Origin of the sequence: Tsukamurella pseudospumae, from assembly GCF_001575195.1 — a bacterium.
GTDB classification, from domain to species: domain Bacteria; phylum Actinomycetota; class Actinomycetes; order Mycobacteriales; family Mycobacteriaceae; genus Tsukamurella; species Tsukamurella pseudospumae.
Window position 1 is genome coordinate 1 of record NZ_LSRF01000055.1, and the last position, 56,944, is coordinate 56,944.

Genomic DNA, 56,944 nt, shown 5'->3' on the forward strand with positions numbered 1-56,944 from the left:
GACCATGCGGTTCTTCGCTGGCCCGACGCTGCTCGTCATCGACGAACTCGGCTACCTCCCCTTGCCCGCCGAAGCCGCATCAGCGTTGTTTCAGGTTGTCGCGCAACGGTATCTGAAAACATCGATCGTCATCACCACCAACCGATCGGTCTCCGAATGGGGCGAAGTCCTCGGCGACACCACCGTCGCCGCGGCCATGCTCGACAGGCTCCTACACCGCTCCGTCGTCCTCAAACTCGACGGCGACAGCTACCGACTACGAGACCACCACGCCCGCAACGAAACCCACCGCACAGCAACCGCACCCAGCCGCCGACCGCTATAATCCGACCGCACCCAGGTGAGGAATCTCAATGAGCATCACTGGGGACTTTCGATGAGCCTGATCAACGGGCGACCGCTCATGCCGCCGACAGCGACAGGCTGGTACTGGAAGGCGGTCGGGCGGCTGCGCGGACCCGACCCCGACGAGGACATAAACGAAGCAGAGGCAGCGTTGTACGAGAGCAAGCGGTTCCCCCGCGTCACAGCACACCAGCTCCGTCACACTGCGGCGTCGCTCATGATCGCGGACGGCGCACACATCAAGACGATCCAGAAGCAGCTCGGGCACAAGTCGGCGACGGTGACACTCGACCATTACGGGCACCTGTACCCCGACGACCTGGACGATATCGCTGCGCGCATGGGCGTGCGCTTCCGGCGCGGCTGCGGAAAGCCGTGCGGGGAAAACGCGGGGACAACCCGCTAACGGGGACAGATCTGGGAACGAAAACGGTCCCTGACCTGCGGTGCAAGTCAGGGACCATCTGTGGAGCCGCCGGGAATTGAACCCGGGTCCTCCGCTATTTCTACGGGGCTTCTCCGTGCGCAGTCCGCTGTGTCTCTACTCGGATCTCCCCGTCTCACGGACGAGCGAGGATGACGATCCCAGTCGCTGTTGGATGTCCCCCGCGATGCCGCGACCGCACCGCGAGGTGAATCCCTCTAGCTGATGCCAGTACCCGGGCCGAGGGCGAACCCGGACTGACAGACTCGCCTGGCTGCTTAGGCAGCGAGAGCGAAGTCGCGCTGATTGGAATCGGCGCTTAATTGGTTGCTGCGACGCTTACGGTGGTCTCCAGCCTGCACCGGCACGCTTCCCCCGCGTCAACAAACGAAGTCGAAACCGATCGGCCCCTCATCGCCGCTTCCGCGGTGCCCACCCCTTGCGGAGTGGAAGTTCCATACTACCGCACCGTCACCGGCGGGTGTCCAACGATTATTCACACGGTGCGTAGGCGCACGCCGGCGGCGGAGGCGTTCATGTTGACCAGCACGGTGAGCAGCACCGCGCCGACACGATGCGCCAGCGACACGACCTTGGCCCGGTTCTCGACACTCATGGATCCGCTCCTTCACTTGAGTCTCACGAGTCACATCAGTAACTCGTATCTCCAGTGAACGCCCGCAACCCGACGAATCGGGCGCGACACGCCGCGCACCGTCGAAAAGAAGCTAGCCGCGCATGCCCTTGACGCGCCGGCCCAGCTCCCGGACCAGCTCGCGCTCGGCGGTGCGCCGGGCGATGTCCTGCCGTTTGTCGTAGTCCTGCTTGCCCTTGGCCAGCGCCAGCTCGACCTTCACGCGGCCGTCGTTGAAGTACATCGACAGGGGCACCAGGGTCTGATTGCCCTCGCGGATCTTCCCGGTCAGCGAATCGATCTCGCGCCGGTGCATGAGCAGCTTGCGGGTGCGGCGCGGCGTGTGATTGGTCCACGACCCGCTGCCGTACTCGGGGATGTGCAGGCCGCGCAGCCAGACCTCGCCGTCGTCGATGGTCGCGTACGCGTCCACCAGGGAGGCCTTGCCCTCGCGGAGCGCCTTCACCTCGGTACCCACCAGCACCACGCCCGCCTCGAAGGTGTCGAGGATGGCGTAGTTGTGGCGCGCCTTGCGATTGCTCGCGATCACCGAGCGCCCCTTCTCCTTCGCCATCGCCTCTTCCCTTCTCCGCGCGGCTGCCGGCACCGTGCCGGTGCGGCTGGACAACCACTCCATCGTACGGGGGTACGACGGTACGCGGAAAGCGAGTTATCGTCGGCGAGCGCGGGCGGGCGCTACTCCCGCACGTAGAACCGCAGGGTGAGGTAGGCGGTGACGGCGGCGAAACCGGCGCCCACGAGGATCAGCCAGGGCGAGACCAGTAGCACATCGGTGCCGGTGATCCTGGCCAGGATGTTCACGCCGTACATCTCCCGCAGGGCCCGGTCGAAGAACAGGGTCTTGCCGGCGAACAGGCCGCCGATCGCGAGCACCGCGCCGATCAGCGCGGCGAGCACCGCCTCGAGCAGGAAGGGCAGCTGCGTGTACCAGCGGGTGGCGCCGACCAATCGCATGATCGACACCTCCGTCCGTCTGGTGTACGCGGCCACCTGGACCATGTTCGCGATCAGGAGGATCGCGGCCACGGCCTGGATCAGCGCCACGAAGAAGGCGGCGTTGCGCGCACCGTTCAGCACGGAGAACACGCGCTCCACGAGCTCGCGCTGGTCCTGCACGCCGGACACGCCGGGCTGGCCCTTGACCGCGTCGATCACCGCGGAGAACTTCTTGTCGTCACCGACCCGCACCTTGAAGGAGGCGGGCAGCACGCCCGGGCGGACCAGCTCGGCGAGCTCGGGCTGACCGGCGAAGGTCTTGGTCTTCGCGGTCTCGAGCGCCTTGTCCTGCGAGATGTAGTCGAGCGAGTCCACGCCCGGCTGCGCCTTGATCTTCGACTCGATCGCCTGGCACACGGTCTTCTGGCAGTCCGGATCGTCGGCGGCGACCTTGTCGTCGACGAACACCTGGATCTCGACACGCTGCAGGAAGATGTCCTGACTCTTGTCGGCCATCCGCACCACGAGCAGGCCGCCGCCGAACAGGCCGAGCGAGATCGCGGTGGTGAGGATCATGGCGATCGTCATGCTCACGTTCCGGCGCAGGCCGGTGACGACCTCGCTGGTGATGAAACTGGCACGCACGTGGATTCAGTCCTTCGGTTTCGTTCGTCGATGGGCGGGCGCGGCGGGCGCCGTCAGCGGCCCAGCCCGTACACGCCGGTCGCGTCGTCGCGCACCATCTCGCCCATCCGGAACTCGATGACCCGGCGGCGCATCGAGTCGACGATGTGGCGGTCGTGCGTGGCCATCACCACGGTCGTGCCGGCCCGGTTGATCCGGTCGAGCACGTCCACGATCTCCGCCGACGTGTCGGGGTCGAGGTTGCCGGTCGGCTCGTCGGCGAGCAGCAGCAGCGGTCGGTTCGCGATCGCACGGGCGATGGCCACGCGCTGCTTCTCGCCACCGGACAGCTCGCTCGGCATGCGGTTCGCCTTGCCGCCGAGGCCCACGTAGTCCAGTACCTGCGGCACCGTCCGGTCGATGACGTTGCGCGGCTTCCCGATCACCTCGAGCGCGAAGGCCACGTTCTCGGCGACGGTCTTCTGCTGCAGGAGCCGGAAGTCCTGGAAGACGCAGCCGAGCGACTGCCGCAACTGCGGCACGCGCCGCGCCGACAGCTTGTTCACGTGGTAGTCGCCCACGTACACATCGCCGCTCGTCGGCTTGTCCTCCTTGAGGAGCAGACGGAAGAACGTCGACTTGCCCGAACCGGACGGCCCGATCAGGAAGGCGAACTCGCCCTTGCCGATCTCGACCGACAGGTCATCGAGCGCCGGCCTGGCGGACGCCTTGTACTTCATCGTGACGTTCTGGAGCGTGATCACGGTCGCCCAGTGTACTGACGCGCGGGCTCAGCTCGCGGGAACCGTGGTCGTCGGTGCGCCGCCGCTGGTCGGGACCTCGGTGTTCTGCGCGCCCGGCACCGGGAGCGGAATCGTCGCGCCGCCGGGCAGGACGATCCCGCCCGGCGTCGTCCCGTCCACCGTCGTACCGCCCGACGGTGCCGTCCTGGGCTCGACGGAGCCGCCCGGCACCGTCGTCGACGGTGCGCCGGATCCGGACGGCTCGGCCGCCCCACTGGCGCCGCTCGACGCGGCCGCGGACGACCGCGCCGGGCTCGAGCGGACGGTCGGCTCGTCGTAGGTGGGCTCGGCGGTGGTGCGGGGCGCCGTCGCCGGAGCCTGCGTGCCGAACCGCTGGACCTCCACCGGCACGAACTGATCGCGCAGCGACAGGTACCACCACGACAGCCCGAGGAACACCAGGATCAGGATCGCGGTGCTGGTACGGGCGCGGGTGTGCGGGATGGTCTTGGGCAGACGCTCCCACGGCGTGGGCCGCTGGGGCGCGGGGGCGCCCGAAGTCCCCTGCACGGCGTCCGCAGGAGCGGGGGTCCGGTTCGACGGATCGGTCATGACGGCCTCCCCTCGGCCTCGTCGTCGACGGTGTCGGTCACGGGCGCGACGTCGATGCCGGCGGTGGCCAGACTGCGGACGATGCGCTCGCGCAGGTTGCGGCCGACCTCGAACTGCTTCCCGGGCAGCGTCCGCGCGACCATCCGCACGTTCACCTGGTCGAGGTCGATCGACACGACGCCCATCAGGGAGGGCGTGTCGAGCAGCAGCGTGGACATCACCGGGTCGTGGTAGGCCCGCTCCCCCACGCGTTGCAGCAATGCGTTGACCTTGCCCATGTCCACGCTCTTCGGCAGCGGGATGTCGACCACCGCGCGCGCCCAGTCCTTGGACAGATTGGTGGCCTTGACGATCTGCCCGTTCGGAACGGTGATGACCTCGCCGTCGGTGTTGCGCAGCTTGGTCACGCGCAGGGTCACGTCGGAGACGGTGCCCTCGGCGGTGGAGCCACCGGTGAGCGAGAGGTTCACCACGTCACCGAAGCCGTACTGCCGCTCGGTGATGAGGAAGAAGCCCGCCAGCAGGTCCTGGACCACGCGCTGTGCGCCGAAGCCCAGGGCCGCGCCGATGACGGTGGCCGGCGCGACGAGCGCGTTGATCGGCACGCCGAGCGCCTTGACGATCTGGTAGCCGGTGAACAGGTAGATCGCCGCGATCGCGACCCAGCTGATCACCTGGATCAGCGCGTGCTGGTGCTTGGCCGACTCCGACCGGACGAGCGCGTCACCCTTCTTGAACTGCGCGTCGATGTGCATCGTGACGCGGGCCGACGACCAGTTCACGAACCGGTTCGCCAGCACGGCCCCGACGATCCACAGGGCGATCGGAAGGATGCGCTCGAACATCAGCAGGCGCCACCCCGTGAAGGTGGGGAGCGCCGAGTTCGCGATGAGGCTACTGATCGTCATCGCCGCGCATCCGCCAGCGGATCCCGGCCTCGATGAAGCCGTCCAGGTCACCGTCGAGCACCGCCGACGGGTTGTTCACCTCGTAGTTCGTGCGCAGGTCCTTGACCATCTGGTACGGGTGCAGCACGTAGGAGCGCATCTGATTGCCCCAGGACGCGCCCTCGGTCGTGCTGAGCGCGTCCATCGCGGCGCGCTCCTCCTGCCGCTTGCGCTCCAGCAGCTTCGCGGAGAGCACCTTCATGGCCGCGACCTTGTTCTGCAGCTGGCTCTTCTCGTTCTGACAGGTCACGACGATGCCGGTGGGGATGTGCGTGAGCCGCACCGCGGAGTCGGTCGTGTTGACGGACTGGCCACCGGGACCGGAGGAGCGGTAGACGTCCACCCGGACGTCGTTCTCGTTGACGTCGATGTGGTCGGTGGTCTCGACCACCGGCAGGACCTCGACCTCGGCGAAGGAGGTCTGCCGCCGCCCCTGGTTGTCGAACGGACTGATCCGGACGAGCCGGTGCGTGCCCATCTCCACCGACAACGTGCCGTACGCGTAGTCGGTCTTGACGGTGAACGTGGCGGACTTCAGGCCCGCCTCCTCTGCGTAGCTGGTGTCGTAGACCTCCACGCCGTAGCCGTGCTTCTCGGCCCAGCGGATGTACATGCGCATGAGCATCTCCGCCCAGTCCGCGGCGTCGACGCCGCCCGCCCCGGCCCGGATGTTGATCAGCGCGTCGCGCGAGTCGTACTCGCCCGAGAGCATGGTCTTGACCTCCATGGCCTCGATCTCGGTGCGCAGCTTGGCGCGGTCACCGTCGGCGTCCTCGAGCGCGGCGGCGAGGTCCTCGCCCTCCTCGGCCTCGGCGAGCTCGTACAGGACCGGCAGGTCGTCGAGCCGCTGCCGCAGATCGGTGACGCGGCGCAGCTCGGCCTGCGCGTGGGACAGCTGGCTGGTGACCTGCTGCGCGTTCGCCTGGTCGTTCCACAGCTCGGGGTCGGACGCCTTGTGTTCGAGCTCGTCGACGCGCCGGCGCAGTTCGTCGAGGTCGATCACCTTCTCCACCGTCTGCAGGGTGGTGTCGAGGCTCTCGATGTCTGCGGCTACGTCAGGATGCACAGTCACCCAGGATACTGGCCGGGCGCGCCGTAGGAGTCCGGTGGCGGGGTAAGGCTGCCCAGCTGCCACGAGCTGTCGATCTTCCCCACCTTGTAGTAGACCGGCAGCCTGTCCCCCACCTCCGGCCAGCGCTCCGCGAAGTCGACGACGAGCCGCCGGTACACGGGCGTGGGGGCCGTGGTCGGGCCGACGATCGAACCGGAGACAGTCACGAAGGCCTGCCCCTTCTGATCCGCCTCGAGCGGCCGCGGGCTGACCCCGCTGAGCGTGAGCGTCCCGTCCTCCATGCCCGGACCGGCCGGCGCGGTGCCCAGCGTGCCGCGCTTGGAACGCTGCCACATGACGACGAAGGCACCCAGCATCGCGGCGAGCATCAGAATCCAGATCCAGACCATATGCCCAGATTACCGACGGCCGGCGTCGGGCGCCCGTGGTACGACTCCGCTACCGTTCTCGCATGTCGAGCGCACCGTCGAACTCTCCGAATCCCGATCTGGCCCTGGCCCTCGCCCTCGCGGACGCCGCCGACGAGCTGACCATGGCCCGGTTCGGCGCCCTGGACCTGAAGGTCGACGCCAAGCCCGACCTCACGCCCGTCTCCGACGCCGACCTCGCCACCGAGACGCTCATCCGGGAGCGGCTCGCGGCCGAGCGGCCGGACGATGCCGTTCTCGGCGAGGAGTTCGGCGGCGAGCCCGTGTTCGCGGGCCGGCAGTGGGTGGTCGACCCGATCGACGGCACCAAGAACTACGTGCGCTCGGTCCCGGTGTGGTCCACCCTCATCGCGCTCCTCGAGGACGGCGTGCCCGTGGTCGGCGTCGTCTCCGCGCCCGCACTGCGGCGCCGGTGGTTCGCCTCGGCGGGCGCCGGAGCGTTCGTCTCCTTCGACGGTGCCGCGCCCCGCCGGATCTCCGTCTCGGGCGTCCGCGAGATCGCGGACGCGAGCATCTCCTTCTCCGACCTGTCCTACTTCGCCGACCGTGCGAGCCGCGACCGCTTCCTCGCGCTCGCCGACGACGCGTGGCGGCTGCGCGGCTACGGCGACTTCTGGAGCTACTGCATGGTGGCCGAGGGCTCGGTGGACATCGCGGTGGAACCCGAAGTGTCCCTGTGGGATCTGGCCGCCGTCGAGATCGTGGTCCGGGAGGCCGGGGGCCTGTTCACGGGCACCGACGGTACGCCCGGACCCCATGCCGGATCGGCCGTCGCGGCGAACCCGGTCCTGCATCCGCAGGTACTCGGCCGTCTCACGGACTGACACAACGACACGGCTTTCGTCCCATCTCTTGGCACCGATCTTACCGCGGAGTAAGGTCTCATCTGACTGATGAGTAAGTTGGCGGCGGGGGCACCGGAAACATCTTCCGACCTGCGTCGCCACGAAGACGAGATGGTGGAGATGAGCACGTCAACCGATCCCCGGGACACCAGCGCCATCGGGAAGAACCCGATCCGGCGTAACCCCACCGGCCAGCTGATCCGCGCGCTGATGGCCGTGGTCCAGACGCCCTTCGTGCAGAACCGCGGCCTCCAGGGCCTGGTGAACCGCGTCGCCTATGAGGGCACGAGGACCGGGTTCAAGGCGCTGGGCGCCGCGAACCGCACCTTCAAGGTGGTCGCGGGCACCGGCAAGCCGAAGCGCCTCGGCTCGAGCAGCCGGTCCAACTACGACCTGACGCCGGACGACGAGCAGCAGATGATCGCCGACACGGTGAGGGACTTCGCCGCCGAGATCATCCGGCCCGCGGCGTTCGACGCCGACGCCGCCACCGAGGCCCCCGAGTCGCTGCTCGAGCGCGCCACCGAGCTCGGCATCACGATGATCAACGTGCCGGAGGAGCTCGACGGTGCCGGCTCCGAGCGCGGTGTGGTGACCAACGCCCTGGTGGCGGAGGCCCTCGCGCACGGCGACATGGGCCTGGCCCTGCCGATCCTCGCCCCGAGCGGCGTGGCCGTTGCGCTGGCGCAGTTCGGCTCGGACGGCCAGCAGCAGACCTACCTCAGGGAGTACGCGGGCGAGTCGGTGCCGCAGTCCTCCGTGGTCATCGCCGAGCCGGGTGCGCTGTTCAACCCGTTCGCACTGGGCACCAAGGCCACCCGCACCTCGGGCGGCTACGTCCTGAGCGGCGTGAAGTCGATGGTCCCGCAGGCGGGTTCGGCCGAACTGTTCGTCGTCGGCGCGGAGCTCGACGGTAAGCCCGCGCTGTTCATCGTGGAGTCCGGCACCGACGGCGTCATCGTCGAGGGCGATCCGAGCATGGGCCTGCGCGCCGCGTCGCTGGGCCGGCTCAACCTCAACAACGTCAAGGTCCCCTCGACCGCGCTGCTCGGCGAGGTCGATCTCGACACCGCCGCGCAGAACTACACCGACGTGGTGCGCCTGGCCCGCCTCGGCTGGTCAGCACTGGCACTGGGCACCTCGCGTGCCGTGCTCGACTACGTCACCCCGTACGTCAAGGAGCGGGAAGCCTTCGGCGAGCCGATCGCGCACCGTCAGGCCGTGGCCTTCGCGGTCGCCGACATGGCGACCGAGATCGAGGGTCTCGAGCTGCTCGTGTGGCGCGGCGCCGCCCGCGCCGAGCAGGGCCTGTCCTTCGCCCGCGAGGCCGCGCTGGCGCGGAAGTTCGCCACCGACAAGGGCATGCGGATCGGGCTCGACGGCGTGCAGCTGCTCGGCGGGCACGGTTTCACCAAGGAGCACCCGGTGGAGCGCTGGTACCGCGATCTGCGCGCCGTGGGCATCGCCGAGGGCGTCGTCGTCCTCTAGACGACCTGAACTTCTGACACGAAAGAACCATCATGGCAATCAATCTGGAACTTCCCAAGAAGCTCAAGGCGTCGGCCGAGATGTCGCACCAGGGCGCGGCCGAGATCTTCCGCCCCATCTCGCGCAAGTACGACCTCGCCGAGCACGAGTACCCCAAGGAACTCGACACCATCGCGGCGCTCTACGACGGGCTCGCCGACGCGGGCCAGGCCCCGTCGGCCGCCTCGGGCGACCGGAAGAAGGGCGACGGCGAGGAGAAGCCCAAGCCCGCCGTGGACGTCACCGCGGGCAGCCGCAACGGCGGCACCATGGAGTCGATCATCAATGCGATCGAGATGTGCTGGGGCGATACGGGTCTGATGCTCGCGTTCCCGTACCAGGGCCTCGGCAACGCCGCCATCGCGGCGGTGGCGACCGACGAGCAGCTCGAGCGGTTCGGCAAGGTGTGGGCGTCGATGGCGATCACCGAGCCCTCCTTCGGTTCGGACTCGGCGGCGGTCACCGCCACCGCCGTGCGCGACGGCGACGAGTGGGTCCTCAACGGCACCAAGATCTTCGTGACGTCCGGTTCGCGCGCCGACCACATCGTGGTGTGGGCGACCGTGGACAAGAGCGCCGGCCGCGCCGCGATCAAGTCCTTCGTCGTGCCGCGCGAGCACCCGGGCGTCACCGTCGCCCGCCTCGAGCACAAGCTCGGCATCCGCGCGTCCGATACCGCGGAGATCCGCTTCGAGGACTGCCGCATCCCGTTCGAGAACATCCTGGGCAGCCCGGAAGTGAACGTGGAGAAGGGCTTCGCCGGGGTCATGCAGACCTTCGACAACACCCGCCCGCTGGTGGCCGCCATGGCCATCGGCTGCGCGCGCGCCTCGCTCGAGGAGCTGCGCACCGTCCTGGAGGACGCGGGGATCGTCATCGACTACGACGCACCCGTGAACACGCTGCCGCACGCGGCCGCCGAGTTCATCCGGCTCGAGTCCGATTGGGAGGCCGCGTACCAGCTCACGCTGAAGTCCGGCTGGATGGCGGACAACAAGCTGCCGAACTCGATGAACGCGTCGATGGCGAAGGCCAAGGCCGGCCGCGTCGGCTCGGACGTGACGCTCAAGGCGGTCGAATTGGCGGGCGCGCTGGGCTACTCGGAGCGGACGCTGCTCGAGAAGTGGGCCCGCGACTCGAAGATCCTCGACATCTTCGAGGGGACGCAGCAGATCCAGCAGCTGATCATCGCGCGTCGTCACCTGGACCTGACGAGCTCGCAGCTCAAGTAGACCAGGGGGAGGTTCGACGGGGCGTCGGCGCGGCACAGCCGCGGCGGCGCCCCGCTCGCGTCCGAGGGGGCGCACCGAATCGCGACGAAAGTCGTAGTCGTGCCGGACGGGAGCGCGACCTTCGGCGACTCCCCCACGCGATCCCCGATCGGTAGCGTGATCGCCATGGATTCGAGAGCGGTCGGCCCGCGCTGGCAGCGGTGGTGGACCGCTCCGCGGCTGCGCGACTGCCTCTGCGTGCTGCTGTCCACGCTGCTCGCCGTGACCACCGCCGTGGTCGAATGGCGCGCCGGCGGGACCACCCTGGGCTACGTCGTCCTCATCGTGGGACTGCTGGGATCACCTCTGCTGTGGTGGCGCCGGCGATGGCCCCTCGAGGTCACCGTCCTCGGCGGGATCCTCACCCTCGTCGTCGGCTTCCCGGGTGTCGCGCTCCTCGGCCTCTTCACGCTGGCGGTGCGGCGGCGCGACCGCGTCCTGGTGATCGCGACCGTCTTCACCGCGGCCTGCCTCGGCGTCCCGCATCCGTGGACGAGTACACCCTGGCGGCTCGCCGACACCCTCACGAGCGTCGCCTTCGCCGCAGCCTTCGCACTGTGGGGCTCCTACGTCGGCGCGCGGCGCGACCTCATCGAGTCGCTGCGCGAGCGCGCGATACGCGCCGAGGCGGAGCGCGAACTCCGCACCGCGCAGGCACGCTCGGCCGAGCGCTCCCGCATCGCCCGCGAGATGCACGACGTGCTCGCGCATCGGGTCTCGTTGATCGCGCTGCAGGCCGGGGCGCTCGAGGTGAACACGGGCGCCGCGCCCGACGCCGTCGAACGCGCCGCCGCGGAGATCCGCACCACCGCGCACGAGACCCTCGAGGACCTGCGCGGCGTACTCGGCGTGCTCCGTGGTGCCGATGCCGAGCCGCTCGCACCACAGCCCGGCCTCGCCGACCTCGACCGCCTCGCGGAGCAGTCGTGCGTGGGCGGCACCGTCGTCGACCTGCGGGTCGGCGCCGACGCCATGGCGCCGCATGCGGTTCCGGAGACGCTGGGCCGCACTGCCTACCGCATCGTGCAGGAGAGCCTGACGAACGTGCGCAAGCACGCGGGTGCCGCGTCCGTGCACGTCGCGGTACTGCTCGACGGCGAGATCCTGTCGGTCGAGGTCGTCAACGATCCCCCGCGGTCGCCCGTGGCGTCGCTGCCCGGGTCCGGCGCCGGACTCATCGGCCTCGCCGAACGGGTCGAGCTGGCGGGCGGCTGGATGACCGCCGCCCGCACAGGTCCGGGCGGCTGGCGCGTGTACGCCGAGCTCCCCGTCGAGCGGGGCTGATCCCTCACGGGCCGTGGCAGGATGGTCACGACCCCGGGAGGCCCTGTGATCCGCATCGTCATCATCGACGACGACCCACTGGTGCGGTCCGGGCTGCGCATGATCATCGAATCCGCCGACGACCTCGAGATCGTCGGCGAGGGCGGCGACGGCGACCGGGCGGTCGGGCTCGTGCGCGACCTGCGTCCGGATGTCGTGCTCATGGACATCCGCATGCCCGTGGTCGACGGCCTCGCCGCGACCGCCTTGGTACGGGCGGAGCCCGATCCACCGCAGGTCGTCGTGCTCACGACCTTCGACCTCGACGACTACGTGCTGCGCGCGCTCCAGGCGGGCGCGGCGGGATTCATGCTCAAGGACACTCCGCCGCGTCAGCTCCTCGACGGTGTCCGAGTGGTCGCCTCGGGCGAGGCCATGCTGTCACCGAGTGTGACCCGCAAGCTCATCGAGCGGTTCGCCCACGACCCACGGGAGGAGCACCGTCGGACCGCCCTCCGCAGGACCTCCGTCCTCACCGACCGGGAGCGTGAGGTCTTCCTCGGTGTCGCCGCCGGGAACTCCAACGCGCAGATAGGCCGCGACCTGTTCATGAGCGAGGCGACGGTCAAGACGCACGTGTCGCGGCTGCTGGACAAGCTCGACGCGGCCAACCGCGTGCAGCTCGCGATCCTCGCGCACGACGCGGGGCTGGCGCACTCGTAGCCGAGGCGCGACTACGACTTTCGTAGGGGGTGCCTCGCGACCCCGTACGACCATCGTCTACCGATCGGACATCGGTCGTCCCCAACACCTTTCGCAGACTATCGCGCGAGCGGGGCGATAGCCAGACTGGACGCATGGCATCGCTTCTCTACAAGGTCGGACGGTTCTGCTACCGGAAATGGTGGCTCGTCCTCGTGCTCTGGATCGTCGCGTTCCTCGCGATCGGGGCGGCGGGGTCGTCGCTGTCCAAGCCCTTCAAGGACGACTTCAACATTCCGGGCAGTCGCGCTGTCGAGGCGCAGAACGTGCTGCAGGAGAAGTTCCCGGAGACCGCGGGCACGCAGGCCCCCAGCGCCACCGTCGTGCTGCAGTCGACCAACGGGGAGCGGCTGGATCGGGGCGGCAACGCCGCCGCTGTCGAGGCGGTCGTCGCGAAGCTGCGCGCCGTACCGCAGCTGACCGCCGCCGAGAAGGCGGCGATCGGCAACCCGACCGCCGGCCCGGCCGCGGCCGAGAGCCTCAGCAGCGACGGAAGAGTGGCGCAGATCCACTTCTCCTTCAGCGCCGTGAAGGAGGTCTCGGAGGAGTCGAAGGAGGCGGTCGCCGCGGCGAAGCAGGCCGGCAGGGACGCGGGCCTGACCGTCGAGAGCGCGGGCGCCGCCAACGAGACCGAGACCGAGCCACCGGCGGAGCTCATCGGCATCGCGGTGGCGGTGATCGTCATGATCATCACCTTTGCCGCGCTGCTGGCCGCCCTGATGCCGTTGGGCGCGGCCCTGATCGGAATCGGCCTCTCGTCGTCGATCATCGCGATCGGCACCTCCTTCCTCACGCTCGGTACGTCCACCACCGGCCTGTCGATGATGATCGGCCTCGCGGTGGGTATCGACTACTCGCTGTTCGTGATCTCGCGCTACCGGCAGGAACTCACCAACACCGGCGACCGCTCGCACGCGGCGGGGCTCGCGGTCGGCACGGCGGGCAGCGCGGTCGTCTTCGCCGGCGCCACGGTGATCATCGCGCTCTGCGGCCTGTCGCTGACCGGAATGTCCTTCCTCACGCAGATGGGCCTCGGCGCCGCCGTCACCGTCGCACTCGCGGTGCTCGTGGCGCTGACGGTGCTCCCCGCCCTGCTGGGCCTGTTCAAGTCGACGGTGTTCAAGCCCCGCCTGCCGCTCCTGTGGACACCCGACCAGACGCACCGTCGCCCGCTGGGGCAGCGCATCGGCGACCTGCTGACGAGCAAGCCTTTGCCCTTCCTCGTGGGCGCGGTCTCGATCCTGGCCGTGTCCGCCATCCCGATCGGCAAGCTGGAGCTCGGCCTGGACTTCGCCGCACCGTCGGACAAGGCGGCCGTGCAGATCCAGAGCGAGGCGTTCGGTGCCGGCAAGTCCTCCCCGCTCGTCGCGGTCGTCGACACCCGGGGCAAGGGCGATCTCGCCGCGGCCACCAAGCGGTTCGCCGAGGAGGTGCGTGCTCTGCCCGGGATCGCGCACGACGGGGTGATAGGGCCGGTGCCCAACGCGGCCGGGGATGCGGCGCAGTTCGTCATCGTTCCCGAATCGGGCCCGTCCACGGCGCAGACAGCCACGCTGCTCGACGAGGTCCGGGACCGGGCCGACGCAGTAGGGCGGGCCACGTCGACCTATGTCGGGATCGGCGGCGCCGCGGCGATCAACGCGGACTTCTCCGAAGCACTGACCTCGAAGCTGCCCCTCTACCTGATCGTCGTGGTGGGGCTGGCGATCCTCTTGCTGATGATCGTCTTCCGGTCCGTGATCGTCCCGGTGATCGCCGCGCTCGGCTTCCTGCTCTCGATCGCCGCCACGTTCGGCGTCACCGTCGGGTTCTTCCAGGACGGGTGGCTCGGGTGGATCGCGCCCGAGGAGCGCGGGCCGATCCTGGTGTTCATGCCGATCTTCCTGATCGGCATCGTGTTCGGGCTCGCCATGGACTATCAGGTGTTCCTCGTCAGCCGCATGCGCGAGGAACACCACCACGGCGCCCCCGCGCTGGAGGCGATCCGCATCGGGTACCGCTCGGGGGCGCGGGTGGTGACCGCGGCGGCGATCATCATGATCTCCGTGTTCGCGGGCTTCACCCTGTCATCGATGACCTTCCTCAAGCTGATGGGCTTCTCCATGGCCGCGGCGATCGTGTTCGACGCCTTCCTGGTTCGGATGATCATCATGCCCACGGCCATGGCGGTCCTCGGGGAACGGGCCTGGTGGATGCCCCGCTGGCTCGACAAGGCGCTGCCGCGCATCGACGTCGAGGGCGACGGGCTCCGCGCGAGGTCGACACAGGGAGCGCTGCCGGATCAGCCGACGACCGATCCCGTTCCCGCCGTTCGGGCCCCGCTGACGCAGCTCGCACCTCCGCAGCGGACCGTACGGACGACGGCGCCGGCGCCCACGCCCGCACCGATGCGGATCCCGACGCCGCGCACCGTCGCACGTGGGACCGCGGAACTCTCCGAGCTCCGGGCGAGCAACCGCGCGCTCGTGGCCGAGCTGTCCGAGTTGCGATCGGACTACCGCTCCATCTCCGCCCACACCCGGCTGCGGGCCGAATCCATCACCGACCCGGTGCGATTCGAGATCGACGGCCGCATGGGCGACGCGCGGGCCGGCACCCTCCGCACCGCACACGGCACTATCGCGACCCCCGCGTTCGTTCCAGCCGCGCCGCTCGGCGCCGTCCCCGGCATCGCGCCGGCGACCGCCGGCGAAGCCGGAGTCCGTGCGGTCACCGTCGACGGATCACGGATGCGACTGCGCCCCGGGGCCGAACTGATCGAAGAGGCCGGCGGACTCGCCGCCTTCAGCGGATGGACCGTGCCTGTGTTCGTCGACGTCTCGGCACCTTCGTCGGACCCGGCGGACGCGATCGCGGCGGCGCACCGCCTGGGCGGCGCGATCGTGTTCGCACCGGTCGATCCGGGCGCAGCGCGACGCGCCCTCGCCGAACACAACTGGCTCACCGCGCTGCGCCGCGACGGAATGTCGCTGTGGGTGGGCGTTTCCGCCGGGCCGGGGCACTCCCGCATCGCGGTCCGGGAGGTCCTCGCCCGCCACGAGGAGGACGTCCTGTCGGGCGGGTTGGGGTTCGGCGGCTTTCGCATCGTCGACCTCGCGCCCGAACCGGGCGACGCACTGGGCGCGCTGCTCGCAGAGCTCGGCGACGCCCGGCCCCGTGTGCTCGCCGCGGCGCGCGGCCCCGAACAACTGCTGCACGCCGTCGACACGGGGGTCGATCTGGTGGAATCGACCGCGGCGCAGGACCTCGCAGCGCAGGGCGTCGCGCTGACCGCACGCGGCCCGATCGAGATCTCGTCCCCGCGATTCCGATCGGACCTTCGGGTCCTCGACCCGGAGGCCTCCGGCGAGGCCCCGGGCGCGGCATCGGATGCGGGCTGGATCCGGGCGTACGTGCACCACCTCTACCGGACCGACGCACCGTCGGCGGTGGCGATCACGACGCGGCACAACGTCCGGTTCCTCACCGACCTGGCCGCCGGTGCCCGGGCGGCGATCCTCGACGGCACGTTCACGCGGTTCCGGGACGGATTCCTCGAGCGGTACTGCTCCGGAGACCCGGCGCCCGGGATCACCGTCGACCGGCCCGGACCGATCGACGAGCCCGCGCGCCCCCTCGACGAGGACGTGGTGAGGACGACGCCGTAGGCGGCGTACGACAGGGTTCGGAACAGCGGCGGCGGTGACGGTCGGGAGGCCCGCACCGCCGTCGCGGCCGTACCGCACGAGTCCCGGGACAGCGCCCGAGCGCGGGTGCGTACACCGTTCCGTGACCTCGGATTCACGTGATCGGGACCACAATCGACCTGTGATTGCGGTCACTTTTCGCAGGTCATTGCCTATGCAAGCTATTGCTAGCGTTTCCCGCCATGACCTGGACTTACCGTCTTCACAGGCTACCGTGACCGAAGCGTTATCAAACCGCGACCGTCCCGAGGCGGGGGTGACACCGGCCCGATAGCGCCCTAGTGTTCATCTCGACCCGGTCACCGGGAACAAAACTGAATCCGCGAACCACCGCGTATGTGTGGGCCCGCCGCCGAAACGAGAGACTCTTCCTCGGGCGCCGGACGGCTTCCAGAGTGACGCACCACGTCGCCGAAGCCGGTTGAGCGATCTTCCTCAGCCCACTGCCGTGCCCGACAGAGAAGGCACGGTCCATGTCTTTCCCCGACACCTCCGCCCCAATCGGGCTGTGTCCTGGCATGCGCAACGGCGAAAGGAACCCCTTGAAGAACATCCGTAAGACCCTGGGCATGATGGCCGTCACCGGCGCGATCGTCGCCGCTCCCGTTGCCTTCGGCACCGGTGCTGCGAACGCCGGCAGCGTCAACTGGGACGCCATCGCCGCCTGCGAGTCGGGTGGCAACTGGAGCACCAACACCGGCAACGGCTACTACGGCGGGCTGCAGTTCAGCCAGTCCACCTGGAACGCCAACGGCGGCAGCGGCAGCCCGCACAACGCGTCGCGTGCCGAGCAGATCCGCGTGGCCGAGAACGTTCTCGCCTCGCAGGGCATCGGCGCGTGGCCGAGCTGCGGCGGCCGCGGCTAAGCTCGCACCCCGCTGTCATACGAACGCCTGTGGCGGTCGATCCCTCGTGGATCGGCCGCCACAGGCGTTCGCGGGTCCGGTCACCGCCGCCGCACACCGCGCGGTCTGCCAGAATCACGGGGTGTCAGTGCGCGTGCTCGTCCTCCTGACGGGCCTGTACTTCGCCCAGGGCCTGCCCTTCGGCTTCTTCACGCAGGCGATCCCGGTCCTGCTCCGGGACGCCGGCCTGTCACTGACCGCGATCAGCCTCACGTCCTTCCTCTACCTGCCCTGGGGCATCAAGTTCCTCTGGGCGCCCGCCGTCGACCGGATCGGTACCCGACGGCAATGGCTGCTCGCGACCCAGCTCGGGTCCGCCGGCGTCGCCTTCGCCCTCGCCGCCACCGACCTCGCCGGATCCCTGCGCTGGCTGTTCGTCGCGATCGCGGCGATCAACCTGCTCTCCGCGACCCAGGACATCGCGACCGACGGCCTGACGGTGCGCCTGCTCGGCCCCCGCGAGCGCGGCCTCGGCAACGGCATCCAGACCGGCGCGTACCGCCTCGGCATGATCGCCGGCGGCGGCGGACTGCTCTGGATCTACGCGGACGGCGGCTGGCGGGTCCTCCTGCTCACCCTGGGCGGCCTGATCCTGCTGTGCACGGTCCCCGTCGCGTTCCTGGCTCGCGAGACACCGCCCGACGGTCCGCCGTCCACCGCCCTGCCCGGGCCTCCAGGAGGACTGAGCACCGCCTGGTGGCACCGTCTGCGCCGTCCCGGGGTGATCGCGCTGATCGCGCTCCTGGCGGCCTACAAGTTCGGCAACGCGATGGTCTCCGCGATCGCGGGCCCCTTCCTGCACGACACGGGTCTGAACCTCAAGGAGATCGCACTGGTGAGCGGCGCGCTCAGCTCGGCCGGCGCGCTGGTCGGCTCGGCCCTCGGCGGCTGGTGGGCGTTCCGCTACGGGCGGCGCGCCGCACTGATCGGCGGCGGTGTGTCGCAGACCGTCGCGATCGGGTTGTACGTCGCGGCGGCGATCGGCCTGGGCGGTTTCCCGATGGTCGTGGCCGCGAACCTCACCGAGCACGTCTTCGGCGGCGCCGCGACCGTGGCGCTGTTCACGCTCATGATGGACGCCAGCGAGCACGAGCACGCGGGCGCCGATTACACACTCCTGGCCTGCGCGGTGGTGGCCGCACAAGGAGCGGCCGGCTTCGCCGGCGGGGTGTCCGGCGATCTCCTGGGCTATGCGGCGACCTTCGGGATCGGCATGGCGCTGTCCGGCATCGGCTGCTGGGTGTTCGTCCGGGCCCTGGATCGGGGCAGCGGGCCTCGGTCACTCACAACCTGGTCGCGGAATCCGGCTCCCACACCATGAGTTCATCCGCCGCCCGGAAACCGTTGCGGTGGAACAGTCCGGCGGCCATGTCACTCGGTGCGACCACGAGGCGGCGGTAGCCGCGCGTGCGCGCCTCCTGCTGTACCGCGTCGATCAGCGCGCGGCCGTATCCCTCCCGCCGCACCGCCGGGAACACGAACAGATGGCCGACATAGCCCCAGGAACTGGAATCGGCACCGGGCGTGGGCATCCGCCGGTACTCGTGCAACGAGATCATGCCCGAGACGCCGCCGCCCGTGAGCGAGTACTCACCCGCGAGGAACACCGTGCGACGGTCGTACTCCCACCACTCGCGGATCCGGTCCGTGAGGGTGTCGTCGTCGGGCACCGGCCCCTCCCCCGACGTGGCCGACCATGCGGTCCGCAGTGCCGCGACACGCGACGCGTCTCGCGCGGGGTCACCGATCCACACGTCCATGCGCCCACCGTACGGACATGTCGGGATGCACGTGTGGAGGACTGTTCCCGCTGAGTGGGAACAATCCTCCACACGATGATCGAAGATCAGGCCGGCACGGGCGCCTTCGCATCCTCGCCGGCGCTCGCATTCCGAGCGGCGAGCTCGCCGATGGAATCAGCGGACTCGAGCACGGAGTCACGCCGGTACTGCACGAAGGAGTAGACGAAGGCCGCGATCCAGCCCGCCACGATGACGATGTACACCGCACACTGCACGCCGGGGTCCAGGGCCAGCGCGCTCTTGCCCATCAGGGTCCGGGCGTTGGTGAGCACGATGAGACCGCCCACCGAGGCGCCGAGCAGCCGCGGCGGGAAGTGCCGCACCAGCCACGCCGCGATCGGTGCGGCGATCACGCCGCCGAGCAGGATCGCGCCGGCGTAGCCGAAGTTCACGCCCTCGCCGCCGAGGTTGGCCAGGAAGCCGAGCGAGGCGGCGAGGGCGACGAGGAACTCGCTGGTATCGATCGTGCCGACCACCTTGCGGGGCTCCATCCGGCCCGACGCCAGCAGCGCCGGCGTCCCGACGGGGCCCCACCCGCCGCCTCCAGTGGCGTCGACGAAACCGCCGAACAGGCCCAGCGGCGCGAGGAACCGCGACTTGAGGGGCTTGCCGAGGTTCTTGGTGTCGATGCCGCGGAAGGTGAAGCGCAGCAGCACGTACAGACCGAGCAGGAGCAGGATCACGGCCATCAGCGGCTTGGCGATCTCCGTCGACAGGTTGGACAGCACCGTCGCCCCGGCGAACGCACCGATCGCGCCCGGAACGCCGATGCGCCGCACCACCTTCCAGTCGACATTGCCGAACCGCCAGTGCGAGGCGCCGGACACCGCGCTGGTACCGATCTCGGCGAGGTGGATCGTCGCGCTGATCGCGGCGGGCGAGAGCGTCGTGAGAGCGACGAGGAAGGTCGTCGCGGTGACGCCGAAGGCCATGCCGAGACTCCCGTCGACGAGCTGACCGAGCAGCCCGACGAAGGCGACGATGACGAGGGTGGGCATGGGAGGTCTCCTGTGGGCCTGGCGGACGGGCTTACTCGTCCGGGTGTGACAGGTCACTCTGCCGCCGCCGGGCATTCGGCGGAACGGTCCCACTCACGATGATCGCAATGGCGACCGGGCGGTGAACGGGACCTGAGCGCGAATCCGCGGCCGACTGTGCCTGATATCGTCCGATTCGTTCCTTTACACCGTTGCAGAAAGTCGACCGATCATGCGCGCCCTGACCCGAATCGCCCTCGCCACCACTGCGCTCGCCGCCGCCACCGTCACCGCCACCCCGATGGCCTCCGCCGCGATCGAGCTCAACGGACACGACCAGGTCCGCACCCTGGCGTGCAACGACGATGTGAAGCTCATCGGATCGGACAACTCGATCGTGTTCACGTCGAACTGCAAGCGGGTCGAGGTCAGCGGCCACGACAACACCCTCACCTTCCGCGATGTGACGAGCCTGAAGCTGATCGGCAGCGGCAACTCGATCAAGCTGGGATCGGCTTCGTCCGTCGAGGTGAGCGGTCACGACAACACGATCACCTGCACCGGCGCCCGCAAGCCCACCGTGAAGTCGATCGGCGCGGACAACTCGTACCAGTGCTGACGCCGCGAGCGCGGGGCCGCTAGCGCCTGTCGCTCCGCTCGCCGAGGAGGAACCACGTCGTCTGGTCCGGCTTGCCCTTGACCGCGATGACGCCGCGTTCCTCGAACACGAACTCCCCCGCGAGACGCTCGTGGACGGACGCCGTGACCTGTATCCGGCCGACCGCTCCGGTCGACTCCATCCGGGACGCGACGTTGACCGCGTCGCCCCAGACGTCGAAGAAGAACTTCTTCGACCCGACGATCCCGGCCACGACGGGACCGTCGGCGAGCCCGATCCGCAGCGGCGTCGCCCTGCCGTCGGCGTTCGGCACGCCGGCCGCAGTGCCCTGCAGCGCCATCGCGAACCGGGCGAGCTCCTGGAGATGGTCGGGGCGCGGCACGGGGACCCCGCTGACCACCATGTAGGAGTCGCCCGTGGTCTTGATCTTCTCGAGCCCGTGCCGCTCCACGAGCGCGTCGAGTGCCGTGTAGAGCCTGTCGAGGTACCGCACCACGTCCGCCGGCGTGGTGTGACTGGACATTTCCGTGAACCCGGCGATGTCGGCGAACAGCACCGACGCGTCGTCGTAGGAGTCGGCGACCTCCGCGTGGTCCGGTTGCTTGAGCCGCTCGGCGACGGAGCGCGGCAGGATGTTGTTCAGGAGCGCGTCGGACCGGCTCAGCTCCTCGGCGAGCGCCGTCTCCGCGCGCTCGATCTGGAACAGGCCGGAGCCGACGATCGCCACCGCCAGACACGCGGCCACGATCACGTTGACGACGAATCCGGTGACCGCGAACCACTGCGGCACGAGGCCCGTGTCGTCGGGCACGGTGAAGTGCAGGTAGATCACGGCGCCGAGGCACACGACCACGACCACGGCACAGGCGACGAGCCGCCGCACACCCACGATCATCGGGATCCCCACCGCCATGACCAGGTAGTAGTACAGCAGTCCGACGCCCTCGCCGAGGAGCGTGCACAGGCTCCAGAGCGTGACCACGGCGACGACGAAGAAGCACGTCGGGGGCGCCCACGGCCCGAAGCGGCGCAGGGCCGGGACGACGGCCAGCGCCGCGCCGGAGACGAGGTTGACGAGCGACACCTCGTGCGGACCGCCGAAGGCGGATCCGACCACGGCGAACCCGAAGCTCACCACCGCGGCGGAGTATGCGGCGATCGACACCAGACGGAGACCGCGGCGGTCCCGCTCGGAGATCGTCCGCTCGTCGGATCCGCCCGCGGCGCACCACGCCCGGAACTCAGCGCTGGCCGGCACACGCCGAGCGTAGCCAGGTCGAGCCGCCCACGGCGTCGATCCGTGCGGATGGCCGTAGCGCCGCCGAGCCCGCTGCCGGCGCCTACGCTCGCGGCATGGACTACTTGCGACCGGTCGAGTTCGGACTCTTCGTCACCCCGTCCGCCGCGGCGCTGGACAACTGCTTCGCTCTGGCCGATCTCGCCGACGGCAGGGTCGAGTTCCTCGGCGTCCAGGACCACCCGTATCAGAAGGCGTTCGTCGACACCTTCACGCTGATCGGCGCGCTGCTCGACCGCACGGAGGAGGTCCGTGTCTTCCCCGACGTGGCCAACCTCCCGCTGCGCCCGCCCGCCGTCATGGCGCAGGCAGCGGCGACGCTGGATCTGCTGTCCGACGGCCCGTTCGAGCTCGGTCTCGGGGCCGGCGCGTTCTGGCCCGCGATCGCGGCGATGGACGGGCCGGAACGCACGCCCGGCGAGGCCGCCGGCGCGCTCAAGGACGCCGTCGAGGTGATCCGGCTGATGTGGTCCGGCGAGCGGTCCGTGCGCTTCCCCGGCGAGCACTACCGCCTCGACGGGGTGCACCCCGGTCCGCGCCCCGCCCACGACATCGGCATCTGGTTGGGGGTGGGCGGCCCGAAGCTGCTGCGGTACCTGGGCGGCCACGCGGACGGGTGGGCACCGTCGAACTCCTTCTTCCCGCCCCCGGCCCTGCCGGAACGGCACGAGGCCATCGACGACGGTGCCCGCGCCGCCGGCCGGGACCCCGCGTCGATCCGGCGGATCTACAACATCTTCGGGTCGATCGACGATGCGCCGTCGGACGAGATGTTCCACGGCACCGTCGACCAGTGGACGCAGCGGCTGACCGGACTCGTCGTGGACACCGGGATGGACACCTTCGTGTTCGGTGCCGAGGACGACGACTACGAACAGTGCCGCCGCTTCGTCGAGGAGGTCGCACCACGCGTGCGGCAGCGCGTCACCGAGGCGCGCAGCGGACGGTAGTCACTCGACCGGGAGGTCTCGCACCACCCGGCACGGGTTGCCGACGGCCACAACGTGGTCCGGGACATCGCGCGTCACGACGCTGCCCGCGCCGATCACCGTGTTCCGGCCGATCGACACGCCCGGGCAGACGATGACGCCGCCGCCGAACCAGACGTTGTCGCCGATGGTGATCGGGAGTGCGGTCTCCCATCGGGCGCGCCGCGCCGCGTGGTCCTCCACCGGGTGCAGGGCGGTGAGCAGCTGGACCCTCGGGCCGATCGAGCAGTCGTCGCCGATCGAGATGGGCGCGCAGTCCATGAGGATCGCGTCGTAGTTGAGGAAGCTGTTGGCGCCGATCGTGATCTGCGCGCCGTAGTCGCACTGGAACCGCGGCATGATCCACGAACCCTCGCCGATCCCACCCAGCAGCTCCTGGAGGATCTGAGAGCGCTGCGCGTCGTCGTCCGCGGCGGTCGAATTGAATCGGTCCAGCAGCCGTCCGCACGACTTCCGCATCGCGACCAGTTCCGAGTCACTGTCCAGGTACCGCTCGCCCGCCAGCATCTTCCGGAGTTCGCCGTCCACGCCCCGACCATACCGACGACGTCGGGCGAGCCCGGGAATGCGAAAGGCCCCCGGATTTCTCCGGGGGCCTTCGACCTTTGTAGCGGGGACAGGATTTGAACCTGCGACCTCTGGGTTATGAGCCCAGCGAGCTACCGAGCTGCTCCACCCCGCGTCGGTGTGAACACAACGTTACTGGAAGGCTGTCGCGATATGCAAATCGGTTGAACGTGACGTGAGTCTCCCGGGCCGGGCGGGCACCGTCGAACCCGGCCCGGGAGCGGAGATCACTTGCCGCCCCGCGCCTTCGACTCGGCGTCCTGCAGCTTGGTGATGGCGTCACCGAGCTGCTTCATGGCCTGGCCCACGGCCACCTGGTCACCGGAGCGCTGAGCGGACAGCACCGAGCCCCAGGCATCGCCGACGGCCTTCACCGCGGCCTGGACGTCCGGGGTGTCACCACCGGGCGTCGTCGCCGTGGCGGGCGGCTGGGCGCCGTTGCCGGGCTGCGTGGGCGCGGGCACCGTCTGTCCCTGCGTGGGGCCCGAGACGCCCGTCGCGGCGGTGGCGAGCGCCGCATCGACGCCCCGGTAGCCGGCGTCGGACAGCGACGCCGCGACCGTCGTCCGGTATCCCGCGCCACCCGTGACCGGATTCAGACTGAGCACCTTGATCAGCTTCGGCGCCGTGCTCCCGCCCTGGCCCTGGGCGTACATCGGCCAGACATAGGTCAGCCCGCCGTTCGCCAGGCCGATCGCCTGCAGGTTGCCGAACTTGGGGCTCAGCGCCTGAATGTTCGCCTTATCGTTCGCCACCGACTGGGAGCCGTTGATCAGGTCGACCGCCCACACCGGGCCGGGCGTCTGCTTGCCGGGCAGCCCGCGTACGTCGCGCACTACGAGCCGGCCCGCGTCCTCGCCTTCCGACGCCACGGAGACGTAGGCCGCCATGTACGCCTGATCCTTCTGCTGCAGGATCGACGACAGCTGGAACCGCGCCGCCCCACCGCCCGGGGACGCCGCCACCGAGTAGTACGGGGACTGGAGACCGTCCTTGTCGGGCGTCTCCTTCGGTGCCGCGGCGATCTGCCACAGGTCGTTCTGCTGCCGGAAGGTGTTCGCGTCCGTGGTGTGGTACTTCTGCAGCAGGAAGCGCTGGACCTCGAACAGGTCCTGCGGGTACCGGAACTGCTGCGCGACCTCGGCGGGCACCGCGCTCTTCGGCTCGATCACCCCCGGGAAGACGCTCTTCCAGGCGTTGAGCACGGGGTCCTTCTCGTCGACCTGGTAGAGGTGGACGGACCCGTCGTAGGCGTCGACGGTGGCCTTGACCGAGTTGCGGATGTAGCCCACCTTCTCGTCCACCTGACGACGCTGGGCCTGCTGCCCCGCCACCGCCTGCTGCCTGCTGCCGGTGGCGTCCGAGAGCGAGGTCTGCTGCGCGTACGGGTACTTCGGCAGCGTGGTGTAGCCGTCGACGACCCACAGGATGCGGCCGGTGCGCGAATCGACCATGGGGTAGGTCTTGGTGTCGACGGTGAGGAACGGGGCGAGCTGCTTGACCCGGTCCCGAGGATCGCGCTGATAGATGATCTTCGAGTCGGGACCGATGTTCCCGTTGAGCAGGATGTTGCGCTCGGTGAACTTGATCGCGTACGCGAGACGCGTGAACCAGTTACCGATCCCGACGCCGCCGGCGCCCTCGTAGCGCGAGCGCTCCGAATCACTGTCGAGCTCGCGCGCATCGCCCGTGCTCCCCACGACCGAGTAGAAGTCGGGGTCGGAGCCGATGATCTCGCCGAAGTAGATGCGCGGCTGCGAGACGGTGGCCTTGCCCGCGACGCCGTTGCGGGTGATCACGGGCTGACCACCCGCATTGGCGTTGGCGACCGCGTCCTTACCGCTCTCGCTGACGACCTGGTCGACCTGTCCGGCGGGGGCGGTGAGCAGCCCGTTGCCGTGCGTGTAGACCATGTGCCGCGATGTCCAGTCCGCCGGCGTCTCGGCCGGATTCAACTCGATCGGCGCCAGGAGGACGTTGGTGAGATTGCCGCCCACGTCGTAGCGGTCGACGGACAGCTGGTCGGTGAGCTTGTAGTAGTCCTTGAGCTTGCCGAAGTTGGCGAACGCCGGCGAGACCACGTTCGGGTCGAGCAGGCGGACGTTCTGCAACGACGGTGCGTCCTTGGCCGTGAGGGTCTGCAGAGCCTCGGGGGTGACCTTCGCATCGGCGGTCTCGTACTTCGCGTTCGCGAGGCCGTACGCGTCCCGGGTGGCCGCGATGTTCCGTGCGATGTAGGGCAGTTCCTTCTCGGCGTTGGGCCCCACGGAGAAGGTCTGGATCGCGGTGGGCCAGCCGACGCCGACGACCAGCGACGAGAACAGCATGAGCACCGTCGCGATGGCGGGCACCCGCAGGTCGCGCAGGACGATGCCGAAGAAGAAGGCCGCGGCGCAGATGATCGCGATGCCCGTGAGGATCGCCTTCGCCGGGAGCATCGCGTGGATGTCGGTGTAGCTCGCGCCGGTGAACATGGGCGACCGGTTCGAGTACACGAGCGCGTACCGGTCGAACCAGTAGGCCACGGCCTTGGTCAGCAGGAACACGCCGGCGATCGCGGCGAGCTGGATCCGAGCGCCGCGCGAGAGCGAGCCGTCGCGGCCGGCGAGCCGGATCCCGCCGAACACGTAGTGCGAGACCAGGTTCGCCAGGAACATCAGGATCAGGCCCGCGAACAGGAAGCCCAGCACGAATTCGATGAAGGGCAGCGTGAACGCGTAGAAGCCGATGTCCATGCCGAACTCGGCGTCCGTGCTGCCGAAGGGCTGCCGGTTGAAGAAGAGAAGCACCTGCTGCCACGACGCCTGCCCGAAGATGCCCGCGATCAGGCCGATGAGCACCGCCGGAACGATCGCGAAGGTCTTCAGCCTGCTCGTGACGACGGCGCGGTAGCGGACCACCGGATCGTCGGTGGGCGAGGGCAGGAACGCCGGCCGCACCCGGTACGCCAGCCACATCCCGGCGAACGTGAACAGGGCGAGGATCAGGCCCGTCACCACGAACAGTCCGAGGCGCGAGAGCAGGACGGTGCGCAGCACTCCCGCGTGCCCCAGGGAGCCGAACCACAGGAACGCGGTGTACACATCCACCACGCGCGGCCCGATGAGAAGCAGAGCCAGGAGGCCCACGGCGACTGCGATGAGGATCTTTGCCCGGCGGGACAGCGAGGGGATGCCCGCGGCACGAGGTGTCGTCACGACAACCACTGTACGGATTGCCCGAGATCGGACTCGCCCGTGCTCACCGACGTGTGCAGCGACGACGCGGGGGGATGCGATCATGGGCCCGTGAGCTACGACGAGCCCGAGCAGGTCTTCGACGAGGCGGCCCTGGGCCGCGCCGCCCGCGAGGCGATCGAATTCGTGGAACCCCAGGGCTGGGGCCAGCCGCCCCAGCTGTTCGGTCTCGTCCCCACCTCCCTGCTGGCCACCAGCCAGCCGGACTGGGCCGACATCCTCGACGACGGTGCCTCGCTCACCGTGATCGAGCAGGAGCCGCTGCCCGGCGATCCGCGGGGCGGCAGCACCGAGCTGAACCACGTTCTCGCGACCACCACCTGGCCCGACGAGATCGTCGGCTGCGCGCTCGTGCAGGAGATCATCGTGCTCCCGCCCAACGCGGAGGCCGACCTCGACGGCGCCCTCGAGCCGCACCTCGCCGACGTCGATGCCGCGGACCGGGCCGGCCGCGAGGCCGCGGAGAACCACCCGGAGCGCAAGGTCGCGCGGATGGTGGCGGCGGTCCTGCGCGACGGCCACCGCATCACTCTGCTGTCCTTGCAGCCCGAGGACGCGGACGATCCCTTCGCCGATACCGAGTTGCTGCGCGCGGATCAGCTCGCGCCGGGACTCGTCCAGGGCCTGCTCGCCACCTTCGACGAGGACTAGAACGGCACCGTCGGGCACGACGGGCCGGCGCCCGTCAGCACGACGGTGCGGGGCGCCCCTCGCGCACATCGGCGAGCGCCTTGACGGCACCGTCGAGGTTCTCGACCTTGACCAGTTGCAGGCCCTTCGGCGGGTCGTTCTTGGCCTCCGAGCAGTTGCGTGCGGGCACCAGGAAGACGGAGGCACCGTCGCGCTTGGCGCCCTGGAGCTTGTGCGCGATGCCGCCGATCGGCCCGACGTCGCCGGTCGCGGTGATCTCGCCGGTTCCCGCGACGTTCCTCCCGCCCGTGAGGTCGCCGGGCTCGACGAGGTCGATGATGCCGAGCGTGAGCATGAGGCCCGCGGAGGGACCGCCGACCTGCTGCACCCCGAACCCGATGCGGATCTTCGGATCGGCGGGCACCTGCCCGACGGAAATGCCCAGCTTGGGCTTGCCGTCCGAGTCCCGCAGCACGACGGGGACCTGCGCGGTCCCGTCGGCGCGGCGCACCGCCACCGTCACCGTATCGCCCTGCTTCTTACCCGCGATGGCCTTGGCCACCTGGTCGGCAGCGGTGACGGGCGCACCGTCGACGGACTCCAGGACGTCGCCCTCGCGCATCTTGCCCTCCGACGGTCCGCCCGTGCTCAACCCGACGACGCCGATCGCCGTGGGGATCTTGAGGTAGTGCAACGCAGCGATCGTGGCCGCCGACTCGGAACCGGTGAACTGCTCGCGGTTGCCCTCCTCGATCTGCTCGCGCGTGGCGCCCGGCTGGTAGTACGCGTCGCGGGGCGCGATCTGATCGCCGGAGACCCACTTCGCGAGGGCACCGTAGAGGTTGAGGCCGTCGGTCACCGAGATGGTGGTGAACCGCAGCTGACCGGCCGGCTGGTGCACCGGCAGTCCGTCGATCGTGATGACCCTACGGGCCTGCGGCTTGCCGTCCTTGTCCTTCTCGGTGTACGTGGTCAGGGTGTCGGCCGTGTCGCCCGGGCCGACGGCCACGTAGGGCACCGTCACGACCATGGCGAGCAGCGCCAGCACCACCAGGGGCAGCAGTGCGGCGAGTACGGTCGTGATCCTGCGTTCCGTCACGGGCCACAGCGTAGTCGTCGCCCGGCGCACGGCTGTTCGCCCAGAGCGTGACGGACGCGGCGGACGCGCCCCGACCGGGGCAGTACCGTGGAGTCATGAACGACATGCCCTTCGGATTCTCCGCGTCGAACGACGACGGTGACGACAGCAACGGGCGCCGTGGGGACCAGCCGTTCGGCGCCGGCCAGCCCTTCGACATGTCGCAGCTCGGCGACATGCTCAGCCAGCTCGGCCAGATGATCTCCGGGATGGGGACGGGCATGACCGCGCCCGGCGGCGCCACCGGCGATCCCGTCAACTACACCGTCGCCGCGCAGCTCGCCCGGCAGACCCTCGGCAAGCACGAGCCCGTCACCGAGGGCCAGCGCACGGCGGTCGAGGAATCGACGCACCTCGCGCAGCTGTGGCTCGACGGTGCCACGGTGCTCCCGGCCGGTCCGCAGAAGATCGCCGCGTGGACGCCCGTGGACTGGCAGGAGAAGACCCTGCCTACCTGGAAGCGGCTGGTGAACCCGGTCGCGGAGAAGATCTCCGGGTCGTGGCTGCAGAACATGCCCGAGGAGGCGCGCGAGATGGCGGCCCCGATGATGGGCATGTTCACCCAGCTCGGGTCGATGTCCTTCGGCACCCAGCTCGGGCAGGCGCTCGGCTCCCTGTCCAAGGAGGTGCTCACCAGCACCGACATCGGGATCCCGCTGGGCCCGGACGACACGGCGGCGCTGCTGCCCGCGGCCGTCGAGGCCTTCAGCAAGGACCTCGAGCAGAAGGACCAGGAGATCCTCGTCTTCCTCGCCGCCCGCGAGGCCGCGCACCAGCGGCTGTTCTCGCACGTGCCGTGGCTTCGGTCGCGCCTGCTGGACACCGTCGAGCAGTACGCGCGCGGCATCACGATCGACATGTCCGGCATCGAGGAGCTCGCCCAGGGACTGGACCCGTCGGCGCTGGGCGACCCGGCCAAGCTCGAGGAGCTGATGGCCGCGCAGGGCGCGGCTCTGCAGCCCCGAGCCACGCCCGAGCAGAAGGCCGCGCTCGAGCGGCTCGAGACGCTGCTCGCCCTGATCGAGGGCTGGGTGGAGACGGTGGTCCACGCGGCGATCTCGGAGCGGCTGCCCAGTGCGGCGGCGCTGCGGGAGACCATGCGCCGCCGCCGCGCGTCGGGCGGCCCGGCCGAGCAGACCTTCGCCACCCTGGTCGGCCTCGAACTGCGCCCGCGCAAGGTCCGCGAGGCCGCCGACCTGTGGGAGCGCCTGTTGACCGCCACGTCGATGGAGCAGCGCGACGGCGTGTGGGCCCACCCGGACCTGATTCCGGACGCCTCCGATCTCGACAATCCCGCGGGCTTCATCGACCGCTTCCTCGGCGACGCGACCGGCACGGACCTGTCCGACCTCGACGATCCGATCGCGGCCATCGAGCGGGAGATGCGCAAGGACTCGGGCACCGACGAGAACTGATCCTGCCGGCGGTACGTCGCCGCAGTTCAGCGCTGGTCTCGCCCTGTGGATAACCGGCTCCTGAGGCGGTCCGTGCGCGTCGCGGCGTGATCGACTGGGCGCATGCGGCACCGTCTGAGCCCGTTCCTCACCGTCGTGGTGCGTCCGCCCACGCTCGTCCAGCTGGGCGCCTCCGCGACCGGCGCGCCCGTCCTGCAGCCGCCGCCGTGGCTCGCGCCCGACGCGACCGCCGACCTGCTGCGCTGGCTGCAGACCTTCCGCAGCGCGCGCGAGCTGGAGCGCCGCGCCGCGGATCTCGGCATGACCCCCGCCGACGTCGCCGAGTTGCTCGACGCGCTGCGCGACCACGACCTGCTGGAGGCCGAACCGCCGCGCTCGCCGCTCCGCGTCCACCTGCACGGGCGCGGGCCGGTCGCCGACGCGGTTCTCGGCGAGCTCGCCGCGCTGGACGCGGTCCGGGTGAGCGCGGGCACGGCGCGCGGCTGGTCACCGACGGGCCGCGAGGTCGATCTGGTGCTCCTCACGGACCACCTCTCCCCCGACCCGGCGTTGGTGGCGCGGCTCATGCGGGCGCGGGTGCCGCATCTTCCGGTCGTGCTGCGCGACGGTGCCGGGGTGATCGGCCCGCTGATCCTCCCAGGCGCGGGGCCCTGCCTGCGCTGCCTGGACCGCAGCCGCTCCGACGCCGACCCCGGCTGGCCCACGTTGGCGTGTCAGCTCTTCGGCAGGTCGGGGAGCGCGTCGGCGCAGGTACTGCGGATGACGGCCGCCGTCGCGGCCCAGCAGGTCGACGCGGTGGCCGCCGGGCGGTGGGACTGCGCTCCACCGCCGGACATCCTCGGCTGTACTTTGGAGATCGAGGGCAGCGCTATCGCCGTCCGACGATGGTTCATGCACCCCGGGTGCGGATGCGGGGTCTCCGCTCCCTCCGCCGCCGAGGCTGCCGGTTGACTCCAGGGGGCCCGATGTCCGAGATCACCCGCGGTGGCGCGAAGCGCACCGCGAAGTTGGCGGGCCTGCCGCTGGGCATGGCCGGCCGCACGGCGGTGGGCTGGGGCAAGCGGCTCGCCGGCGCGGACAAGGACGAGGTCAACGCCGAACTGCAGGCCAAGGCCGCGGAGCAGTTGTTCGAGGTGCTGGGCCAGCTCAAGGGCGGCGCCATGAAGCTCGGCCAGGCGATGAGCGTGATGGAGGCTGCCGTCCCGCCCGAGTACGCCGCGCCGTACCGGGACGCGCTCGCGAAGCTGCAGAACGAGGCGCCGCCGATGCCCGCGGCCACCGTGCACAAGGTCCTCGATCAGCAGCTCGGCACGGGCTGGCGCGACCGGTTCAGCTCCTTCGACGACGATGCCGCCGCCTCCGCGTCGATCGGCCAGGTGCACCGGGGCGTGTGGGCGGACGGCCGCGAGGTCGCCGTGAAGGTGCAGTACCCGGGCGCCGACGAGGCGCTGCGCGCCGACCTCAAGGCCCTCGGGCGGCTCAGCTCCGTGCTCAAGCCGCTCACGCCCGGCGCCGACGTGAAGTCACTGGTGCAGGAGCTCACCGACCGCACCGAGGCGGAACTGGACTACCGGTACGAGGCCACCAACCAGCGCAAGTTCGCGAAGGCCTTCGACGGTGACCCGAACGTCAAGGTGCCCAAGGTGTTCGCGAGCGCTCCCACGGTGATCATCAGCGAGTGGGTGAGCGGTCGCCCGCTGCGCGAGGTCATCAGCGGTGGTACGCAGGAGGAGCGGAACGACGCCGCGTCCAAGCTCACCGAGTTCGAGGTGTCCGCGCCGGCGCGCACGGGCCTGCTGCACGGCGACCCGCACCCGGGCAACTTCATGATCGCCCCCGACGGGAGGCTCATCGCGCTCGATTTCGGCGCCGTGGCCGAGTACCCGGGCGGCATCCCGCCCGCCGTCGGGAAGATCCTGCGGCTCGCCCGCGACGAGGACTACGACGCCCTGTTCCCGCTGCTGCGCAGCCAGGGCTTCATCCCTCCGCGCCTGGAGATCACGCCGGAGGACATCCGCAGTTACCTCGCGCCGTACGTCGACCCGCTGCGGTCGGAGAGCTTCCACTTCACCCGCAAGTGGCTGATGAAGGCCGCCTACACCGCCACCGACGTGCGCGGCGAGCAGTTCCAGACCGGCCGCAAGCTCTCGCTCCCCGCCGAGTACGTGATGCTGTTCCGGGTGCTGCTCGGGATGGTCGGCATCTGCTCGCAGATGGAGGCGGAGGCGCCGTACCGGTCGATCGTCGAGCACTGGATCCCGCTGCTCGACGGCGACGAGTGATCACTCCCGGAGACGCCTGAGCACCCGGACGGCCGCGGCGAGCTCGGCACCGTCGAGCCCCTCGGCCCGCCGGTCGGCCCACGCCGCTCGGGCCGGCTCGATGTCGCGCAGTGCCACTCGGCCCCGGTCGGTGAGTCCCACCAGAGGTGCCCGACGGTCCGCGGGATTCGGCCCGCGGACGACGAGGCCGTCGCGCTCGAGCCGCTCGACGCTCTCCCGCACGCTCTGCCGCCGCAGGCCGCGCCGACGGGCGATATCGGCGACGGTGGCGGCACCGTCGGCCAGCAGGCCCAGCACGCGCCACCCGGCGGCCGTGGTGCCGATCGTGGCGGCGAGTCCGTCGCCCTCCGCGAGCAGGGCGGCGTTGAGCCGGAAGACCTCGTCGACCAGTTCCGTGAGCAGCTCTGCGCGGTCCATCCACTCCCCTTATTGACAGGCGCCTGTCAATGATCGTAGCGTCGCGACCATGACCGCGTCGATCTCCCGCCTCGTCGTCTCCGTCGCCGCACTCGGCCCTGCGCTCGCCTTCTACGAGGGCCTGCTCGGGCTGCGCCTCGCCCGCGCCGCCGGCGAGCTCGCGTGGCTGACCACCGGCGACGGCGTCGAGCTCATGCTCCACGAACGCGCCACCCGGCCCAGCGACACCGCGGTCGCCCTCGGCTTCCTCGTGCCGGACCTGGCCGGCACCGTCGACGCCTGGACCGCGCGCGGCGGGGCGGTCGTGGACCCGCCCGAGGAGCGGCCGTGGGGCGAGCGGATGGCCGTGGTGCGCGACCCCGACGGGCACCTGGTGTGCCTGTCGCAGACACCACCGGAGTGAGGCCGCAGCTCAGACGAACGCGCCGCTGCCGGTGACCTCGCGGCCCACGATCAACGACTGGATCTCGGCGGTGCCCTCGTAGGTGACGAGTGCCTCCATGTCGCACAGGTGGCGCATGACGTGGAACTCGAGCGTGATGCCGTTGCCGCCCAGGATGTCGCGGGCCTGGCGGCACACGTCGCGCGCCTTCACACTGCAGTAGTACTTCGCGAGCGCCGCCATGGTGTCGGTGACCTCGCCCTCGTCCAGGAGCCGACCGAGACGGATGCAGTAGAGCTGCATGGCCGTGACATCGGCGAGCATCTGCACGAGCTGCGACTGGATGAGCTGGCGCTGCGCGATCGGCTGCCCGAACTGGATGCGCCGCTGCGCGTACGTCAGCGCGATCTCGTACGCCGCGACCGCGTGCCCCGCCGACGACCACGCGACCATGTTGCGGGTGCCCATGAGCACCTTCGCCACATCGGGGAAACCGTTGCAGTGCACCAGCCTCCGATCATCGGGGACGCGGACCTCGTCGAGCACGATGTCGGCGTTCTGCACCATCCGCAGCGACACCTTGCCGTCGATCTTGGTGGCGCTGTAGCCCGGATCGTCCTTCTCGACGACGAACCCCTTCACCGTGCCGTCCGCGGTGTCGCGCGCGAAGACGACGATCACATCGCACCACGTCGCATTACCCGGCCAGCGCTTGCGGCCGTTGAGGATCCACGTGTCACCGTCGAGGGTGGCGGTGGACTCGAGCGCCACCGAATCGGAGCCGTGGTCGGGTTCGGTGAGGGCGAACGCACCGACCTTCTCGAGCGCGGCCATGGGCGGCAGCCACCGCTGCCTCTGCTCCTCCGAGCCGAGCTGGTAGATCGACTGCATCGCCAGGCCCACGTGCACGCCCATGAACGTGCCGATGCTGCCGTCGAGGCGGCCCAGTTCGTACGAGACGAGGCCCTGACCGACCGCCGACATCGGCGTGGTGCCGTAGCCGGACATCGTGTCGCCGACGATGTTCAAGGCCGCGAGCTTCGGGAGAATCTCGTGCGGGAACTCGCCGCGCTCCCAGTAGTCGTTCACGATGGGCAGCAGCTCGCGGTCGCCGAACACCCGCACCTTCGCCAGCAGCACCCGCTCGTCCTCCGTGAGGAGCGCGTTCATGTTCAGGTAGTCGGTGTCACGGGCGCGGGCGATGCCCTCCGCGAGGTCCGCAGTCAATCGATCGCTCATGAGTCTTCCTCTCCCGGAGGCCTGTCGCGGTCGGCCGGGATTGCGTGAACCCCTGTGACTCCGACCACTTCTCCGACTCATCCAGCGTGCGTCACGAGCGCTGCCGCAGCAATGTCACCGGGGACAACGCGGCGGCGCCGTGGGAGTGCACGGGAACATCGCCCCCGGAGACCGCCCCGGAAAGCTCCCCGGAAACGAGTGAGCCCCGATCCTCTCGGATCGGGGCTCACTGCGCTCAGGCCGCATTCTTCCGCGGCCGGCCGCGCGGGCGCTTGCGGGCGATCACGACGCCCTGGTCGAAGATCTGCCCGCCCCACACACCCCAGGGCTCGGCGCGGTCGAGCGCGGCGGCCAGGCAGGCGCGCTGCAGGGGGCAGGTCTCGCACAGGGTCTTGGCCCGTTCGAGGTCCGACGGGGCCTCTGCGAACCACAGGTCGGGATCGCCGGCGCGACAGGGCACGCGGCTCTCGATGCTGATACTGACGGAATCGATGCTGCGGACGTTCCCCTCCACGGGGCGTTCGTCCAGGATGGTCGGCACTTCTGATCACCTTTCCACCTGCGGTTCAGGTGGCCTCGGTAGCGGCGCCGGGTAGGCGCACGGGATGTTTCTTCCGGGTGGGTGCGCGAACCGTGTGGCGGTCCTCGATCCCCGATGGTGCGGGGTGGATGAGAGACCGTGAATCCACGGGTTCCGCGCGGCTGCGGGTCCCGTGGTGAGTGTGAAGAGGTGGGTCGTGAGACCTAACCTCGTTGCACGGAACACACGGGGCGCGTCAGCGGTTCGTGATCGACGTCGCGAATCGGCGTCTGCGGGCGTAGGCGCCAGGAACTGGGCGACATGCCGTGCAGGCCGGGGGAGACACCGTCACGAACCGCTACTGCTGCGAACACTCCACCCTCTGCTGCGGTGAACTGCTTGGCTGCGTTGATAACTGCGTTGTTCATTTCGTATGCCTCCTTTCGCGTGCTGGTCAATCACGTTCCGGCGGGCGAGGACGTACCTCGCGCGTCATCCCGTGCGGTCGAGATCCACAGTATGCGGACGAAACTATTCGCACAAGTTATTTTTGACCTGGCCTTTTGCCGTCGAACCGGACACGTGTACATGGCCCGTCGTCATGAGTTAGGCTAGCCTCAGTTCACTGAGGAGAGGAGCGGCATGACGATCCGTCCCACCGGCGGCGAGGAGATGACCGAGGAACGGGCGCGCGCCGTTCTCGAGAGCGAGGGCCACGCGACCCGTGAGATCCAGGCCCTCACGCTGCGGATCCTGTCCGTCGGCGACGCCGCGGGCCCCTTCGTCCGGATCCGGGGCCGGTTGTCCGGCACCGTCGTCCACGCGGACTGGGCCCTACCGAACCTCGCCGTCCGGCTCACCGTCCCCGGGTTCGACGGTGCCGCCCCCTCCTCCCGGATCTACACCGTGCGCAGCTTCGACCCCGGCACCGAGACCATCGAGATCGACGTCCTGCGGCACGGCCACGACTCCCCCATGATGCGCTGGATCGAGGCGGTCCGGCCGGGCGATGTCGTACCGATCGTCGGACCGCGACCGCATTTCGTACCCGATCACGACTCGGGACGCCCTGCCCTCCTGCTCGCCGACGAGTCCGCCGTCGCGGCGCTGTACTCCCTGTTCCGGCACTGGCCCGACGGTGCCCGCGGCGTCGCGTACGTGCGGACCGACGACCCGGCCGTGATCGCTGAGCTCGAGGCGCCCGAGGGCGTCGTGGTCCATCGGGTCGACGGTCCGCTGTTGGACACGGCCCGGGAGGCACCGTCGGGCACGACGCTGTGGGCCGCCGGCGAACGCGCGGAGATGCGGGCGATCCGCGACCTGTTCCGGCGCGAGCGCGGCCTCCCGCGCGGTGACGTCCGGCCGTACGGTTACTGGCAGGCGGACTCCGATTCGACGGCCGTGGACCAGCGGCGGCTCGCGCACTTCAGCGTGCTCATGGAGCGCGGCGAGTCCTTCGCCGAGGTCGACGATCTGGACATCTGAGCGTTTCGGCGGCCTCAGGCGTGCTCGGAGACGATGGCGAGGACCTCGTCGCCGTACTTGTCGATCTTCGTCGAGCCGATGCCGTTGATCCGCATCAACTGGGCCCGCGTGCGCGGCTCGTGCTCCGCGATCGCGAACAGCGTGGCGTTGGAGAAGATCGTGTAGGGCGGGATCTGCTGATCGCGCGCCTGGCCGGTGCGCCAGATCTTCAGTGCCTCGACCAGGGCGTCGTTGAGGTCGGACGGGCAGTCCTCGCAGCGCGATCGCAGCTTCTCCTCGCGGGTGTCGAGGATGCCGCCGCACACGCGGCAGATGTCGGAGCTGCGGCGCTTGCCCTTCGACGGTCCGCTCTCGGCCGCACGAGGCCTGCCCGCATCGGCCTGGCCGGCCACGACATCGAGGAAGCGGGTGCGCTTGCGCGTCTTGCGGCCGCCCTCGTTGCGGGCCAGCGCCCACGACAGGTGCAGGTGCTCGCGGGCGCGGGTGACGCCCACGTACAGCAGGCGCCGCTCCTCCTCGATCGGCTCCGGATCGCCCTTGGCGATGGCCTGCGAGATCGGCACCGAGCCCTCGGTGAGCCCGACCAGGAACACCGCGTCCCACTCCAGACCCTTCGCGGCGTGCAGCGACGACAGCGTGACGCCCTGCATCGTGGGCGGGTGCTTGGCCTCGGCGCGGGCGCGCAGCTCACCAATCAGTTCGGCCAGGGTGAGGCCCGGACGCTCCGTGGACAGGTTCTTCGTGAGGTCGACCAGCGCGTCGAGGGCCTGCCACCGTTCCAGGGCACGGGCACCGTCGGGCTGCGTTTCCGTGAGGCCCAGCGGCTCGAGCGCGCCCCGCACCAGGGACAGCAGCTCCTCCCCCGCGACGCCGCCGAACTGGCCCGCGCGATCCATCAGCGCGCGCACGGCCTGGCCGATCTCGGGACGCTCGAAGAAGGCGCTGCCGCCGCGCACCTGGTACGGGATGCCCGCCTCGGTGAGCGCCGCTTCGTGCACGGCCGATTGCGCGTTGATCCGGTAGAGGATGGCGATCTCGCTGGCGGGGACGCCCTTGGCCAGCAGCTCGCGGATCCGCTTGGCGACGAGCTTCGCCTCGGCCGGTTCGTCGTCGACCTCGGCGTAGATCGGGGCCGGGCCCTCCGGGCGCTGCCCGATGAGCTCGAGGCGCGTCCCGGCAACCCGGCCCTGGGCCGCGCCGATCACCTTGTTGGCGAGGGCCACGACCTGCGGCGTGGAGCGGTAGTCGCGCTGCAGTCGCACGATCGTCGCGTCCTCGAAGCGGCGGGTGAAGTCGAGTAGGTAGGTGGGGGTGGCGCCGGTGAAGGAGTAGATGGTCTGGTTCGCGTCGCCGACCACCGTGAGGTCGTCGCGGTCGCCCAGCCAGGCGTTGAGGAGTTGCTGCTGCAGCGGCGTGACGTCCTGGTACTCGTCGACGACGAAGCTGCGGTACCGGTCGCGGAACTCCTCCGCGATCATGTGGTTGTCCTCGAGGATCGCGGCTGTGACCAGGATCAGGTCGTCGAAGTCGAGCAGGCGGTTGCCGTCCTGATCGGTCTTGCGCCGCTCGTACGCCGCGTACACATCGGCGACGGTGCCCGGAGCCATCGGGGCGGTGCGCCCCGTCTCCTCGACGGCTTTCGCGTAGGTCTCGGGAGTGACCAGCGAGGCCTTGGCCCAGTCGATCTCGCTGAGCAGGTCGCGGATCGTGTCGGTCTCCGGGCGCAGGTCGCAATCCCGGGCGGCGCGGCCGATCACGGGGAACTTGTTGTCGAGCAGCTCCCAGCGGGTGTCGCCGATCGCCCGCGGCCAGAAGTAGCGCAGCTGCCGCATCGCGGCGGCGTGGAAGGTGACGGCCTGCACGCCGGGCTGCCCGTCGCCCCCGCCGATCCCGAGCCCGCGCAGCCGCGCCCGCATCTCCCCCGCCGCGCGCGAGGTGAACGTGACGGCCAGTACCTGGCCGGCGGCGACGTGCCCCGTGGACACCTGGTGCGCGATGCGGTGGGTGATGGTGCGGGTCTTGCCCGTGCCCGCGCCCGCCAGCACGCACACCGGTCCGCGCGGTGCGAGAACTGCCTCCTGCTGCTCCGGGTCCAGTGCTTCGATCACAGAGTCGAGTATTCCAGTCCGGGCTGACAGGTCCGGACCGGGGAAGAAGTCCAGGCGCGGCGTGGTTGAGCCGTGGCAGGCACCAGGAGCGGATTCTCGAGCAGCTCGTCCAGGTGCCCGTTGAACGCCGCGTCTCCACGGACGCCACAGCACAGTGCGCCGCGACCGAGACGGCCCGCCATGCATGACGGCTCGTCGTGACGCGAAACCGCGCCTGAGCTCTCCCGCGTGACCTGCAGGTTCTGACACCGCACCCGAGACATACGCCGGTGGGCTGCGGTCTATCGGCGCTGTCGCTCGCCGCGCCGTCCCCGCAGTGTGTCAGCCCCACCGGTTACCGTCGCGCCCGACAGCAACACCCCACCACCAGGAGATACCGACATGCCCCTTCCCACGCTCACCCCCGAGCAGCGCGCCGCAGCCCTCGCGAAGGCCGCCGAGGTCCGCTCCGCCCGGGCCACGATCAAGGCCGGCGCCACCACCCTCGCCGCGGTGCTCGACCGCAGCGCCGAGTCCGCCGTCGGCAAGCTCAAGGTCCAGGCCCTGCTCGAGGCACTGCCCAAAGTCGGCAAGGTCCGCGCCGCCGAGATCATGGAGCTGCTCGGCGAGCGCTTGGCTTCGGCATAGTTCAGCTCCGTAGTGGGGCCGTCGATCGCGAGGTGCACCTGGTCTGGGCCGTCGAGGGCCACGCGGATGGTGGTGATCACGCTGCTGCCTCCTCGGGGCTGACCAGGATCCATAGCGAGTCGTTGCCGCCGCGGGCTCCGCCCTTGTTCGAGACCGGTTCGGTCGCGGCTACGAGCCCCGTGCGCATGACCGAGCTGCGGATGCTTGACCGCGGGTATCCGGCGGCGTCGCCTGCCGAATACGCCTCGGTGGAGAGCACCTCGCGGCGTCCGGCGGTGATGAGTGCGATGAGGTAGTTGACCAGCCACTCGCGGCCGGTCAGCCGCACCAACGCAATCGGCGTTGGGAGGCGAGCGAGTGACCGATCCGGAGATCACGCGGGCCCGGAGCCCAAGGCCGTGCTGACCGAATACTGTGACCGTGCCGCAGATGGAACTCGATCAGGCGCTGACGCGCTCGTCATGCGCTACTGCGGCCATCGTCCGCGCGTTGAAGGTCGCCAACCACATCGACGGTCTCATCGAGGCCAGCGAGACACTCCAAGTCCGTCGACGCGACGGTGCCCGAGTCGAGCTGCGGTTCATCTAGCGCGGTTCGTCGCGGATGGCACTCAGCCGCTCATCCTCCGTCAGTACCACCCGCGAACGGGGCGAGCTGCGCATGAGATCCGCCTGCTCGGTGTCCGCCGTGCACACCTCGTCGAGCGCCGCCAGGTCATGCTCGATGATGATCGCGCGCAAACGCGCGGTCGAGGTTCACGCGCACCTTGTCCCAGTCGATCGTCGCGACGTGCGTCCACACGAGCCTGAGGTACCTCTTCCGCCGACGGTGGTAGACCCCCAAGGTGTCGAGCCCCTCATCTGCTCTCGCCTTTCAACATAGATATGCCTGTGTCGATGGAGGGAGCACGATTGAAGCACGGCAAATGTGTTCGGATTATTTCGCCGGGCTAGTGCACACGGCAAATCTACGCTGGGCATGTGCAAACCCGCCATCCGGACATTTCCTCGCGTCAGTCACTCCGCCGAGCACCTCGGTCGGCCGCTCGGTGCCTTGCTTCGCTTGCCGACAATCTGCCCACTCAGCGAATCCATCTTTCGAAATGATGAGGCAACTCTCGTGTGCCCAAGCATAGTCTAGACACGCAGTCCATTGCTCACTACTATTGCTATAGTAATAGCGGTCGTCAACGTCCGACGGACATTGATTCGGCCGTTCAGCGCGCTGAACAATTCGATAGCCCGGGCGCCCCTTATCGCAATCGACAAGCTCAAGGCGAGGGTTGGATCTCGTCCCACTGAGATTTGCGCACCCTCGCGTTGGCGCTTCTTTGGCACCCGCTGTCACAGGAGCCTCAGATGGGAATTGCGAGGGGATCGCGTACAGCCCAACGTCCTGCGCCTCTGACGACATGCGGGTACCTGCACCGGCGCCGCTACCGACGTTGGCCATGACAGCGGAAAAGGTCACTGCCAACACATAGGAGACTGCGGCCAAGATCCGCAACCGCTTGCTTAGCGAGCCAGCCACCCATATTCTAGATGTCCCCATGGACTCTTCGTTCGGGGTTTCAATTACGCCAGCAGGTCGGTCAACCCAGAGGAATCCGGGGCGGCCGAGAAGCACTGCTGGGAAAAATGGTACTATAACAGAGAATGCTACCAATACAGCATCGCGCGCTCGTGCGAGCCGTGCCGATACAAGAATCGCAAGGCCTGCTGGCGTTGCTGCGAGCACAAAGAATGCGAAGAACGGAAATTCCGAGAATTCGCCAATGAAAAAAGCGATACCAAACAAGCCGAGAATCGGACGCAGCAGTATCAGTGTGGTAACGGAATTCGCGAGCCCTGCGATAATCGCTAACGAGATTTGCCAGGTTGCGTTCGCGGAACGCCTCCTCTCGCCTCGTGCATTCCGGGCAGATAGAACCATAGTCACGACAAAAAGGCTGAGCGAGATTGTCCAACCCCACTTGCCCGTGAATCCGTCCGGGAATACCGCCGACGCTAAGATGAACACTCCCGCCGCGGCCAGTCCAGCCAACAAAATTGATAGGTACCTGGATTTGTTCACTCTTATCCTGTCGTGCAGAATCCGGAATTATCATACGAGTAGGAGCGCTTTAGCCCCCCTGTCACGGTCTTGGAGAGACATCCTTCACCACTGTCACCAATTCTGGAAAGTACATTGGTTAGCCCCTGGCCGTTCCCGGTACTCTGCGCTCCACAGGCAAGGCCAAGGAGTCCAATTGGGAGACTTACGATGGGCGGCGATCCCGCGATCGACGTCACGAGTCCACCTCCTGTGCCCGCATATCCGCAGTATTTGAAGACGCTTCCACCTTCACGCCTGTTAAAATCATCCATGCTCTTGGCCAAATTCTTCGAATCTTTCTCGCTCAGATACTCCGTGCAACTAATGAACGAGCACCTCTTCACGCAAGAGCCGTACTCCGCCAACTGTGTGCACTTCGTTCCGCAAGTGTCATTCAGCGCGTAACAACCGTCGGGCTGAACATCCTCATCTTTTACGCAAGTGCCACTAACCTCACCATTCTTGCATGGAGATGATAATTGCGTATATTCCACGTCGTCATTCTGCCATGAGTCGGGAACGTAAGACTTCTGTGCAGACTGCGGTGGGCATGCAACGCACTCGGGCGAATCTGGCAGAAAGCGAACCGGAGCAAATCGCCCAGGACCACCACCCCGTGGAAGAATACTCTGCGTTGCGATGTCAATTCCCATTTGCTGCATCGCGGCAAGGCATTCTTTCGAATACTGTGTCGCGTTTTCCCTTGGGGCATTTCCAGGGTCGCGTTGCGCGGGATTGGTGTCACGTCCTGGCAACTGCTGCGGTGGGGGCTGAGCAGTTGTCGGAGTTTGCGCCGGTGCCTGAGTCTGCGTCGGACCACAGTTGACGATGCACCCGTTCGGGTTGTCCGCTGTCGGCGCGGACTGGACGGTGCCTTGGAAGTTTCCGTTGCCTTGAGTAGGCGCCGACGGAGCGCCCGTGTCGGTGTTCGGAGGGATCGTGGTCTGCGGCGCCTGCGGCGCCGTCGTCGGCGCCTGGTTGCCCTGCGTCGGCCCCGGATCCTGCGTCGGCTGCGGCCCGCAGGTCTGCGATCCGTCCGGACAGGGCAGAGCCGACGCGGCCGGCAGCACGCTAGTCCCGGCCACCGTACCTGTCACGACCAGCACGAACGCGGCTGCGATCGCGAACAGCACGTAGACCCAACGTGGGGGTGCTATTGATGACAGTCTCTGCTTGATCCTCACAACGCGCTCCTCCGTGCCGTGCCAGTCATGCCCGTCTCTAACGATCTATTTTGGATCGTAACGTATCGACTGCATGAGCACTAGCCGATAGTAAATAACACCGTTTAATCAGTCGTGATAACTGCATTGACCTCGCAAAACTGGTTCGTTCGTACGAACCGTGCGCCCGCCCGAGCCGCCACCACGCAGACCTCCAGACGCCCCAGCGAACCCTGAGCGGTCCGGTCAACGCCTTGCGGATCGTGAACCCTCATGCAATGCTCACGATCATCACATCAGCAACACCAGTCACATGCGCCTCATGGTGGGGTGCGCTCGTAGCCCTGGAGGAGCTCCGCATGACCAGACAACCGACCGGATCCCACCAGCGGCGTGGGTTCCTCGAGCAGAAGAACCGCGACCGCACCACGCGTAAGGGTCTGCGCCGTGCCGGCGCCGGGATCGTCGCAGCGGGCGTCGTGCTGGCCGGCGGTGTGGTCGCCGCGGCTCCGCTTCCCGCTCCGGATGTCCCGAAGCAGTTCGGGCAGACCAAGACCGGCCTGCTCGCCGACACCACCCGTGCCGTCGTCACCCCCGACGGCTGGATCATCCGCGCCTACATCTACGCCATGGACCTGCGCAGCGTGATCCCCCTCGGCCGCGGACTGAACAGCTACGAGAGCTTCGTGTCCATCTCGGGCAAGGCCACGATCGACCCCGTCGACCCGAAGCACCCACCGAAGGTCAAGGTCAAGGCCGCGACAATCTCCGTCGGGCTCACCCTCGCTTCGCCGGTGAATCCGCAGAACATGCAGATCTCCGGCACCCTCAGCAACGCCGTCAACGGGTCCGTGACCCCCGGAGTCTCGGGCACCCTCTCCGGCACCGGCCAAGGATCCGGCGGCTCCAACGGTGGCAACGGCGGCGGCTCTGTCACCGCGTCCGTTACCCCCAGCATCAGTGCAACTTTGGGCGACACAATTACGACATCTGGGACAATATCGGGCACACTCGCGCCCGGCACCTCTAAGGACTTCCCGATTGCTAAGAAGAGCCTAGAGGGCACGAGCGGATACGTCACCACCCGCGAGACGCGCGCCGCGGTAGACGGTGCGATGGGCGGAGTCCAGGTCCGTATGTACGCCACCGCCAGCATCTCCACCCAACTCGGCGACTCGACCACGACGACCTACAGCAAGCCGATCTTCATCGAACGAGACAACCCCGGCCCCGCCCGCAAGCCCCCGACGGTCAAGGTCACCGAGGATCAGCATCCTGCACCGGTCCCCGGGCAGCCCGCGGCCAAGCCCGAAACCGCAGCCGTCGTCGCACCTCCGGCACCGACGAAGCCTGCAGCCGCGAAGCCGACCCCGACAGGACGCTGACCGACGACCTCCAGGAGTTCGTCACGCGCTGCGAACCGCGGGAAGAACAGCCTCCGTGTCGTGGTTGAGTTGTGACATGAGCCAGCTGACGATGTTCACGACCACGTGGTGCGGTTACTGCAACCGCCTCAAGACGGGCCTCAAGGCCAACGGGATCTCCTGGACCGAGATCAACATCGAGGAGGATCCCACCGCAGCGGCCTTCGTCGAGGGCGTCAACGGCGGTAACCAGACGGTGCCCACCGTGAAGTACGAGGACGGCAGTACCGCGACCAACCCGTCGGTGGCCGACGTCAAACGCAAGCTCGGCGTCTAAGGTCCTTCCTAGAAAAGTGCGGTCATTCGTCTCAACGATCCTCGAGACGAATGACCGCACTTTTTGTCGCTCAGACTCATCCACCGCGCACCGCCCGCGCCGCTGTGGCCGTCTTCATCACCAGCCGCCTGGGCCTCCCGCGTACCGGGACGAATCCGTACCGCCGGTAGAACTCCTGCGCGGCATCGTCGATCGCATCCACGACGATCACGCGTCCGCCACTGATCTCCGAGGCCTCCACGGTCTTCTCCAGCGCGTCCACAAGCAGTTGCCCGCCAAGGCCTCGCCCCTGGTGATCCCGGCTCACCGCCAGCCGCGCGAGGAGATATCCCGGGATCCGCGACACGCCGCCGGCGATCGACGACGGCACACCGTCCGCGGCGCGGTCCACCTCGGTCGGACAGAGCGCGTAGTAGGCCACCACTCGCCTGTCGCCCGGCGCGGTCCACACGTACGTCCTCGCGATCCCCGTGGAATCCGCCCGTCGCGCGAAGGTGTGGAGCCAGGAATCCAACCAGGTGTTGCCCGAGTCGAACTCCTCCACCTCGTGCGTCTCGTTCAGGCGCTCCGAGTCGAACATCACGACCTGCGGTAGACCCGGGGCCGCCGCGCCAACTCCGCCAGCGCCGGCGCCTCGTCCGCACGATCGAGGCCACTGAGCAGCTCGTCGAATTGATCCGCGGGCATCGACGTGGTCAGAGCGTCTCGGAGAACCTCCTCCGCGCGGGACAGCGCGGCCTTGCGCAGGAACTCGGACGCGGGCTCAGCAACGATGCTCGCCGCGCGGTTGATCCGCGCAACGGTCTCCTCGTCGACTCGGATTTCCAACCTACGGGTTTTCGCAGCAGTCATGGTCGGCCACCTCCAACGGCCAGTGTACGGACACTGTCCGTACACTGGCCAGAGGATTCTGCAAATCTCACGCTGCCGCGAGCGCGGCCCGCCGCTCCCCGATCCGAGCGACGTAGGTCTTCGTGAACAGCGCCGGGACGGCGAACGCCGCGACCTGCACCGCGATGCGCACCAGCTCCGACTCACCCGTCGCGACGCACGCCGCTCCGAGCAGCGCCGCCGCGGCGAAGGAAACGGTCCACACCGCGGTGATCACCATGTTGACGTGCAGGAACATCGGATGCCGGGCGGTTTCCTCGTCGACGGAGCGCCGCGCGATGGCCAGCGTGAACGGCCGGCCCGTCGCCAGCCCCACACCCGCGATCACCGCGAGCCACCCGGAGGAGAGGGCACCGTCGTAAGCCTTGAGGGGCGAGTGCGGCGCCGCGAAGGCGAGCACCGCCAGCGCCACGAAGTACACGGCACCACCGAACTCGAGCGCGCCGGCCCGGATACCCGCACGCCGATCGAGGTGCAGCACCACCGCGGTCGCGGCCAGAGCGCCGAGCGCGCCCCACTGCCAACCGATGGTCGACGACGCGACCGCCAGGACGATCCAGGGAAGGAAACCTCGTACGTAGCTCATGGGAAGAAAACTACGAGCGTTTCGCGCGGAAGCCCTCGTCCCGCGGGTGGAGATCCGGGTGGAGACCTACTGCGCCGCCCACGCCTCGGTGATCGCGCGGGCGATAGAGATGGAGTTAGGCAGCAGGAGCGGCGCATCGGGGGCGTCGGTACTCCAGTCCCCCGCGGCCAGCGCCTCCCGGACCTGCAGCCGGCTGAACCACTGCGCCTCGGCGATCTCGCCGTCACGGAAGTCGAGCTCCGCGTCCCGCGAGGCGCGGGCCGTGAAGCCCAGCATCAGCGACCGCGGGAAGGGCCAGGGCTGGCTCGCGACATAGGTGATCTCGTCGACCGCGATCCCCGCCTCCTCGTGCAGCTCGCGCGCGACGCACTGCTCCAGCGACTCCCCCGGCTCCACGAACCCCGCGAACAACGAGAACAGCCGCTCGGGCCACTGGTGCTGCCTGCCGAGTAGGACGTGGTCGCCGCCGTCGTGGACCAGCGTGATCATGGCGCCGTCGGTGCGCGGGAACTCCTCGCGCCCGTCGGCGGTGGTGCGCACCCAGCCCGCCTTCCCGGGGACGGTCGGCGCACCGTCGACCGGCGAGAACCCGGCGGTGGCATGCCAATTGAGGATGCCGAGGGCCTCGCCGAGCAGTGCGGAGTCGACCGGGGACAGCAGGTGGCCGCGCATCCGGAGGTCGGCACCGTCGAACTTCTCGACGCGCAGCGCGAAGACGGGCGCACCGTCGACCCGGCCCAGCAGCACCGCGTCCGCCGGGCGCGACGACGCGACCTCGTGCCCGCGGGCGAACACCAACGCCGTGCCGTCGAGGTCGAAGCGGCCGCGCGGGTCGATGCGCAACACCTTCGCGGTCGCCCAGGCGGCGTCGAGCGCGGATTCGTCGGCGCGCAGGTCGTCGGCGCGGTCGACGTGGAAACGCGACAGGAGCGGGGGCACGGTCAGACTGAGCTTCGCCACACTCATCATCGTAGGCTGACGGCATGATCGAACCGTTCGTGGACGCCGCCTGGGTGCGGGCCAATCCCGGCGTGATCCTCGCCGACACCCGGTGCTACCTCGACGGGCGCTCCACCCGCGAGGCCTACGACGCCGGACACCTGCCCGGGGCGGTGTACGTCGACCTCGACGGCTACCTCGCCGCGCCGGCGTCCCCGGAGGCGGGCCGGCACCCGTTGCCCACGCCGGAGGCCTTCGCCGCCGGGCTCTCCGCGGCGGGCATCGGCGACGGCGCGACCGTCGTGGCCTACGACGACGCCGGCGGCGTCATGGCGGCGCGACTCGTCTGGTTGCTCCGGTCGCTCGGCGAGGACGCCGCCCTGCTCGACGGTCCGCTCGGCCCCCTCGACGACACCGGCACCGTCGTGCCCTCGCCCGCGACCTTCACGCCCAGGCCCTGGCCGGCGGACCGTCTGGCGACGATCGACGAGGCCTCGGCGGGCGCCGTCCCCGTCATCGACGCGCGCCCCGCGGACCGGTTCCGCGGCGAGAACGAGACCGTCGACCCGCGCGCCGGGCACATCCCCGGGGCCGTCAGCGTGCCGTGCCGGGACAACGTGGTCGACGGTGCGCTGCTCCCCGTCCCGGAGCTCCGGGACCGGTTCGAGGCGGCCGGCCTGCGGCCGGGCGAGGACTTCGTCGCCTACTGCGGCTCCGGCGTCTCCGCGTGCCACAACCTGCTCACCGCCGAACACGCCGGCTTCGACGGCGGCCGCCTGTACCCCGGTAGCTGGTCGCAGTACGCGGGCACCGACAGGCCGGCGGCGACGGGCGCGTAACTCAGTTCGGGACCTTGGCGTCCGCGTTGCGGACGAACAACAGACGGTCGCCGGCCTCGACCACGGCGACGGCGGGTGAGTCGACGCGGTAGAGGTGGCCCTTACGGACCACGCCCAACACGATGTTCGGCAGGTGCCGCGGCGAGCGGCCCACCTCGACGCGGGTCACCTCGCGCTCGGCGATGTTGAAGCCGTCGCCGGGCGAGAGCAGGTCCTCGATCATCTCCACCACCGACGGGGTGGTGGTCGCCATGCCCAGCAGGCGACCGGCCGTCTCCGAGGAGACGACCACCGAGTCGGCGCCGGACTGGCGCAGCAGGTGCGTGTTCTCGGACTCGCGGATCGACGCGACGATCTTGGCGCGCGGCGCGAGCTCGCGGGCGGTCAGCGTGACCATCACCGCGGCGTCGTCGCGGTTGGCGCCGATGATGATCGACGCGGCGCGGGGCGCGCCGGCGAGCCGCAGCACGTCGGCCTTCGTGGCGTCGCCGCGGACCGTGACGAGCCCGTCGATCTCGGCGAGCTCGAGAGCGGCCTGGTCGGTGTCGACGACGACGATCTTGCCCGGCTCCATGCCGTCGTTGATCATCGCGCTCACCGCGGTCCGGCCCTTCGTGCCGTAGCCCACGACGATCGTGTGGTTGTGCACAGCAGACCTCCAGCGTTGGATCTTGAACGCCTGGCGGGACCGCTCCGTGAGCACCTGGAGCGTGGTTCCGACCAAGACGATGAGGAAGAGGATGCGCAACGGGGTGATCAACAGGACGTTGACCAGGCGCGCTCCCTGGGTGACCGGCGTGATGTCGCCGTAGCCGGTGGTCGAGAGGGAGACCGTCGCGTAGTAGAGGCAGTCGAGGAAGCTCAGCCGGTTCGTGTCGGTGTACTTGCCCTCGATCGCGGAGTCGCGGTACCCGTCGCGCTCGAGGTACACCACGATCACGGCGACGAAGAGCGCGGCGAGCGCCACCAGAATGCGGACGCCGATGGCGCGCCACGGATTCGTCGAGTCCCCGGCGGGGATGCGCAGGACACTGACCAACGCGTGGTCGGGGAGGTCCGTCAACTCGGATCTACTCCGGCGACGGAACTTACTGCGTGCAGTCATACCTGTCCTGGACGATCCTTCGCACGAACGCTGGGCACTACCTGTCCGGTCTAGCACGTCCCCGGAGCCGACGTGCAATCTGCCACAATCTTCAGATGGTGTCCACAGACCGCCCCGCCCGCCGCACCGACAAGGCCGCGAAGGGCATGGCCCTCTCCCTGGCGGGGATGGGTGTCGCGCATTTCGTCGCCCCGAAGCCCTTCGACTCGATCGTCCCGCCGAACCTGCCCTTCGGGCTCACGCCCCGCCGAGCCACGAGGCTCTCCGGTGTCGCGGAGCTGACCACCGCGGCGCTGCTGGCGTCCCCGACGACGCGCCGGCTCGGCGGCGTGGCGGCCACCGCCCTGTTCGCGGCGGTCTTCCCGGCCAACGTGTACATGGCGCAGCAGTGGTCGGACAAGCCGCTGCCGCTACGGTTGGGCGCCTACGCCCGGCTCCCCCTCCAGCTCCCGATGGTCGTCACGGCCGTCAGGATCGCCCGCGACACCGGCGAGACCGCCTGACCCTCAGCGCTCACCAGCGCTCGTGATCAGGTCCGCGAGACCGGCGTGGTCCAACAGGTCCGACGGTGCCACCGTCTCCCCGGAGCGCACGTAGAAGAACGCCGCCCGCACGTCGTCGACGGGCACGTCCCGCAGCCGCGCCCAGGCCAGACGGTACGCCGCGAGCTGCACGGCGGCCGCCCGCTCGTCGGCGGGCTCGGTGGGCCGGACGCCCGTCTTCCAGTCGACGACCGTGAACCCGCCGCCCGGATCGCGGAAGACCGCGTCCATCCGTCCGCGGACGACGGTGCCGGCTGCGGCGATCTCGAAGGGCACCTCGATGTCGACGGGGGTGCGCGCCGCCCACTCGCTCTCCTCGAACCTGCGCTGCAGCAGGGCGAGGTTCTCGTCCGCGCCCGCGTCACCGTCGGCGGCGCCGGGCAGCTCGTCGAGATCGAGCAGCCGCGACGCCCCGTACCGGCGCTCGAGCCACGCGTGGAACGCGGTGCCGCGGCGCGCGTACGGATTCGGCTTGAAGGGCACCGGGCGCCGCAGCCGGCTCGCGAACGTGGCGGGACTGCGCCGCAGTTCGACGAGCTGGCTCACCGACACCTCGCGCGGCACCGCGACCTCGAGCTCCGCCTCCGCCTGCCGCACCCGCTCGGCGAGGAGCGCGGTCACCTCGGCGGCCCAGCCGTACGGATCGTCCTCGTCGAGTCCGGAACCGTCGGCATCGGGCTCGGCGGACACCTGCGCGAGCGCCGCCAGGACGCGCTCGGCCCCGGCGTCGATGGCCGGACGGTGCGCCGCCAGGAAGTCGCGCGGCCACGGCGCCTGCACGGGTTCCGCCTCGAGCGGGTTGGGCGCGTCCTCGAGCGGCTCGCCGGCCCACTCCTGCACCGCGTCGGGGGCGTGATCGCGGGCCGCGACGAGGAACCGTGACGGCGCCTTCGGCGTCTTGACGTCCTCACTCCAGTAGTGGCCGGAGAGCAGGAGCACGGACTGGGTGCGCGTGACGGCGACGTAGAACAGCCGCTCGTCCTCGTGCATGTTCATGCCCTTGAGCGCCTTGCGATGCGCGTCCAGCGCGTCCTCGAGATCCTTGCGGTTGTTGCAGTCGGCGAGGTCCAGGCGCGGCACGCCGTCGGTCTCCCCCGGTTCCGCGACGTCGCCGCGCAGCGTCGGCTGCAACTCGGCGGCACTGGAGAGCCAGGTGGGCATCGCGCGACCCGACGGGAAGATGCCCTCCGACAGGTGCGGCACCGCGACGACGTCCCACTCCAGGCCCTTCGCCGAGTGCACCGTGAGCACCTGGACGCGGTCGGTGGCGACCTCCACATCGCCCGGCGTCAGGCCGCCCTCGACCCGTTCCGCGGCGGCGAGGAAGCCGAGCAGGCCCGGCAGCGTCGCGGTCGGGCGCTCGGCGTAGGAGACGACCACGTCGGCGAAGGCGTCGAGGTGCTCGCGCCCGGTGGCGCGGCCGCCGAGCTGGCGAGCGGCGCGGATCCGGGTCTCGATGCTCACGCCCAGCACCCGCTCGGCCTCCGCGACGACCTCCGGCAGCGGGTGGCCCAGCCGCTCGCGGACGTGCCGGACCTCCCGGTCGAGCGAGCGGATCTTCGCCAGCCCCGCGGGCGAGTAGTTGGCGTCGGGGCCCGGGTCTGCGATCGCGTCGCCGAGACCGGCCGCGTCGAGGGACTCGGACGGCAGCGTCGCGTCCAGGGCGGCGTCGAGCTGCTCAGCGCTGGACACCGCGCCGGTCGCGGCGCGACCCGTGGTGTGCGCGATCCGCCGCGCGCGGTCCCACAGCGCGCGCAGGTCGGCGGCACCGAGCTGCCAGCGCGGCCCCGTGAGCAACCGCATGGCCGCCGTGCCCGCCAGCGGTTCGACCGCGAGTCGCAGCAGCGCGACGACGTCCTGCACCTCCGGGGTGTGCAGCAGCCCCCCGAGGCCCACCACCTCGACGGGAACGCCCCGCTCGCCGAGTGCGGCTGCGAGCCCGGCGGAGTCGGCGTTGCGGCGGACGAGCACGGCCACCGTCGGCGGCTCCTCCCCCGCCTCGATGCGGCCGCGCCACTGCTCCGCGATCGCGTCGGCGACCCAGTCCCGCTCGTCGATCACCGTGGGGTGCAGGGCGATCCGCAGGTCGCCGGGCGGCGCGTCGGGCCTGGCCCTGAGCTCGGAGACCGGGACGCCGCGGCTGCGCAGGTCCTCGGAGACCGCGTTCGCGAGATCGAGCGCGCTCGTCGGGTTGCGCCAGCTGGTGAGCAACTCGCGGCGCGGTGCGGGAGATCCGTCGCCCTGCGGGAAGTCGGTCGCGAACCGGGGCAGGTTGGCCGCGGAGGCACCGCGCCAGCCGTAGATCGACTGGATCGGGTCACCCACCGCCGTGACCGCGGCGGCGCCGGCCGCGCCGCCGAACAGCGACGCGAGCAGCATGCGCTGCGCGTGCCCGGTGTCCTGGTACTCGTCGAGCAGCACGGACCCGAACCGCGCGCGTTCCAACCCCGCGACATCGGGATTCGCCAGCGCGAGCTGCGCCGCGAGCCCCATCTGGCTGCCGAAGTCGAGCACCTCCCGTGCCCGCATCTCGGCCGCGACGCCCCGCACCAGCGGGATGAGTCGCCGCCGCTGCTCCTGGATCTCCGCCGCCTTGAGCAGCGCCGCGTTCGGCGCGGCCTTCTGCCGCGGGCCGGGCGGGAGCAGCCCGATGAGCCGCTCCAACTCGTCGTCGTCGGCCTCCAGCTGATCGGGCGTGACGAGGTGATCGGCCAGCGCCCCGGACAGGCCCAGCACCGCCTCCGTGAGGTTCGTCGGATTCTTGTCGACCTCGAGCGCGCCGTCCCACCCGGTGACCACGTCGTACGCGATCTGCCACCGCTCGGTCTCCGAGACGAGCCGCACCGACGGCTCGACCGGCAGCAGCATGCCGTAGTCGCCGAGCAGCCTGCCCGCGTAGGCGTGGTACGTGCTGATCTCGGGTTCGACGGTGCGCAGCGACGCCCGGAGCTCACCCGACGGGTCGATGCGGTCGACCACGCCCGCGCCCGCGAGCCGGGCGAGCCGCTTGCGCACCCGGATCATCAACTGCTGCGCGGCCTTCCGCGTGAAGGTCAGGCCGAGCACTTGGTCGGGTGTGACATAGCGGTTGGCGATCAGCCACACGACCCGGCCGGCCATCGTCTCCGTCTTGCCCGCCCCGGCGCCCGCGACCACCAGGCACGGACCGAGCGTCGCCTCGATGACCGCGCGCTGCTCCTCGGTGGGCGCGAACGCCTGGCCCAGCTCGTGCGCCAGGTCCACCGCCGAGATCAACGGCGCGTGCGGGAATCCCTCAGTCATCGGTGACCGCCCTTCCCTTGTCCACCACCGGGCAGCACGACGCCACCGCGCAGTACTGGCACGAGGCGTTCAGCGTGGCCGGGAACACCGGGCCCCGGGTGCGGCGCGCCGCCTCCCGGATCACGCCGAGCCATTCGTCCACGTCCTCGGGGGCCAGTGCGTCCTGCTCACGGACGGTGGCCCCGGTCTTGTTGTGCGACTTCGCGACGTACACCAGCTTGCCGCCGCCCGGCGTCTCCGGCACGCCACCGATACCGCCGTGTGCGAGCGCCACCTGATAGGTGCGCAGCTGGGCCTGCGCCTGCCCCTCGGCCTGCGTCGGCAGGGTGCGGCCGGTCTTCACGTCGACCACCACGGCCCGCCCGAGGGCGTCGCGCTCCAGCCGGTCGATCCGGCCGCGGATGCGGACATCGGGGTCGTCGCCGCCCGCCGCGGCGTCTCCGGGTATGACCGCGTCGACGCCGATCTCCACCCCCGCCTCGGTGAGCTCGCCGCGGCTCCCGGCCAACCACGCGCGGAAGGACTCCAGCATCGCCTCGGTGCGCGCCAGCTCCCGCTGTGCGAACCAGTCGGCCTCGAGATCCACTCGGTCCCAGACCTTCTCCAGCGAGCGGGTGACCTCGTCCTTCGGGATCCGCCCGGCGACCGCCTGCACCAGGGTGTGCACCAGGTTGCCGGTGGCCTGCTTGGCCGAGTCCCCATCGCTCCCGCCGAACCGTTCGAGCATCCACCGCAGCGCGCACGCCGACAGCGCCTCCACGTTCGACGGGGACAGCGCCACCGGCCCGTCGTCGGGCTGCCACAGCGGATCGTCGGTGCTCGCGCCGGCGAGGCCGTACCAGCTGTCGGGGTGGGCGCCGGCCACCCGGTCCGCCGCGAGGCGCGCCAGCTGCCGGGCGGCGTGCTCGCGCTCGGCCTCGCCGCGCTCGGGGTCGCAGGCCGCGGTGCGCAGGACCGCGACCAGGGTGCGCAGGTCCAGGGAGGCCGACGGTGCGCTCTCCACCGCCGGGGTGTACGTCTCCGGATCCTCGTCGCCCGACGGTGCGATGCCCTGCAGGAACCGCGAGGGCACCAGGTCACCCTCGCCGTCCGCGGTGTCGACAGCCGTGATGAGCAGGACGCGCCGCGCCCGCGAGCACGCCACCAGCAGCAGGCGACGCTCCTCCGCGAGCATCGGCAGCGACCGGGAGACCGTGGGCAGAGCGGACGGATCCATGCCGTCGAGCGCGTCCAGCAGTTCGTCCGTGCCGAGCAGCCCGCCGCGGCGGCGCAGGTTGGGCCAACGCCCCTCCTGCACCCCGGCCACGGCGACCACGTCCCACTCGCGGCCCACTGCGCTGTGCGCGGACAGCAGCGTCACGCCCGGGACGGTGGCCTGACCGCTGCGGCCGCGCGCGCGTTCGGACCGCGGGATCTGCAGCTGCTCCAGGTATTCGACGAACGCGGCGACCGACGCTGTGGGCAGCGTGTCGGTGAAGTCGGCCGCCGAATCGAACAGGCCCATCACCGCGTCGAGGTCCCGATCGGCCTGGTCGCCGAGGGTGCCGCCGCGAAGGGCGAGCGCGCCCCACCGGGCCGCCAGACCGGTGGCGGCCCACGCGGCCCAGAGCACCTCCTCGACGGTGCCGTGCTCGGCGGCCGCGCGGGCGGCGCGGACAGCGGCGAGCACCCGCTCGACCGGCTCGGCCTCGAGTTCGGTCAGCACCGCACGGTAGGGGGCGAACTCGGACGACTCGGTGAGCACCGCGGTGAGGATCTCGGCCGAGCCGCGCTCCTCGGCGGGATCGGCCCGGCGCACCGCGCGGCGCACCCGCCGCAGCGTGAGCGGATCCCCGCCGCCCACGGGGCCGGAGAGCAGAGTGACCGCCTCGGCGGGGTCGATCCCCTCGGGGGTGACGGCCGCGCGCAGCACGAGCAACAGCGCGTGCACGGCGCGCTGCCGCGCCAGCGGCACATCGTCGGCCGGGACGGTGACGGGAACGCCGGCATAGGCGAGTGCGCGCCGCAGGGGCGCGACCGACGCCGACACCGAGCGCACGACGATGGCCATGTCCTCCCAGGGGACGCCGCCGAGCACGTGCTCGCGCCGCAACATCGCGGCGATGGCGTCGGCCTCCTTCGCCGGAGTGGAGAACAGTCGCACCGCGGCCGATCCCGGCCGCGGCCGTTCGGGCGCGACGGCCCCGAAACGGTGCGGCAGCCGGGCCGAGACCCGGTTCACCGCGGCCGCCACCTCCTCCCCGAACCGGAAGCTGCGTTCGAGCAACACGTCCCGCTCGGGCGGAACCTCCATGTTCTGCAGGAACCGCGTGCTGGCGCCCCGGAACGAGTTCACCGCCTGGTCCGGATCCCCCGCGATCACCGTGAGCTCCGTTCCCGTGCCCAGCAGCCGGATCAGCGCTGAGGCCAGCGGGTCGAGGTTCTGCACATCGTCGACCAGCAGGAAGCGGATGCGCTCGCGCTGCTGCGCGAGCAGCGCATCGTCGGTGGCCAGGGCCGTGACCGCAGCGTCGATGAGCTCCGCCGCGTCGACTGCAGGTGCCACCGCCTGCGGCCCGGCGAGCCCGACGGAGCCGCGCAACAGCGTGGTCTCCTGGTACTCGCGCAGCGCGTTCGCCGCCGCGAGCCATTCCCCGCGGTTGTAGCGGCGCGCGAGGTCCTCGATCTCGTCCGGCCCCGCGCCCCGCTGCGCGGCCTGCGCGAACAGGTCGCGCAGCGCGCCCGCGAAGCCGTTCGTGACGAGCGCCGGCCGCAGCCGCTCGGGCCAGAAGGCGCCACCGTCGTCGAGGTTGCCGCGCAGCAGTTCCCGCACCACTGCGTCCTGCTCCGACCCCGTGATCAGCCGCGGCGGCGGGCTACCGGTACTGGAGGCCTGCAGGCGGAGCACCGCGAAGGCCAGCGAGTGCACCGTGCGCACCAGCGGCTCCCCGGAGGCGTGCACCCCCTCGCTCCCGGCGAGCACGCGCGCGGAGAGCTCGCTGCGCAGCGCCCCGGCGGAGCGCTTGTTCCCGGCGAGGACCAGCACGGACTCGGGATCGACGAACGGATCGGTGAGCTTGGCGACGGCGATGTCGATCAACGCGGCGGTCTTGCCCGTGCCCGGGCCCCCGCGGATCCGGTACGGCGCCCACCCGCCCATGTCCAGCGGCAGCGCGCCCGACGCCGGAGCGGCGAGCTCGGCGATCGGCCCCACCCATTCGCGGACCGGAGGCGGCTCGGGGGCCGTGTACTGCAGCCGCAGGCGCGGCCGACGGTGCCTGCCCGCACCGTCGCCCCGGGAACCGTCCCCGCGGGAACCACCCGTTCCGCCGCCGACCATCGCGCACCCCCTTCCGCTCGCGTCCGTCGATCACATCACAGGCCACCGACATGTCCGCGGCAGGGCAGAATCGGGGCATGCTCAACACCCACGTCTACGGCCCCGACTCCCCCGACGCCACCACGGTGCTCGCGATCCACGGCGTCACCGGCCACGGCGCCCGGTGGCGGCGGTTCGCCGACGACGAGCTGCCCGGCGTCCGCGTGCTCGCCCCGGACCTGCGCGGGCACGCCCGGTCCACGTGGGCCCCGCCGTGGCACTTCGAACAGCACGTCGCCGACCTCGTCGGCGTGCTGGAGCGCCACGCCGTGACGGCCGCGAGCCCCGCCGTGGTGATCGGGCACTCGCTGGGCGGCGCGCTGGCCTGCCGGCTCGCGACGGCGCGCCCGGACCTGGTGCGCGCGCTGCTCCTGCTCGATCCGGCGCAGCAGCTGGACCCGCGGATGTGCGAGACGATCGCCGGGCAGAGCATCGAGTTCTTCGACTTCACCTCGCCCGAGGAGGCCGAGCAGGACAAGACGTCCGGCGCCTGGGAACGGGTGCCGGCGGCGGTCATGGACGACGAGATCGCCGAGCACCTGGTGCGCCGCGACTCCGGCCGCTGGGAGTGGGACATCGGCCTGCCCGCGATGGTCGCGCTGTGGGGCGAGCTGGCTCGACCGGCCGTCGGCGCACCGTCGGACGTCCCGACGGTTCTGCTGCGCGCCGAGCGCGCCCAGTACGTCAACGACGCGCAGCTCGCGGCGCTGCCGCACGCGGAGGTGGTGACGGTGCCGTCGGATCACATGGTGGCGCAGGAGGTCCCGCACCTGGCCGGCGAGTACGCCCGACGGCTGATCGGCTGACGCCCGTGGCGAAGGTGACCGAGGAGCAGGTGGAGGCGGTACGGGCGCTGATCGCGGCGATCCCGCCGGGCAGGGTGCGCACCTACGGCGACATCGCCGACGAGCTGGACTTGAGCTCGCCGCGGATCGTGGGCTGGGTGATGCGGACCGACGCGTCCGACCTGCCGTGGCACCGCGTGGTCCCCGCGAGCGGGCGTCCCGCGGAACACATCCGCACCCGGCAACTGGAGAACCTCCGCGCGGAGGGTGTGCTCGCCGACGGCGACCGGATCCCGTTGCGCCGCTATCGCGTCTGAGTCGCTACCGGGTCCGATCGAGCTCGGCGGTCCCGGCCGCGAACCGCGTCACCAGCAGGTCGATCACCTCGGGCGCGAGCCCCAGCGGCGCCGCGACCGCATCGGCACCCGCCTCCGCGAGCCGGGCGTGGAACAGTCCGTCGGCCAGTTGGTACGCGGCGATCACGATGCGGTGGCCGGGCGTGCGGATCCGGGCGACGACATCGGCCACCGTCGGCACGCCCGCCGCGAGGAAGCCGACGGGCACGTCCTGTCCCAGCCGCGCGGCGAGGTGACCGGCCATGGTCCGGACGTCGTCGCGGGCGTGGGGGTCGGAAGATCCGGTCGCTCCGAGCACGACCGCGTCGCCGGGCCGCAGCCCCGCACCGTCGAGCCTGCGGACCAGCGCGCCCACGAGAGCCGGATCCGGACCGAGCGGCGCGGTGACGACAGCGCGGGGATGGCCGCTGCGCGCGACGTGCCCGGGCACGTCGGTGTGCACGTGGTAGCCGGCGGCGAGGAAGGCCGGCACGAGCACCGTCGGGATGTCGGACTCGCGCAGCAGGTCCGACGGTGACGGCCCCAGCA

The 56,944-nt window shown here is 70.0% G+C and carries 53 protein-coding genes, 1 tRNA gene, 1 other RNA gene and 1 pseudogene (1 of these 56 cut by a window edge); 26 read left to right on the forward strand and 30 right to left on the reverse strand.

Features of this window, described 5'->3' with window-relative positions:
- On the forward strand, positions 1–325 hold a 325-nt coding region (locus AXK60_RS13845; RefSeq protein WP_175400027.1), incomplete at its 5' end, for an ATP-binding protein.
- 51 nt (positions 326–376) lie between these two features.
- Positions 377–751, forward strand: a complete 375-nt coding sequence (locus AXK60_RS13850; protein ID WP_082778034.1) for a tyrosine-type recombinase/integrase — start codon at positions 377–379, stop codon at positions 749–751.
- Between the two features lie 58 nt (positions 752–809).
- Here the strand turns inward: AXK60_RS13850 and ssrA are convergent.
- The 8 genes from ssrA to AXK60_RS13890 form a co-directional block, all read right to left on the reverse strand.
- Positions 810–1,180, reverse strand: a transfer-messenger RNA (tmRNA) gene (gene ssrA, locus AXK60_RS13855).
- Between the two features lie 317 nt (positions 1,181–1,497).
- Complete coding sequence (smpB, locus tag AXK60_RS13860; protein ID WP_068571721.1) at positions 1,498–1,977, reverse strand: SsrA-binding protein SmpB; 480 nt, start codon at positions 1,975–1,977, stop codon at positions 1,498–1,500.
- 122 nt (positions 1,978–2,099) lie between these two features.
- Positions 2,100–3,005, reverse strand: coding sequence for a permease-like cell division protein FtsX (gene ftsX, locus AXK60_RS13865; protein WP_068571722.1), 906 nt, complete (start codon positions 3,003–3,005; stop codon positions 2,100–2,102).
- 53 nt (positions 3,006–3,058) lie between these two features.
- The gene (gene ftsE / locus AXK60_RS13870; RefSeq protein WP_068571723.1) at positions 3,059–3,748 is read right to left on the reverse strand and encodes a cell division ATP-binding protein FtsE; all 690 of its coding nucleotides are present in this window, start codon (positions 3,746–3,748) and stop codon (positions 3,059–3,061) included.
- A gap of 27 nt (positions 3,749–3,775) precedes the next feature.
- On the reverse strand, positions 3,776–4,339 hold the full coding sequence (locus tag AXK60_RS13875; RefSeq protein WP_068571724.1) for an Rv3103c transmembrane domain-containing protein: 564 nt from the start codon (positions 4,337–4,339) through the stop codon (positions 3,776–3,778).
- A complete protein-coding gene (locus tag AXK60_RS13880) occupies positions 4,336–5,247 on the reverse strand; it encodes a mechanosensitive ion channel family protein (RefSeq protein ID WP_068571725.1) in 912 nt (303 codons plus the stop codon). The genes AXK60_RS13875 and AXK60_RS13880 overlap by 4 nt, the downstream gene beginning before the upstream one ends.
- Entirely contained in the window at positions 5,234–6,352 is a 1,119-nt protein-coding gene (gene prfB / locus AXK60_RS13885; RefSeq protein ID WP_068571875.1) for a peptide chain release factor 2, read from the reverse strand. The genes AXK60_RS13880 and prfB overlap by 14 nt, the downstream gene beginning before the upstream one ends.
- A gap of 2 nt (positions 6,353–6,354) precedes the next feature.
- The gene (locus AXK60_RS13890) at positions 6,355–6,747 is read right to left on the reverse strand and encodes a hypothetical protein (RefSeq protein ID WP_068571726.1); all 393 of its coding nucleotides are present in this window, start codon (positions 6,745–6,747) and stop codon (positions 6,355–6,357) included.
- Positions 6,748–6,809: 62 nt separating this feature from the next.
- On the opposite strand from AXK60_RS13890, the gene hisN reads away from it, so the two are divergent.
- From hisN to AXK60_RS13930, 8 genes are all read left to right on the forward strand, one after another.
- Positions 6,810–7,610, forward strand: a complete 801-nt coding sequence (hisN, locus tag AXK60_RS13895) for a histidinol-phosphatase (RefSeq protein WP_068571727.1) — start codon at positions 6,810–6,812, stop codon at positions 7,608–7,610.
- Between the two features lie 132 nt (positions 7,611–7,742).
- Positions 7,743–9,119 carry an acyl-CoA dehydrogenase family protein gene (locus tag AXK60_RS13900; RefSeq protein ID WP_175400033.1) on the forward strand — a complete coding sequence of 459 codons (1,377 nt, stop codon included), beginning with the start codon at positions 7,743–7,745 and terminating at the stop codon, positions 9,117–9,119.
- 32 nt (positions 9,120–9,151) lie between these two features.
- Positions 9,152–10,390: an acyl-CoA dehydrogenase family protein gene (locus AXK60_RS13905; RefSeq protein WP_068571728.1), complete on the forward strand. Its 1,239-nt coding sequence runs from the start codon at positions 9,152–9,154 to the stop codon at positions 10,388–10,390.
- Positions 10,391–10,555: 165 nt separating this feature from the next.
- Positions 10,556–11,713, forward strand: a complete 1,158-nt coding sequence (locus AXK60_RS13910; RefSeq protein ID WP_068982538.1) for a sensor histidine kinase — start codon at positions 10,556–10,558, stop codon at positions 11,711–11,713.
- 21 nt (positions 11,714–11,734) lie between these two features.
- Complete coding sequence (locus tag AXK60_RS13915; RefSeq protein WP_197466736.1) at positions 11,735–12,415, forward strand: response regulator; 681 nt, start codon at positions 11,735–11,737, stop codon at positions 12,413–12,415.
- A gap of 134 nt (positions 12,416–12,549) precedes the next feature.
- The gene (locus AXK60_RS13920) at positions 12,550–16,101 is read left to right on the forward strand and encodes a tRNA-guanine transglycosylase (RefSeq protein WP_068571731.1); all 3,552 of its coding nucleotides are present in this window, start codon (positions 12,550–12,552) and stop codon (positions 16,099–16,101) included.
- A gap of 581 nt (positions 16,102–16,682) precedes the next feature.
- Positions 16,683–17,006, forward strand: a complete 324-nt coding sequence (locus AXK60_RS13925) for a transglycosylase family protein (protein WP_068571732.1) — start codon at positions 16,683–16,685, stop codon at positions 17,004–17,006.
- A gap of 121 nt (positions 17,007–17,127) precedes the next feature.
- A complete protein-coding gene (locus AXK60_RS13930) occupies positions 17,128–18,366 on the forward strand; it encodes an MFS transporter (protein WP_068571879.1) in 1,239 nt (412 codons plus the stop codon).
- On the opposite strand, the gene AXK60_RS13935 is transcribed toward AXK60_RS13930, so the two are convergent.
- Both AXK60_RS13935 and AXK60_RS13940 read right to left on the reverse strand, forming a co-directional pair.
- Positions 18,329–18,805 carry a GNAT family N-acetyltransferase gene (locus AXK60_RS13935; protein ID WP_068571733.1) on the reverse strand — a complete coding sequence of 159 codons (477 nt, stop codon included), beginning with the start codon at positions 18,803–18,805 and terminating at the stop codon, positions 18,329–18,331. The two genes, AXK60_RS13930 and AXK60_RS13935, sit on opposite strands and share 38 nt — an antisense overlap.
- An 86-nt stretch (positions 18,806–18,891) precedes the next feature.
- On the reverse strand, positions 18,892–19,845 hold the full coding sequence (locus tag AXK60_RS13940; RefSeq protein WP_068571734.1) for a sulfite exporter TauE/SafE family protein: 954 nt from the start codon (positions 19,843–19,845) through the stop codon (positions 18,892–18,894).
- A gap of 211 nt (positions 19,846–20,056) precedes the next feature.
- Here AXK60_RS13940 and AXK60_RS13945 point away from each other — a divergent pair, with 211 nt between their 5' ends.
- Complete coding sequence (locus AXK60_RS13945) at positions 20,057–20,443, forward strand: DUF3060 domain-containing protein (protein ID WP_068571735.1); 387 nt, start codon at positions 20,057–20,059, stop codon at positions 20,441–20,443.
- A 19-nt stretch (positions 20,444–20,462) separates the two neighbouring features.
- Here the strand turns inward: AXK60_RS13945 and AXK60_RS13950 are convergent, their stop codons facing one another.
- On the reverse strand, positions 20,463–21,701 hold the full coding sequence (locus AXK60_RS13950; RefSeq protein WP_244881110.1) for an adenylate/guanylate cyclase domain-containing protein: 1,239 nt from the start codon (positions 21,699–21,701) through the stop codon (positions 20,463–20,465).
- 95 nt (positions 21,702–21,796) lie between these two features.
- Between AXK60_RS13950 and AXK60_RS13955 the strand changes: the two genes are divergently transcribed.
- Positions 21,797–22,690 (forward strand): LLM class flavin-dependent oxidoreductase, encoded by an 894-nt coding sequence (locus AXK60_RS13955; RefSeq protein WP_068571736.1) that lies wholly within the window; start codon positions 21,797–21,799, stop codon positions 22,688–22,690.
- Here AXK60_RS13955 and AXK60_RS13960 read toward each other — a convergent pair whose 3' ends face one another.
- From AXK60_RS13960 to AXK60_RS13970, 3 genes are all read right to left on the reverse strand, one after another.
- Positions 22,691–23,257, reverse strand: coding sequence for a sugar O-acetyltransferase (locus AXK60_RS13960; RefSeq protein ID WP_082778035.1), 567 nt, complete (start codon positions 23,255–23,257; stop codon positions 22,691–22,693).
- Positions 23,258–23,337: 80 nt separating this feature from the next.
- Positions 23,338–23,411: transfer RNA gene (locus AXK60_RS13965), tRNA-Met, on the reverse strand.
- 112 nt (positions 23,412–23,523) lie between these two features.
- On the reverse strand, positions 23,524–26,493 hold the full coding sequence (locus AXK60_RS13970) for a UPF0182 family membrane protein (RefSeq protein ID WP_068571737.1): 2,970 nt from the start codon (positions 26,491–26,493) through the stop codon (positions 23,524–23,526).
- A gap of 90 nt (positions 26,494–26,583) precedes the next feature.
- On the opposite strand from AXK60_RS13970, the gene AXK60_RS13975 reads away from it, so the two are divergent.
- Positions 26,584–27,183, forward strand: coding sequence for a PPA1309 family protein (locus tag AXK60_RS13975; protein ID WP_068571885.1), 600 nt, complete (start codon positions 26,584–26,586; stop codon positions 27,181–27,183).
- A gap of 34 nt (positions 27,184–27,217) precedes the next feature.
- Here the strand turns inward: AXK60_RS13975 and AXK60_RS13980 are convergent, their stop codons facing one another.
- Positions 27,218–28,261 (reverse strand): YlbL family protein, encoded by a 1,044-nt coding sequence (locus tag AXK60_RS13980; RefSeq protein ID WP_068571738.1) that lies wholly within the window; start codon positions 28,259–28,261, stop codon positions 27,218–27,220.
- A gap of 95 nt (positions 28,262–28,356) precedes the next feature.
- Between AXK60_RS13980 and AXK60_RS13985 the strand changes: the two genes are divergently transcribed.
- The 3 genes from AXK60_RS13985 (at position 28,357) to AXK60_RS13995 (ending at position 31,997) form a co-directional block, all read left to right on the forward strand.
- Positions 28,357–29,715, forward strand: coding sequence for a zinc-dependent metalloprotease (locus AXK60_RS13985; RefSeq protein ID WP_068571739.1), 1,359 nt, complete (start codon positions 28,357–28,359; stop codon positions 29,713–29,715).
- 102 nt (positions 29,716–29,817) lie between these two features.
- Positions 29,818–30,666, forward strand: a complete 849-nt coding sequence (locus AXK60_RS13990) for a hypothetical protein (protein WP_068571740.1) — start codon at positions 29,818–29,820, stop codon at positions 30,664–30,666.
- A 14-nt stretch (positions 30,667–30,680) separates the two neighbouring features.
- Positions 30,681–31,997, forward strand: coding sequence for an ABC1 kinase family protein (locus tag AXK60_RS13995; RefSeq protein WP_068571742.1), 1,317 nt, complete (start codon positions 30,681–30,683; stop codon positions 31,995–31,997).
- Here AXK60_RS13995 and AXK60_RS14000 read toward each other — a convergent pair whose 3' ends face one another.
- The gene (locus AXK60_RS14000; RefSeq protein ID WP_068571743.1) at positions 31,998–32,414 is read right to left on the reverse strand and encodes a MarR family winged helix-turn-helix transcriptional regulator; all 417 of its coding nucleotides are present in this window, start codon (positions 32,412–32,414) and stop codon (positions 31,998–32,000) included.
- Positions 32,415–32,463: 49 nt separating this feature from the next.
- On the opposite strand from AXK60_RS14000, the gene AXK60_RS14005 reads away from it, so the two are divergent.
- On the forward strand, positions 32,464–32,817 hold the full coding sequence (locus AXK60_RS14005; protein WP_068571745.1) for a VOC family protein: 354 nt from the start codon (positions 32,464–32,466) through the stop codon (positions 32,815–32,817).
- A 9-nt stretch (positions 32,818–32,826) separates the two neighbouring features.
- On the opposite strand, the gene AXK60_RS14010 is transcribed toward AXK60_RS14005, so the two are convergent.
- Positions 32,827–34,035: an acyl-CoA dehydrogenase family protein gene (locus AXK60_RS14010; RefSeq protein ID WP_068571747.1), complete on the reverse strand. Its 1,209-nt coding sequence runs from the start codon at positions 34,033–34,035 to the stop codon at positions 32,827–32,829.
- A gap of 235 nt (positions 34,036–34,270) precedes the next feature.
- Positions 34,271–34,549, reverse strand: a complete 279-nt coding sequence (locus AXK60_RS14015; protein WP_068571886.1) for a WhiB family transcriptional regulator — start codon at positions 34,547–34,549, stop codon at positions 34,271–34,273.
- Positions 34,550–35,197: 648 nt separating this feature from the next.
- Between AXK60_RS14015 and AXK60_RS14020 the strand changes: the two genes are divergently transcribed.
- On the forward strand, positions 35,198–36,040 hold the full coding sequence (locus tag AXK60_RS14020; protein ID WP_068571749.1) for a siderophore-interacting protein: 843 nt from the start codon (positions 35,198–35,200) through the stop codon (positions 36,038–36,040).
- Positions 36,041–36,054: 14 nt separating this feature from the next.
- Here the strand turns inward: AXK60_RS14020 and AXK60_RS14025 are convergent, their stop codons facing one another.
- Positions 36,055–38,148, reverse strand: a complete 2,094-nt coding sequence (locus AXK60_RS14025) for an ATP-dependent DNA helicase UvrD2 (protein WP_068571751.1) — start codon at positions 38,146–38,148, stop codon at positions 36,055–36,057.
- A 381-nt stretch (positions 38,149–38,529) separates the two neighbouring features.
- Between AXK60_RS14025 and mihF the strand changes: the two are divergent.
- A pseudogene (gene mihF / locus AXK60_RS14030) lies at positions 38,530–38,751 on the forward strand (integration host factor, actinobacterial type); the annotation flags it as partial.
- A 100-nt stretch (positions 38,752–38,851) separates the two neighbouring features.
- On the opposite strand, the gene AXK60_RS14035 reads toward mihF, so the two are convergent.
- Positions 38,852–39,103, reverse strand: coding sequence for a hypothetical protein (locus tag AXK60_RS14035; protein ID WP_068571755.1), 252 nt, complete (start codon positions 39,101–39,103; stop codon positions 38,852–38,854).
- A 92-nt stretch (positions 39,104–39,195) separates the two neighbouring features.
- Between AXK60_RS14035 and AXK60_RS27045 the strand changes: the two genes are divergently transcribed.
- Positions 39,196–39,363, forward strand: a complete 168-nt coding sequence (locus AXK60_RS27045; RefSeq protein WP_175400028.1) for a hypothetical protein — start codon at positions 39,196–39,198, stop codon at positions 39,361–39,363.
- On the opposite strand, the gene AXK60_RS27050 is transcribed toward AXK60_RS27045, so the two are convergent.
- Positions 39,360–39,515: a hypothetical protein gene (locus tag AXK60_RS27050; RefSeq protein WP_175400029.1), complete on the reverse strand. Its 156-nt coding sequence runs from the start codon at positions 39,513–39,515 to the stop codon at positions 39,360–39,362. The two genes, AXK60_RS27045 and AXK60_RS27050, sit on opposite strands and share 4 nt — an antisense overlap.
- A 196-nt stretch (positions 39,516–39,711) precedes the next feature.
- Positions 39,712–40,707, reverse strand: coding sequence for an LppU/SCO3897 family protein (locus AXK60_RS27960; RefSeq protein ID WP_425315222.1), 996 nt, complete (start codon positions 40,705–40,707; stop codon positions 39,712–39,714).
- 1,684 nt (positions 40,708–42,391) lie between these two features.
- Here AXK60_RS27960 and AXK60_RS14045 point away from each other — a divergent pair.
- Positions 42,392–43,417 carry an MspA family porin gene (locus tag AXK60_RS14045; protein ID WP_068571759.1) on the forward strand — a complete coding sequence of 342 codons (1,026 nt, stop codon included), beginning with the start codon at positions 42,392–42,394 and terminating at the stop codon, positions 43,415–43,417.
- 76 nt (positions 43,418–43,493) lie between these two features.
- A complete protein-coding gene (locus AXK60_RS14050) occupies positions 43,494–43,733 on the forward strand; it encodes a mycoredoxin (RefSeq protein WP_068571761.1) in 240 nt (79 codons plus the stop codon).
- A gap of 76 nt (positions 43,734–43,809) precedes the next feature.
- On the opposite strand, the gene AXK60_RS14055 is transcribed toward AXK60_RS14050, so the two are convergent.
- The 4 genes from AXK60_RS14055 to nudC form a co-directional block, all read right to left on the reverse strand.
- A complete protein-coding gene (locus tag AXK60_RS14055; RefSeq protein WP_068571763.1) occupies positions 43,810–44,313 on the reverse strand; it encodes a GNAT family N-acetyltransferase in 504 nt (167 codons plus the stop codon).
- A complete protein-coding gene (locus tag AXK60_RS14060) occupies positions 44,313–44,585 on the reverse strand; it encodes a type II toxin-antitoxin system TacA family antitoxin (protein ID WP_068571766.1) in 273 nt (90 codons plus the stop codon). The genes AXK60_RS14055 and AXK60_RS14060 overlap by 1 nt, the downstream gene beginning before the upstream one ends.
- 67 nt (positions 44,586–44,652) lie before the next feature.
- The gene (locus tag AXK60_RS14065) at positions 44,653–45,210 is read right to left on the reverse strand and encodes a hypothetical protein (RefSeq protein ID WP_068571768.1); all 558 of its coding nucleotides are present in this window, start codon (positions 45,208–45,210) and stop codon (positions 44,653–44,655) included.
- Between the two features lie 66 nt (positions 45,211–45,276).
- The gene (nudC, locus tag AXK60_RS14070; RefSeq protein WP_082778039.1) at positions 45,277–46,179 is read right to left on the reverse strand and encodes an NAD(+) diphosphatase; all 903 of its coding nucleotides are present in this window, start codon (positions 46,177–46,179) and stop codon (positions 45,277–45,279) included.
- Positions 46,180–46,193: 14 nt separating this feature from the next.
- On the opposite strand from nudC, the gene AXK60_RS14075 reads away from it, so the two are divergent.
- Complete coding sequence (locus AXK60_RS14075; protein ID WP_068571770.1) at positions 46,194–46,988, forward strand: sulfurtransferase; 795 nt, start codon at positions 46,194–46,196, stop codon at positions 46,986–46,988.
- 1 nt (position 46,989) lies between these two features.
- Here AXK60_RS14075 and AXK60_RS14080 read toward each other — a convergent pair whose 3' ends face one another.
- Positions 46,990–48,093, reverse strand: a complete 1,104-nt coding sequence (locus AXK60_RS14080) for a potassium channel family protein (RefSeq protein WP_068571772.1) — start codon at positions 48,091–48,093, stop codon at positions 46,990–46,992.
- Between the two features lie 95 nt (positions 48,094–48,188).
- Between AXK60_RS14080 and AXK60_RS14085 the strand changes: the two genes are divergently transcribed.
- Entirely contained in the window at positions 48,189–48,596 is a 408-nt protein-coding gene (locus AXK60_RS14085; protein ID WP_139057972.1) for a DoxX family protein, read from the forward strand.
- A 3-nt stretch (positions 48,597–48,599) separates the two neighbouring features.
- Here AXK60_RS14085 and AXK60_RS14090 read toward each other — a convergent pair whose 3' ends face one another.
- Positions 48,600–51,917 carry an ATP-dependent DNA helicase gene (locus AXK60_RS14090; protein ID WP_068571774.1) on the reverse strand — a complete coding sequence of 1,106 codons (3,318 nt, stop codon included), beginning with the start codon at positions 51,915–51,917 and terminating at the stop codon, positions 48,600–48,602.
- Positions 51,910–55,236 (reverse strand): ATP-dependent helicase, encoded by a 3,327-nt coding sequence (locus AXK60_RS14095; RefSeq protein WP_068571776.1) that lies wholly within the window; start codon positions 55,234–55,236, stop codon positions 51,910–51,912. The genes AXK60_RS14090 and AXK60_RS14095 overlap by 8 nt, the downstream gene beginning before the upstream one ends.
- Before the next feature lie 77 nt (positions 55,237–55,313).
- On the opposite strand from AXK60_RS14095, the gene AXK60_RS14100 reads away from it, so the two are divergent.
- Positions 55,314–56,081 (forward strand): alpha/beta fold hydrolase, encoded by a 768-nt coding sequence (locus AXK60_RS14100; protein ID WP_068571892.1) that lies wholly within the window; start codon positions 55,314–55,316, stop codon positions 56,079–56,081.
- A gap of 5 nt (positions 56,082–56,086) precedes the next feature.
- The gene (locus AXK60_RS14105; protein ID WP_068571778.1) at positions 56,087–56,377 is read left to right on the forward strand and encodes an MGMT family protein; all 291 of its coding nucleotides are present in this window, start codon (positions 56,087–56,089) and stop codon (positions 56,375–56,377) included.
- A 4-nt stretch (positions 56,378–56,381) separates the two neighbouring features.
- On the opposite strand, the gene AXK60_RS14110 is transcribed toward AXK60_RS14105, so the two are convergent.
- Positions 56,382–56,944: the 3' portion of a sirohydrochlorin chelatase gene (locus tag AXK60_RS14110; RefSeq protein ID WP_425315223.1), read on the reverse strand. It continues 130 nt past the right edge of the window; 563 of the gene's 693 nt are visible here — the last part of the coding sequence; its start codon lies off the right edge, out of view; its stop codon occupies positions 56,382–56,384.

Bases quoted from the DNA above. Each gene is read 5' to 3' on its own strand.
- AXK60_RS13850 (WP_082778034.1), top strand. From the start codon at position 377: ATGAGCCTGATCAACGGGCGACCGCTCATGCCGCCGACAGCGACAGGC.
- smpB (WP_068571721.1), bottom strand. From the start codon at position 1,977: ATGGCGAAGGAGAAGGGGCGCTCGGTGATCGCGAGCAATCGCAAGGCG.
- AXK60_RS13875 (WP_068571724.1), bottom strand. From the start codon at position 4,339: ATGACCGATCCGTCGAACCGGACCCCCGCTCCTGCGGACGCCGTGCAG.
- AXK60_RS13880 (WP_068571725.1), bottom strand. From the start codon at position 5,247: ATGACGATCAGTAGCCTCATCGCGAACTCGGCGCTCCCCACCTTCACG.
- AXK60_RS13890 (WP_068571726.1), bottom strand. From the start codon at position 6,747: ATGGTCTGGATCTGGATTCTGATGCTCGCCGCGATGCTGGGTGCCTTC.
- hisN (WP_068571727.1), top strand. From the start codon at position 6,810: ATGTCGAGCGCACCGTCGAACTCTCCGAATCCCGATCTGGCCCTGGCC.
- AXK60_RS13900 (WP_175400033.1), top strand. From the start codon at position 7,743: ATGGTGGAGATGAGCACGTCAACCGATCCCCGGGACACCAGCGCCATC.
- AXK60_RS13905 (WP_068571728.1), top strand. From the start codon at position 9,152: ATGGCAATCAATCTGGAACTTCCCAAGAAGCTCAAGGCGTCGGCCGAG.
- AXK60_RS13910 (WP_068982538.1), top strand. From the start codon at position 10,556: ATGGATTCGAGAGCGGTCGGCCCGCGCTGGCAGCGGTGGTGGACCGCT.
- AXK60_RS13915 (WP_197466736.1), top strand. From the start codon at position 11,735: ATGGTCACGACCCCGGGAGGCCCTGTGATCCGCATCGTCATCATCGAC.
- AXK60_RS13920 (WP_068571731.1), top strand. From the start codon at position 12,550: ATGGCATCGCTTCTCTACAAGGTCGGACGGTTCTGCTACCGGAAATGG.
- AXK60_RS13935 (WP_068571733.1), bottom strand. From the start codon at position 18,805: ATGGACGTGTGGATCGGTGACCCCGCGCGAGACGCGTCGCGTGTCGCG.
- AXK60_RS13940 (WP_068571734.1), bottom strand. From the start codon at position 19,845: ATGCCCACCCTCGTCATCGTCGCCTTCGTCGGGCTGCTCGGTCAGCTC.
- AXK60_RS13945 (WP_068571735.1), top strand. From the start codon at position 20,057: ATGCGCGCCCTGACCCGAATCGCCCTCGCCACCACTGCGCTCGCCGCC.
- AXK60_RS13955 (WP_068571736.1), top strand. From the start codon at position 21,797: ATGGACTACTTGCGACCGGTCGAGTTCGGACTCTTCGTCACCCCGTCC.
- AXK60_RS13985 (WP_068571739.1), top strand. From the start codon at position 28,357: ATGAACGACATGCCCTTCGGATTCTCCGCGTCGAACGACGACGGTGAC.
- AXK60_RS13990 (WP_068571740.1), top strand. From the start codon at position 29,818: ATGCGGCACCGTCTGAGCCCGTTCCTCACCGTCGTGGTGCGTCCGCCC.
- AXK60_RS13995 (WP_068571742.1), top strand. From the start codon at position 30,681: ATGTCCGAGATCACCCGCGGTGGCGCGAAGCGCACCGCGAAGTTGGCG.
- AXK60_RS14000 (WP_068571743.1), bottom strand. From the start codon at position 32,414: ATGGACCGCGCAGAGCTGCTCACGGAACTGGTCGACGAGGTCTTCCGG.
- AXK60_RS14005 (WP_068571745.1), top strand. From the start codon at position 32,464: ATGACCGCGTCGATCTCCCGCCTCGTCGTCTCCGTCGCCGCACTCGGC.
- AXK60_RS14010 (WP_068571747.1), bottom strand. From the start codon at position 34,035: ATGAGCGATCGATTGACTGCGGACCTCGCGGAGGGCATCGCCCGCGCC.
- AXK60_RS14020 (WP_068571749.1), top strand. From the start codon at position 35,198: ATGACGATCCGTCCCACCGGCGGCGAGGAGATGACCGAGGAACGGGCG.
- AXK60_RS27960 (WP_425315222.1), bottom strand. From the start codon at position 40,707: ATGGTTCTATCTGCCCGGAATGCACGAGGCGAGAGGAGGCGTTCCGCG.
- AXK60_RS14045 (WP_068571759.1), top strand. From the start codon at position 42,392: ATGACCAGACAACCGACCGGATCCCACCAGCGGCGTGGGTTCCTCGAG.
- AXK60_RS14050 (WP_068571761.1), top strand. From the start codon at position 43,494: ATGAGCCAGCTGACGATGTTCACGACCACGTGGTGCGGTTACTGCAAC.
- AXK60_RS14055 (WP_068571763.1), bottom strand. From the start codon at position 44,313: ATGTTCGACTCGGAGCGCCTGAACGAGACGCACGAGGTGGAGGAGTTC.
- AXK60_RS14060 (WP_068571766.1), bottom strand. From the start codon at position 44,585: ATGACTGCTGCGAAAACCCGTAGGTTGGAAATCCGAGTCGACGAGGAG.
- AXK60_RS14065 (WP_068571768.1), bottom strand. From the start codon at position 45,210: ATGAGCTACGTACGAGGTTTCCTTCCCTGGATCGTCCTGGCGGTCGCG.
- nudC (WP_082778039.1), bottom strand. From the start codon at position 46,179: ATGATGAGTGTGGCGAAGCTCAGTCTGACCGTGCCCCCGCTCCTGTCG.
- AXK60_RS14075 (WP_068571770.1), top strand. From the start codon at position 46,194: ATGATCGAACCGTTCGTGGACGCCGCCTGGGTGCGGGCCAATCCCGGC.
- AXK60_RS14080 (WP_068571772.1), bottom strand. From the start codon at position 48,093: ATGACTGCACGCAGTAAGTTCCGTCGCCGGAGTAGATCCGAGTTGACG.
- AXK60_RS14085 (WP_139057972.1), top strand. From the start codon at position 48,189: ATGGTGTCCACAGACCGCCCCGCCCGCCGCACCGACAAGGCCGCGAAG.
- AXK60_RS14090 (WP_068571774.1), bottom strand. From the start codon at position 51,917: ATGACTGAGGGATTCCCGCACGCGCCGTTGATCTCGGCGGTGGACCTG.
- AXK60_RS14095 (WP_068571776.1), bottom strand. From the start codon at position 55,236: ATGGTCGGCGGCGGAACGGGTGGTTCCCGCGGGGACGGTTCCCGGGGC.
- AXK60_RS14100 (WP_068571892.1), top strand. From the start codon at position 55,314: ATGCTCAACACCCACGTCTACGGCCCCGACTCCCCCGACGCCACCACG.